Source organism: Isoptericola sp. BMS4 (assembly GCF_011634835.1).
Taxonomy (GTDB): Bacteria; Actinomycetota; Actinomycetes; order Actinomycetales; family Cellulomonadaceae; genus Isoptericola.
Genome location: NZ_SIRP01000001.1, coordinates 3,154,641 through 3,210,928, shown reverse-complemented (window position 1 = coordinate 3,210,928; position 56,288 = coordinate 3,154,641). Strand labels below are relative to the sequence as shown.

General features: G+C 73.7%; 49 protein-coding genes and 1 pseudogene (1 of these 50 only partly in view). 25 read left to right on the top strand and 25 right to left on the bottom strand.

Annotated elements, in window-relative coordinates:
• Positions 1–47 precede the first annotated feature (47 nt).
• Positions 48–767 (bottom strand): IclR family transcriptional regulator, encoded by a 720-nt coding sequence (locus EYB28_RS14555; RefSeq protein ID WP_166849250.1) that lies wholly within the window; start codon positions 765–767, stop codon positions 48–50.
• A gap of 144 nt (positions 768–911) precedes the next feature.
• Here EYB28_RS14555 and leuC point away from each other — a divergent pair, with 144 nt between their 5' ends.
• A complete protein-coding gene (gene leuC / locus EYB28_RS14550; RefSeq protein ID WP_166849248.1) occupies positions 912–2,387 on the top strand; it encodes a 3-isopropylmalate dehydratase large subunit in 1,476 nt (491 codons plus the stop codon).
• A 35-nt stretch (positions 2,388–2,422) separates the two neighbouring features.
• Positions 2,423–3,061: a 3-isopropylmalate dehydratase small subunit gene (gene leuD / locus EYB28_RS14545; RefSeq protein ID WP_166849245.1), complete on the top strand. Its 639-nt coding sequence runs from the start codon at positions 2,423–2,425 to the stop codon at positions 3,059–3,061.
• 263 nt (positions 3,062–3,324) lie between these two features.
• On the opposite strand, the gene EYB28_RS14540 is transcribed toward leuD, so the two are convergent.
• Positions 3,325–4,194 (bottom strand): LLM class flavin-dependent oxidoreductase, encoded by an 870-nt coding sequence (locus EYB28_RS14540; protein ID WP_166849242.1) that lies wholly within the window; start codon positions 4,192–4,194, stop codon positions 3,325–3,327.
• Between the two features lie 175 nt (positions 4,195–4,369).
• On the opposite strand from EYB28_RS14540, the gene rnhA reads away from it, so the two are divergent.
• Entirely contained in the window at positions 4,370–4,846 is a 477-nt protein-coding gene (gene rnhA, locus EYB28_RS14535; RefSeq protein ID WP_166852464.1) for a ribonuclease HI, read from the top strand.
• Positions 4,847–4,937: 91 nt separating this feature from the next.
• Positions 4,938–6,341 (top strand): dihydrolipoyl dehydrogenase, encoded by a 1,404-nt coding sequence (lpdA, locus tag EYB28_RS14530; RefSeq protein WP_166849239.1) that lies wholly within the window; start codon positions 4,938–4,940, stop codon positions 6,339–6,341.
• Between the two features lie 91 nt (positions 6,342–6,432).
• Here the strand turns inward: lpdA and EYB28_RS14525 are convergent, their stop codons facing one another.
• Genes EYB28_RS14525 through EYB28_RS14510 form a run of 4 tightly spaced genes read right to left on the bottom strand, consistent with a single transcriptional unit; the run spans position 6,433 to position 11,274 of the window.
• Positions 6,433–6,978 carry a gluconokinase gene (locus EYB28_RS14525; RefSeq protein ID WP_240930573.1) on the bottom strand — a complete coding sequence of 182 codons (546 nt, stop codon included), beginning with the start codon at positions 6,976–6,978 and terminating at the stop codon, positions 6,433–6,435.
• 2 nt (positions 6,979–6,980) lie between these two features.
• The gene (locus EYB28_RS14520; RefSeq protein ID WP_166849236.1) at positions 6,981–7,913 is read right to left on the bottom strand and encodes a D-isomer specific 2-hydroxyacid dehydrogenase family protein; all 933 of its coding nucleotides are present in this window, start codon (positions 7,911–7,913) and stop codon (positions 6,981–6,983) included.
• Positions 7,910–10,225, bottom strand: coding sequence for an alpha-xylosidase (yicI, locus tag EYB28_RS14515; RefSeq protein WP_166849233.1), 2,316 nt, complete (start codon positions 10,223–10,225; stop codon positions 7,910–7,912). The genes EYB28_RS14520 and yicI overlap by 4 nt, the downstream gene beginning before the upstream one ends.
• 50 nt (positions 10,226–10,275) lie before the next feature.
• A complete protein-coding gene (locus tag EYB28_RS14510) occupies positions 10,276–11,274 on the bottom strand; it encodes a LacI family DNA-binding transcriptional regulator (protein ID WP_240930746.1) in 999 nt (332 codons plus the stop codon).
• 147 nt (positions 11,275–11,421) lie between these two features.
• On the opposite strand from EYB28_RS14510, the gene EYB28_RS14505 reads away from it, so the two are divergent.
• The 3 genes from EYB28_RS14505 (at position 11,422) to EYB28_RS14495 (ending at position 14,464) form a co-directional block, all read left to right on the top strand.
• Entirely contained in the window at positions 11,422–12,627 is a 1,206-nt protein-coding gene (locus EYB28_RS14505) for a sugar ABC transporter substrate-binding protein (RefSeq protein ID WP_166849227.1), read from the top strand.
• Between the two features lie 49 nt (positions 12,628–12,676).
• Positions 12,677–13,636, top strand: coding sequence for a carbohydrate ABC transporter permease (locus EYB28_RS14500; protein WP_166849224.1), 960 nt, complete (start codon positions 12,677–12,679; stop codon positions 13,634–13,636).
• 75 nt (positions 13,637–13,711) lie between these two features.
• Positions 13,712–14,464, top strand: a complete 753-nt coding sequence (locus tag EYB28_RS14495; RefSeq protein ID WP_166852459.1) for a carbohydrate ABC transporter permease — start codon at positions 13,712–13,714, stop codon at positions 14,462–14,464.
• A 186-nt stretch (positions 14,465–14,650) separates the two neighbouring features.
• Here the strand turns inward: EYB28_RS14495 and EYB28_RS14490 are convergent, their stop codons facing one another.
• From EYB28_RS14490 to EYB28_RS14475, 4 genes are all read right to left on the bottom strand, one after another.
• A complete protein-coding gene (locus tag EYB28_RS14490) occupies positions 14,651–15,457 on the bottom strand; it encodes a nucleotidyl transferase AbiEii/AbiGii toxin family protein (RefSeq protein ID WP_240930572.1) in 807 nt (268 codons plus the stop codon).
• Positions 15,458–15,552: 95 nt separating this feature from the next.
• Positions 15,553–16,143 carry a type IV toxin-antitoxin system AbiEi family antitoxin domain-containing protein gene (locus tag EYB28_RS14485; protein WP_166849217.1) on the bottom strand — a complete coding sequence of 197 codons (591 nt, stop codon included), beginning with the start codon at positions 16,141–16,143 and terminating at the stop codon, positions 15,553–15,555.
• A gap of 121 nt (positions 16,144–16,264) precedes the next feature.
• A complete protein-coding gene (locus EYB28_RS14480; protein ID WP_166849215.1) occupies positions 16,265–18,799 on the bottom strand; it encodes a polysaccharide lyase family 8 super-sandwich domain-containing protein in 2,535 nt (844 codons plus the stop codon).
• Between the two features lie 127 nt (positions 18,800–18,926).
• Positions 18,927–19,316: a hypothetical protein gene (locus tag EYB28_RS14475; RefSeq protein ID WP_166849213.1), complete on the bottom strand. Its 390-nt coding sequence runs from the start codon at positions 19,314–19,316 to the stop codon at positions 18,927–18,929.
• A 133-nt stretch (positions 19,317–19,449) separates the two neighbouring features.
• On the opposite strand from EYB28_RS14475, the gene EYB28_RS14470 reads away from it, so the two are divergent.
• The 4 genes from EYB28_RS14470 (at position 19,450) to EYB28_RS14455 (ending at position 21,160) form a co-directional block, all read left to right on the top strand.
• On the top strand, positions 19,450–19,893 hold the full coding sequence (locus EYB28_RS14470; protein ID WP_166849211.1) for a hypothetical protein: 444 nt from the start codon (positions 19,450–19,452) through the stop codon (positions 19,891–19,893).
• Between the two features lie 82 nt (positions 19,894–19,975).
• The gene (locus EYB28_RS14465; protein ID WP_166849209.1) at positions 19,976–20,494 is read left to right on the top strand and encodes a pyridoxamine 5'-phosphate oxidase family protein; all 519 of its coding nucleotides are present in this window, start codon (positions 19,976–19,978) and stop codon (positions 20,492–20,494) included.
• A 95-nt stretch (positions 20,495–20,589) separates the two neighbouring features.
• Positions 20,590–20,823: an antitoxin gene (locus tag EYB28_RS14460; RefSeq protein ID WP_166849207.1), complete on the top strand. Its 234-nt coding sequence runs from the start codon at positions 20,590–20,592 to the stop codon at positions 20,821–20,823.
• 49 nt (positions 20,824–20,872) lie between these two features.
• Positions 20,873–21,160 carry a type II toxin-antitoxin system PemK/MazF family toxin gene (locus EYB28_RS14455; RefSeq protein ID WP_304599252.1) on the top strand — a complete coding sequence of 96 codons (288 nt, stop codon included), beginning with the start codon at positions 20,873–20,875 and terminating at the stop codon, positions 21,158–21,160.
• Between the two features lie 109 nt (positions 21,161–21,269).
• Here EYB28_RS14455 and EYB28_RS14450 read toward each other — a convergent pair whose 3' ends face one another.
• Both EYB28_RS14450 and EYB28_RS14445 read right to left on the bottom strand, forming a co-directional pair.
• Positions 21,270–22,571, bottom strand: coding sequence for a glycoside hydrolase domain-containing protein (locus tag EYB28_RS14450; RefSeq protein ID WP_166849204.1), 1,302 nt, complete (start codon positions 22,569–22,571; stop codon positions 21,270–21,272).
• A 100-nt stretch (positions 22,572–22,671) separates the two neighbouring features.
• A complete protein-coding gene (locus tag EYB28_RS14445; RefSeq protein WP_166849201.1) occupies positions 22,672–23,316 on the bottom strand; it encodes a hypothetical protein in 645 nt (214 codons plus the stop codon).
• A gap of 182 nt (positions 23,317–23,498) precedes the next feature.
• Between EYB28_RS14445 and EYB28_RS14440 the strand changes: the two genes are divergently transcribed.
• On the top strand, positions 23,499–24,068 hold the full coding sequence (locus EYB28_RS14440; protein WP_166849199.1) for a YdhR family protein: 570 nt from the start codon (positions 23,499–23,501) through the stop codon (positions 24,066–24,068).
• A complete protein-coding gene (locus EYB28_RS14435; RefSeq protein WP_166849197.1) occupies positions 24,065–25,666 on the top strand; it encodes an FAD-dependent monooxygenase in 1,602 nt (533 codons plus the stop codon). Before EYB28_RS14440 ends, EYB28_RS14435 begins: the two co-directional genes overlap by 4 nt.
• Here EYB28_RS14435 and EYB28_RS14430 read toward each other — a convergent pair.
• On the bottom strand, positions 25,578–26,303 hold the full coding sequence (locus EYB28_RS14430; RefSeq protein ID WP_166849195.1) for a DUF4389 domain-containing protein: 726 nt from the start codon (positions 26,301–26,303) through the stop codon (positions 25,578–25,580). The genes EYB28_RS14435 and EYB28_RS14430 overlap by 89 nt on opposite strands.
• Positions 26,304–26,310: 7 nt before the next feature.
• On the bottom strand, positions 26,311–26,730 hold the full coding sequence (locus tag EYB28_RS14425; RefSeq protein ID WP_166849193.1) for a hypothetical protein: 420 nt from the start codon (positions 26,728–26,730) through the stop codon (positions 26,311–26,313).
• A gap of 154 nt (positions 26,731–26,884) precedes the next feature.
• Between EYB28_RS14425 and EYB28_RS14420 the strand changes: the two genes are divergently transcribed.
• The 3 genes from EYB28_RS14420 to EYB28_RS20505 all read left to right on the top strand — a co-directional run bounded on the left by EYB28_RS14420 (position 26,885) and on the right by EYB28_RS20505 (position 35,454).
• Positions 26,885–29,458 carry a S8 family serine peptidase gene (locus EYB28_RS14420; RefSeq protein ID WP_166849191.1) on the top strand — a complete coding sequence of 858 codons (2,574 nt, stop codon included), beginning with the start codon at positions 26,885–26,887 and terminating at the stop codon, positions 29,456–29,458.
• Positions 29,458–32,325, top strand: a complete 2,868-nt coding sequence (locus EYB28_RS14415; protein WP_166849189.1) for an FG-GAP-like repeat-containing protein — start codon at positions 29,458–29,460, stop codon at positions 32,323–32,325. The genes EYB28_RS14420 and EYB28_RS14415 overlap by 1 nt, the downstream gene beginning before the upstream one ends.
• A gap of 120 nt (positions 32,326–32,445) precedes the next feature.
• A complete protein-coding gene (locus EYB28_RS20505) occupies positions 32,446–35,454 on the top strand; it encodes an AAA family ATPase (RefSeq protein WP_166849187.1) in 3,009 nt (1,002 codons plus the stop codon).
• A gap of 18 nt (positions 35,455–35,472) precedes the next feature.
• Here EYB28_RS20505 and EYB28_RS14405 read toward each other — a convergent pair whose 3' ends face one another.
• Positions 35,473–36,252 (bottom strand): DUF899 family protein, encoded by a 780-nt coding sequence (locus EYB28_RS14405; protein WP_166849185.1) that lies wholly within the window; start codon positions 36,250–36,252, stop codon positions 35,473–35,475.
• A 60-nt stretch (positions 36,253–36,312) separates the two neighbouring features.
• A complete protein-coding gene (locus EYB28_RS14400; RefSeq protein WP_166849183.1) occupies positions 36,313–37,332 on the bottom strand; it encodes an epimerase in 1,020 nt (339 codons plus the stop codon).
• Between the two features lie 59 nt (positions 37,333–37,391).
• Between EYB28_RS14400 and EYB28_RS14395 the strand changes: the two genes are divergently transcribed.
• From EYB28_RS14395 to EYB28_RS14385, 3 genes and pseudogenes are all read left to right on the top strand, one after another.
• Complete coding sequence (locus EYB28_RS14395) at positions 37,392–38,033, top strand: TetR/AcrR family transcriptional regulator (protein WP_166849181.1); 642 nt, start codon at positions 37,392–37,394, stop codon at positions 38,031–38,033.
• 50 nt (positions 38,034–38,083) lie between these two features.
• Positions 38,084–38,782, top strand: a pseudogene (locus tag EYB28_RS20625) (NAD(P)-dependent alcohol dehydrogenase); the annotation flags it as partial.
• A 94-nt stretch (positions 38,783–38,876) separates the two neighbouring features.
• Positions 38,877–39,047, top strand: coding sequence for a zinc-binding dehydrogenase (locus tag EYB28_RS14385; protein WP_166849179.1), 171 nt, complete (start codon positions 38,877–38,879; stop codon positions 39,045–39,047).
• On the opposite strand, the gene EYB28_RS14380 is transcribed toward EYB28_RS14385, so the two are convergent.
• Positions 39,044–39,457 carry a VOC family protein gene (locus tag EYB28_RS14380; RefSeq protein ID WP_166849177.1) on the bottom strand — a complete coding sequence of 138 codons (414 nt, stop codon included), beginning with the start codon at positions 39,455–39,457 and terminating at the stop codon, positions 39,044–39,046. The genes EYB28_RS14385 and EYB28_RS14380 overlap by 4 nt on opposite strands.
• A 103-nt stretch (positions 39,458–39,560) precedes the next feature.
• Between EYB28_RS14380 and EYB28_RS14375 the strand changes: the two genes are divergently transcribed.
• A complete protein-coding gene (locus EYB28_RS14375; RefSeq protein ID WP_166849175.1) occupies positions 39,561–40,502 on the top strand; it encodes a YafY family protein in 942 nt (313 codons plus the stop codon).
• 13 nt (positions 40,503–40,515) lie between these two features.
• On the opposite strand, the gene EYB28_RS14370 is transcribed toward EYB28_RS14375, so the two are convergent.
• Positions 40,516–41,175: a hypothetical protein gene (locus EYB28_RS14370; RefSeq protein WP_166849173.1), complete on the bottom strand. Its 660-nt coding sequence runs from the start codon at positions 41,173–41,175 to the stop codon at positions 40,516–40,518.
• 291 nt (positions 41,176–41,466) lie between these two features.
• Here EYB28_RS14370 and EYB28_RS14365 point away from each other — a divergent pair, with 291 nt between their 5' ends.
• Together EYB28_RS14365 and EYB28_RS14360 are read left to right on the top strand one after the other, a co-directional pair.
• Positions 41,467–42,639 (top strand): MarP family serine protease, encoded by a 1,173-nt coding sequence (locus tag EYB28_RS14365; protein WP_166849171.1) that lies wholly within the window; start codon positions 41,467–41,469, stop codon positions 42,637–42,639.
• A gap of 55 nt (positions 42,640–42,694) precedes the next feature.
• Positions 42,695–44,392, top strand: a complete 1,698-nt coding sequence (locus EYB28_RS14360; protein ID WP_166849170.1) for a DHA2 family efflux MFS transporter permease subunit — start codon at positions 42,695–42,697, stop codon at positions 44,390–44,392.
• Here EYB28_RS14360 and EYB28_RS14355 read toward each other — a convergent pair.
• Positions 44,370–45,722 carry an MFS transporter gene (locus tag EYB28_RS14355; RefSeq protein WP_166849168.1) on the bottom strand — a complete coding sequence of 451 codons (1,353 nt, stop codon included), beginning with the start codon at positions 45,720–45,722 and terminating at the stop codon, positions 44,370–44,372. The two genes, EYB28_RS14360 and EYB28_RS14355, sit on opposite strands and share 23 nt — an antisense overlap.
• Before the next feature lie 308 nt (positions 45,723–46,030).
• Here EYB28_RS14355 and murA point away from each other — a divergent pair, with 308 nt between their 5' ends.
• The 3 genes from murA to EYB28_RS14340 are packed head-to-tail and all read left to right on the top strand — an operon-like array spanning position 46,031 to position 49,224.
• Positions 46,031–47,347, top strand: a complete 1,317-nt coding sequence (gene murA, locus EYB28_RS14350; protein ID WP_166849166.1) for a UDP-N-acetylglucosamine 1-carboxyvinyltransferase — start codon at positions 46,031–46,033, stop codon at positions 47,345–47,347.
• 60 nt (positions 47,348–47,407) lie between these two features.
• Positions 47,408–48,163 carry a 1-acyl-sn-glycerol-3-phosphate acyltransferase gene (locus EYB28_RS14345; RefSeq protein ID WP_240930571.1) on the top strand — a complete coding sequence of 252 codons (756 nt, stop codon included), beginning with the start codon at positions 47,408–47,410 and terminating at the stop codon, positions 48,161–48,163.
• Positions 48,164–48,222: 59 nt separating this feature from the next.
• On the top strand, positions 48,223–49,224 hold the full coding sequence (locus EYB28_RS14340) for an NAD(P)H-dependent glycerol-3-phosphate dehydrogenase (RefSeq protein WP_166852454.1): 1,002 nt from the start codon (positions 48,223–48,225) through the stop codon (positions 49,222–49,224).
• Between the two features lie 19 nt (positions 49,225–49,243).
• On the opposite strand, the gene EYB28_RS14335 is transcribed toward EYB28_RS14340, so the two are convergent.
• The 6 genes from EYB28_RS14335 to EYB28_RS14310 form a co-directional block, all read right to left on the bottom strand.
• On the bottom strand, positions 49,244–50,011 hold the full coding sequence (locus tag EYB28_RS14335; RefSeq protein ID WP_166849164.1) for a hypothetical protein: 768 nt from the start codon (positions 50,009–50,011) through the stop codon (positions 49,244–49,246).
• A 120-nt stretch (positions 50,012–50,131) separates the two neighbouring features.
• Positions 50,132–51,271, bottom strand: a complete 1,140-nt coding sequence (locus tag EYB28_RS14330; protein WP_166849162.1) for a PLP-dependent aspartate aminotransferase family protein — start codon at positions 51,269–51,271, stop codon at positions 50,132–50,134.
• A 28-nt stretch (positions 51,272–51,299) separates the two neighbouring features.
• Positions 51,300–52,862 (bottom strand): aminotransferase class V-fold PLP-dependent enzyme, encoded by a 1,563-nt coding sequence (locus EYB28_RS14325; RefSeq protein ID WP_240930570.1) that lies wholly within the window; start codon positions 52,860–52,862, stop codon positions 51,300–51,302.
• Positions 52,859–54,307, bottom strand: coding sequence for an MFS transporter (locus tag EYB28_RS14320; protein ID WP_166849160.1), 1,449 nt, complete (start codon positions 54,305–54,307; stop codon positions 52,859–52,861). The genes EYB28_RS14325 and EYB28_RS14320 overlap by 4 nt, the downstream gene beginning before the upstream one ends.
• 34 nt (positions 54,308–54,341) lie before the next feature.
• Positions 54,342–55,532: an acyl-CoA dehydrogenase family protein gene (locus EYB28_RS14315; protein ID WP_166849158.1), complete on the bottom strand. Its 1,191-nt coding sequence runs from the start codon at positions 55,530–55,532 to the stop codon at positions 54,342–54,344.
• 89 nt (positions 55,533–55,621) lie between these two features.
• Positions 55,622–56,288 carry the 3' portion of a hemolysin family protein gene (locus EYB28_RS14310; RefSeq protein WP_166849155.1) on the bottom strand. 347 nt of this gene lie beyond the right edge of the window, so only the last 667 of its 1,014 coding nucleotides appear in the window; its start codon lies off the right edge, out of view — the gene reads right to left on this strand; it ends in the stop codon at positions 55,622–55,624.

Below are 56,288 nucleotides of genomic sequence, written 5' to 3'. Positions count from 1 at the left end.
CCGCCACGGGCTGGGCGGCGCGCCGGGCGTCGGACCATCGCGAACGGCTACTCCCCGGCTCGGCGGAGCACCTCGGTGAGGCGGTTGGCGGCCGCGACGACGGCGGCCGAGTGGAGGCGGCCGGGCTGGCGCGAGAGGCGCTCCACGGGGCCGGAGACGGACACGGACGCGACCACGCGGCCCGAGGGGCCCCGCACAGGCGCGGAGACCGAGGCGACACCGAGCTCGCGCTCGGACACCGACTGGGCCCAGCCCCGGCGGCGCACGCCGGACAGGATCGTGGCCGTGAAGACGGCGTCGCGCAGGCCGCGGTGCAGCCGGTCCGGCTCCTCCCAGGCGAGCAGCACCTGCGCGGCCGAGCCCGCGTGCATGGTGAGGGTCGCGCCCACGGGGATCGAGTCGCGCAGCCCCACGGGCCGTTCGGCGGCGGCGACGCACACGCGGTGGTCGCCCTGGCGGCGGTAGAGCTGCGCGCTCTCGCCGGTGTGGTCGCGCAGCGCGGTGAGCACCGGGTTCGCCGCGGCGAGCAGCCGGTCCTCGCCCGCAGCCGTGGCGAGCTCGTTGAGGCGTGGTCCGAGCACGAACCGCCCCTGCATGTCACGCGCGACGAGCCGGTGGTGCTCGAGCGCCACGGCCAGCCGGTGGGCCGTCGGCCGTGCGAGTCCGGTCGAGGAGACCAGCTGCGCCAGGGTGGCCGGACCGGCCTCCAGGGCGCCCAGCACGGACGCGGCCTTGTCCAGTACGCCGACTCCGCTAGTATCGTCCATAGGTCGATACTGACGTCTCGCCCACTGAGATTGCAAGTCGGCAACGGCATCTCAGGGGTCGAACTCCCCGAAGAACCCCCACGACGCGCGCACGACGCGGTCACCATCACAGCCGCTGACGAGGCGGCGGACGAGGAGCACATCATGGCCGGCACGCTGGCGGAGAAGGTCTGGGAGGCGCACCTGGTGCGCCGCGGCAGCGGCGGGTCGCCCGATCTTCTCTACATCGATCTGCACCTCATCCACGAGGTGACGAGCCCTCAGGCCTTCGAGGGGCTGCGGCTGGCAGGCCGCCCCGTCCGTCGCCCCGACCTGACGATCGCCACCGAGGACCACAACACTCCCACGCTCGACATCGACCTGCCGATCGCGGACCTGACCAGCCGCACGCAGATCGACACGCTGCGCAACAACGCGCGCGAGTTCGGCGTGCGCATCCACTCGCTCGGCGACGCGGACCAGGGCATCGTGCACCAGGTGGGCCCGCAGCTCGGCCTGACGATGCCGGGCCTGACGGTCGTCTGCGGCGACTCGCACACCTCCACGCACGGTGCGTTCGGCGCGCTGGCGTTCGGCATCGGCACGTCCGAGGTCGAGCACGTCATGGCGACGCAGACCCTGCCCCTCTCCCCGTTCAAGACGATGGCGATCACCGTCAACGGCGAGCTGCCGCCCGGCGCCACCAGCAAGGACATCATCCTGGCGATCATCGCCAAGATCGGCACCGGCGGCGGGCAGGGCTATGTGCTCGAGTACCGCGGCGAGGCCATCCGCAAGCTCTCCATGGAGGCGCGGATGACCATCTGCAACATGTCGATCGAGGCCGGTGCGCGCGCCGGCATGATCGCGCCCGACGAGACGACCTTCGAGTACCTGAAGGGGCGTCCGCACGCGCCCGAGGGCGAGGACTGGGACGCCGCCGTCGAGTACTGGAAGACGCTGCGCAGCGACGACGACGCCGAGTTCGACGCCGAGGTCGTCCTCGAGGCGGCGGACCTCGAGCCGTTCGTCACGTGGGGCACCAACCCCGGCCAGGGTCTGCCGCTGTCGGCGTCCGTGCCGGTGCCGTCCGAGATCGCCGACGAGGGCGACCGCGTCGCGGCCGAGCGGGCCCTGGAGTACATGGGCCTCGAGGCCGGGACGCCGCTGCGGGAGATCCCCGTCGACACGGTGTTCATCGGGTCATGCACGAACGGCCGCATCGAGGACCTGCGCTCCGTGGCCAAGGTGCTGCAGGGCCGCAAGAAGGCCGACGGCGTCCGCGTGCTCGTCGTGCCGGCGTCCGCGCGCGTGCGCCTGCAGGCCGAGGCCGAGGGCCTGGACGTCATCTTCAAGGACTTCGGCGCCGAGTGGCGCAACGCCGGGTGTTCGATGTGCCTCGGCATGAACCCGGACCAGCTGGCGCCGGGGGAGCGGGCGGCGTCGACGTCGAACCGCAACTTCGAGGGCCGGCAGGGCAAGGGTGGGCGCACCCACCTGGTCTCGCCGCTCGTCGCCGCGGCCACGGCCGTGCGCGGCACCCTCTCGTCGGTCGCGGACCTCGACATCGCCGGCGACGTCGACCTCACGACGTTCGACGGCACGCCGCTGGCCCCGCTCGCCGAGCCGTCGCTCGTCTGACCCCCGCACGTCCGGAAAGCTCCCAGGAGACCATCATGGAGAAGTTCACCACCCACACGGGCGTCGGGGTGCCGCTGCGCCGCAGCAACGTCGACACCGACCAGATCATCCCCGCCGTGTACCTCAAGCGGGTCACCCGCACCGGGTTCGAGGACGCGCTGTTCGCGGCCTGGCGCGGCGACCCGTCGTTCGTGCTCAACCAGGACGCGTACAAGACCGGCTCCGTGCTCGTCGCCGGGCCGGACTTCGGCACCGGCTCCTCGCGCCAGCACGCCGTCTGGGCGCTCAAGGACTACGGCTTCAAGGTCGTGCTCGCCTCCCGGTTCGCGGACATCTTCCGCGGGAACTCCGGCAAGGAGGGCCTCGTCGCCGGCCTCGTGTCCCAGGAGGACATCGAGCTGCTGTGGAAGATCCTCGAGGCCAAGCCCGGCACCGAGGTGACCGTGGACCTCGAGGCGCGGACCGTGCACGCCGACGACGTCACCGTGCCGTTCCAGATCGACGACTACACGCGCTGGCGCCTCATGGAGGGGCTGGACGACATCAGCCTCACCCTGCAGAACGAGGGCGACATCACCGCGTTCGAGGCCACGCGCGCGTCGTGGCGGCCCAAGACGCTGCCCGCGAAGCACCTGCCGAGCGTGCCCGTGGAGCCCGCGCGGCCGGTCGGCTGACTCTCGGGCTCTTGGCGCTCTCGGCGTCACGAGCGGGGCGGGAACACCCCGCCCCGCTCTTCCCGTTGCTCGGCCGGTCGCGTGGGACCCAAGGACGGGACTGATGCCCGCGCGGAAGCACCCCGTCGCGCTCTACGCATCGTCCGGACCGTGCCGAAAAGGGTGCTGAGGCTTCTCCGCGCGGTCGTCAGACGGGAAGCGCAGGGCGCGCAGCGCCCGTGAGCGCGACCGCGCGGAGAAGCCTCAGCACCCTCGCTCGTCGATCAGGCTGGTGGCGGGCCCTGGCGCACGCGCTCCAGCAGGAAGTCGGCGGTGACGTTCGTCGGGTCCCACCAGGACTCGAGCCACCAGGTGGCGCCGGCGTCCGCCATCGTGCGCGCCTGCTCCGCCGCGACGGCGGGGTCGGCGTCGAGGCGGCCCTGGACGACGACGTCGAACGGCTTCCCGGCCCCGTCGGTGCCGCGCTGCTCGGCGATCCATGCGACGAGGTCGCGGACGGCGTCCGGACCGGCCTCGGCGTCCTCGGGCGACTCGCCGCGCACCTGTGGCACGATGCCGTCCCACCGCAGCGCCCGGTCGAGGCTGCGGCGAGGTGGCCGCTCGGCGTCCCACACCGCGACCGGCCACACGGGGATCCGGCCGTTCACCGGCGGCTGCGGGAGCTGGAACGTGCCGGTGCGCACGTGCTCGCCGTCGTGCTCGAACGGCGCGCCGGACCAGGACCGCTCCAGCCAGGCGAGCACCTCGTCCATGGCCCGCGCACGGTCGCGCAGCGTCCGGGGCTGCCCCCCGACCGAGGTGAAGGCGCGGTCGATGTCCACGCCCACGCCGACGGGCAGCACGAGCCGGCCACCCGACAGGTGGTCGATCGTCAGCGCCTGCTGCGCGAGCTCCCAGGGGCGGCGGCGCGGCACGGCGAACACCATCGCGCCGAGCGAGATCCGCTCCGTGACGGCCGCGGCCGCGGCCAGCAGCGAGAACGGGTCCCAGGTGGGGTGCGCGTCGAAGCCTTCCGCGTCGAGGCTCACCCCGTCCCACGTGAAGAAGCCGTCCCAGCCGTGCTCCTCGCACTCGCGCGCCAGCCGCACGTGCTCCGCCGGCGTGCCGTAGCTGCCGATGAACCCGAACCTCATCGCCCTCGTCCTCCCGTCGACCGGTCTCCTGACACCGCGTTCGACGGTACGTGGCGCCACCCACACAGGTCCTCGGCCACGGGTCCTCGGCCCGGGAGGGCCGCGGTTCTCGTAAGGTGGCCGCGTGCCCGCCACCGAGAGCCCCCGCGAGTCCGTCGTCCCGCCGTCCGCCGCACTGCCCGAGGGCGACGCCGCCGGCGTCCGCGCCCCCGAGGCCGCGCCCGTCGTCGAGATCTGGACCGACGGCGCGTGCAAGGGCAACCCCGGCATCGGCGGGTGGGGTGCGCTGCTGCGCTCCGGTGAGTACACCAAGGAGCTGTACGGCGGTGAGAAGATCACCACGAACAACCGCATGGAGCTGACCGCCGTCGTCGAGGCGCTGCGCGCCCTCAAGGGCCCTAGCGACGTCACGTTGCACGTGGACTCCCAGTACGTCATGAACGGCATGAAGTCCTGGGTCGCGGGGTGGAAGCGCAACGGCTGGCAGACGGCGGCGAAGAAGCCCGTGAAGAACGTCGACCTGTGGCAGGCGCTGGACGCCGAGGTCGCCCGGCACGAGGTGCACTGGGTGTGGGTCAAGGGTCATGCCGGCGACCCCGGCAACGAGCGCGCGGACGCCCTCGCGAACCAGGGCGTCGACAGCGTCCGCTGACCAGCGGAGGGCGTGACGGCGGCCGTCCGGCCGCCGTCGTGCGACCGAACTCACAACACAGTGGTTCGACAGCACGAATAGGCTGGGGGCCATGGCTTCCCACTACGACGTCGTCCTCCTCGGAGCTGGCCCCGGCGGCTACGTCGCCGCGATCCGCGCGGCCCAGCTCGGCAAGTCCGTCGCCATCATCGAGGAGAAGTACTGGGGTGGTGTCTGCCTCAACGTCGGCTGCATCCCCTCGAAGGCCCTCCTGCGCAACGCGGAGCTGTCGCACCTCTTCACCCACCAGGCCGACCTCTTCGGCATGTCCGGTGACGTGACGTTCGACTTCGGCAAGGCGTTCGACCGGTCCCGCGAGGTCGCGGACGGCCGGGTCAAGGGCGTCCATTTCCTCATGAAGAAGAACAAGATCACCGAGTTCGACGGCCGCGGCACGTTCCGCGACGCGAACACCATCGAGGTGGCTCTCAACAAGGGCGGCACCGAGACGGTGACGTTCGACAACGTCATCATCGCGACCGGTTCGCAGGTCAAGCTGCTGCCGGGCGTCGAGCTGTCCGACAACGTCGTGACCTACGAGAAGCAGATCATGACGCGCGAGCTGCCCAAGTCGATCGGCATCATCGGTGCCGGCGCCATCGGCATGGAGTTCGCCTACGTCATGAAGAACTACGGCGTGGACGTCACCATCATCGAGTTCCTCGACCGCGCCCTGCCGAACGAGGACGCGGACGTCTCCAAGGAGATCGCCAAGCAGTACAAGAAGCTCGGCATCAAGGTCCTCACCTCCACAGCCGTGCAGACCGTCAAGGACAACGGCTCGTCCGTCACCGTGTCGTACAAGGGCGTCAAGGACGACAAGCCCGGCGAGCTCGTCGTCGACAAGGTGCTGTCCGCCGTCGGCTTCGCGCCGAACGTCGAGGGCTTCGGCCTGGAGAACACCGGCGTGCAGCTCACCGAGCGCGGCGCCATCGCCATCGACGACCACATGCGCACCAACGTGCCGCACATCTTCGCCATCGGCGACGTCACCGCCAAGCTCATGCTCGCGCACGTCGCCGAGGCCCAGGGCGTCGTCGCGTCCGAGACCATCGCCGGCGCCGAGACCATGACCCTCGGCGACTACCGCATGATGCCGCGCGCCACGTTCTGCTCCCCGCAGGTCGCGTCGTTCGGCCTCACCGAGGCGCAGGCCAAGGACGAGGGCTACGACGTCAAGGTCGCCAGCTTCCCGACCATGGCCAACGGCAAGGCCCACGGCCTCGGCGACACCGCCGGCTTCGTCAAGATCGTCGCCGACGCCAAGTACAACGAGCTCCTCGGCGCCCACATGATCGGCCCCGACGTCTCCGAGATGCTGCCCGAGCTCACCCTGGCGCAGAAGTGGGACCTCACCGCCGACGAGGTCGCCCGCAACGTGCACACCCACCCGACGCTCTCCGAGTCCGTGCAGGAGTCCATCCACGGCATCGTGGGGCACATGATCAACTTGTGATCCACCGGACGCCGCCGGACAGCACCGACGTGCGGTAGGAGGCCCGGACCTGCGAGTTCTCGCCGGTCCGGGCCTCGCCGTATCGGGGTGGCTACGCCGGGTCGGTAGGGAGAGCGAGCCAACTGGTGACGAGGTCCACGGCGCGGTCCGGGGGCGGGCCGACGTCGACCAGCAGGCCGGTCTCGTCGCGGCCCAGGGACTCCAGCGTGGCGAGCTGGGAGTCCAGGAGTGCCGGTGGCATGAAGTGGCCGGGGCGTGCGGCGATCCGCCGGGCAAGCAGGTCGCGTTCGCCGTCCAGGTGAACGAACGCGACGTCGCCGCCCGCCCGGTCCCGCAGCGCGTCGCGGTAGGACCGGCGTAGCGCCGAGCAGGCGACGACGACGCGCGCCCCGGCGTCGGCCCCTGTGCCCAGGGTGTCGCCGACGCGGGCGAGCCAGGGCCTGCGGTCGTCGTCGGTCAGGGGAGTCCCCGCCGACATCTTCGCGACGTTGGCGGGCGGGTGCAGGTCGTCGGCGTCGACGAACCGCAGGCCCAGGCGCGCCGCCAGGAGGCTGCCGACGGTCGACTTGCCGCAGCCCGCGACGCCCATGACGACGATGCCCCGGAGCTCGGGAGACGTGGGGCGGGTGCCGGTCACGGTCAGTACCCTGCGTCGCGGTCGACGACGCCCGACAGGCTCTCGCCGGCGACGAACCGGCGGAGGTTCTCCTCGACCCGGGCACGCAGCAGCGGCTCGATCATCTCGCGGGTGTCGGCGGTGTGGGGCGTCACGAGCGCCGTCGGCAGGGCCCACAGCGGGTGCCCGTCGGGCAGGGGCTCCGGGTCCGTGACGTCGAGCGCGGCCCCGCCCAGGTGCCCGGAGCGGAGAGCGTCGACGAGCGCGTCGGTGTCGACGAGCCCGCCGCGCGCGATGTTGACGAGCACGGCGCCGGGTCTCATGGCGCCCAGCTCGGCGGCGCCCAGCAGCGCGCGGGTCTGCGTCGTGAGCGCGGCGGCGACCACGACGACCTCGGCCTGGGCGAGCTCGTCGCGCAGGTGCTCCGTGGTGACGGTCCGGTCGGCGCCGGGCACCGGCGCGGCCCGACGGCGGACCACGACGTTGCGGGTGCCGAACGGCGCGAGGAGATCGAGGAACGTCCGGGCGATACCGCCGGCGCCGAGGACGAGCACGTCGGCCCCGAACAGGGACGTGCCCGCGGGCTCGCCCCAGGACCGGGCGCGGGCACGCCCCGGCAGGTGCCGGAGCGTCGCCAGCGTGAGGGCGAGGGCGTGCTCGGCCACGGGGCGCGAGAACGCGCCCTTGGCGGACGTCCAGGTGATCCCGTCCGCCGTGAACATCCCCCCGTCGTCGTAGGCGTCGACCCCGGCCGACGGGAGCTGGACCCAGCGGGTGCCGGGCGCGGACTCCAGTGCCGCCCGCAGGTCGGTGAGGTCGCCGCCGAACCAGAGCAGGCCCTCCGTCTCCGGCCCCGGCGCGACCAGCCGCGCGCCGGCCGCCGCGACGGCGTCGGGCAGCCAGTCCGGTCCCGGACGCGCGACGCTCACCGCGACGCCGGGTACGGAGCCGCTCATGCAGGCACCCGGGCCGTGCCCGCGGAGGCCTCGGCACTCTCGCCGCCCACGACCTCGACCGACCAGCCGGTGTCCAGCGAGGAGGTGACGACGACGTCGCCGTCGTCCTGCCGCACCGTGAACACGACGTCGGCGCCGTCCGTGCCGCGCACCTCGACGGTCCGCGACCAGCCGTCGCCGCCCGGGTTCACGAGCAGCGTGAGCCCGTCGAGATGGTCGGCGTCGGGGCGCTCCTCGTGCGCGCTCAGGGGGATCACGCCCCCGGGTCGCACGTAGACGGGCAGGGAGTCGAAGTCGTGGTTCTCCCGCACCCAGCGCCCACCGGTGACGCGCTCGCCGGTGAGCAGGCCGGCCCACTCTCCGTCGGGGAGGTAGAGGTCCACGTCGCCCTCGGCGTTGAACACGGGCGCGACCAGGAGGTCGGGCCCGAGCATGTACTGCCGGTCCAGGTGCGGCACCGAGGGGTCCTGCGGGAACTCCAGGAGCATGGGGCGCATCATCGGGGTACCAGCGCGGTGCGCCTCGCGCCCGGTGGCGACCAGGTACGGGGCCAGCCGGTTCTTGAACCGCGCGAACGTGCGCGTCACGGCGACGGCGCTGGTGGGGTCGGACTCGTCCTCGCCGAACATCCACGGCACCCGGTACGACCCGCTGCCGTGCATGCGGCTGTGGCTGGAGAACAGGCCGAACGCCGTCCAGCGCTTGAAGACGCCGGCGTCGGGCGTCATCTCGAAGCCGCCGATGTCGTGGCTCCAGTAGCCGAACCCGCTGTACGCGAGCGACAACCCGCCGCGCAGAGACTCCGCCATCGACACGTACGACGCGGTCGAGTCGCCGCCCCAGTGCACGGGGAACTGCTGACCGCCCGCCGTCGCGGACCGGGCGAACAGGACGGCCTCGCCGGGGCCACGCTCCTCGGCCAGCACCTCGTGCACGGCCTCGTTGTACAGGTGGGTGTAGTAGTTGTGCATGCGCTCCGGGTCGGAGCCGTCGAAGTACTCGACGTCGACCGGGATGCGCTCGCCGAAGTCCGTCTTGAACGCGTCCACGCCCTGACGCACCAGCGTCCGGAGCTTGTCCTTGTACCAGGCGGTCGCGTCCGGGTTGGTGAAGTCGACCAGCCCCATGCCGGCCTGCCAGCGGTCCCACTGCCACACGGAGCCGTCGCGGCGCTTGACCAGGTATCCCGCGGCCATGCCCTCGTCGAACAGCGGCGAGGCCTGGGCGATGTACGGGTTGATCCAGACGCACACCCGCAGGTCCCGGTCGTGCAGTCGGGCGAGCATGCCCTCCGGGTCCGGGAAGGTGCGGGCGTCCCACTCGAAGTCGCACCAGTTGAACTCGCGCATCCAGAAGCAGTCGAAGTGGAACAGGCTCAGCGGGATGCCGCGCTCCGCCATGCCGTCGATGAACGAGTTCACCGTGGCCTCGTCGTAGTCCGTGGTGAAGCTCGTGGACAGCCACAGGCCGTAGGACCACGCCGGGACCTGCGCCGGCCGGCCGGTCAGGGCGGTGTAGCGCTCGAGGATCGTCTTCGGGTCGGGTCCGTACACCACGAAGTAGTCCAGCGCCTCGCCGAGCACCGAGAACTGCACGCGTTCGACGGCCTCGGAGCCCACCTCGAAGGAGACGTGCCCCGGGTCGTTGACGAAGACGCCGTAGCCGCCGGTGGTGAGGTAGAACGGCACGTTCTTGTACGCCTGCTCGCTGGACGTGCCGCCGTCGTAGTTCCAGATGTCGACGGTCTGGCCGTTCTTCACCACCGGGCCGAACCGCTCGCCCAGGCCGTAGACGAGCTCACCTACGCCGAGGTCGAGCTGGTCGAACACGTAGCTGGTGCGGCCCTCCCGCTGCAGCTCGATCGGCCCGTGGTCGACGGCGGCCCCGGGAGCGACGTCGGCCCAGGCGGCCGACTTGCCGCTCGACCCGGTGAGACGCCGGCCGGCGGCGTGGAACGACAGCTCCCAGGACTTGCCGACGGACAGCCGGACCGACAGGTCGCCCGTGGTGAGGGTGCCCTCGCCGTCGACCACCGTCGACTCGCCGACGCCGTCGGCCGTGTCGAGCTCGAAGCGGCGCGGCTCGGCGCGGCCCTTGTGGTGGACGTGCCGCACCCGCACGACGTTCTCCGCGGGCGAGGTCACCGTCGTCGTGAGGACCGGGGTGTTCAGGGTGTCCCCACGGTGCCGCACCACCTTCGTCGGCGCGACGGAGCGCAGGCTCGCTCCGTCGGCGGCGACCCGGTCCACCTCGCGGGCGTAGTGGATCGCGACGCCCGGGCGGGCGTGCCAGAAACCGTCGGTGAACTTCATGGGGGAGGGGCCTTCCGGTGGTGGTGCGGACGAAGCGGTTCGGGCGGGTGTCAGCGCGGGGCGGCGGTGGACCCGACGAGCTCGAGGGTGCCGGGCAGGAGGTCGTGCGCGGGCGGCGACCCGGGGTCGGCGAGCCGGTCGACCAGCGACTGGACGCTGCGCGTGCCGAGCTCCGTGCCGGGCGCCACGACGGCGCTGACCGCCGGGTCAGCGGTCGCGACGTCCGTCGCCGACGTCGCGAGGGCGAGGACGGAGACGTCGTCCGGGACGGCGCGGCCGGCGGCGGTGAGCCCGTTGACGAACCCGGACAGCGCGCCCTCGTTGAGAGCGAGGACGGCTGTGACGTCGGGGCGGTCCGTGACGAGCGCCGTCGCCGTGCGCCGGCCGGCGCGGGGGTCCTGCCCGCCGCGGACGACGACGGGGTCGAGGCCGCGCCGTGCCGCCTCGGCCACGTAGGCCTGCTCGGTGCGGACGACGGGGCCGTAGCCCGACCAGGCGTCGTCGAGATCGCCCACGAACAGGGCGACCCGGCGGTGCCCCAGGCCCGTGAGGTGGTCGAGCCCGGCGGTCACCATGCCGGCGAAGTCCATGTCGACGAACGACAGCCCGGTGGTGTCGTCGGTACGCCCGATGAGGCCGAAGGGGACCTGCCGCTCGGTGAGGAGGGCGATGCGTGGGTCGTCGGCGGTGACCTCCATGAGCAGCACCCCGTCGACGAGGCCTCCGGAGAGGTAGTCGTCGAGCTGGGCGGTGTCGTCGACGGGCCAGAGCACGACGTTGAAGCCGCGCGCCGTGGCCGCGCTCGCCGCGGCGGTGACGATGCTCAGCGCGGTGCCGCCCAGCCGGTGCCGCAGGGCCGGGAACACGAGCGCCACGATGTGGCTGCGACGGCTGGCCAGCGCCCGGGCGAGCACGTTGCGGCGGTACCCGAGGTCGGCCATCGCCTCCTCGACGCGCGTGCGCGTCGCCGGGGCGACCCGCTTGGTCCCGTTGACGACGAACGACACCGTCGTGAGGGACACGCCGGCGTGGTCGGCCACGTCCTGCATGGTCACCAAGGGGACTCCTCGGGCTCGGGAACGGGTGGTGCGGGTCGATGATCACACACCGCGGGGAGTGCGGTAAAGCGCTTTGACAACCTGGCGGACGCCTGCCTAGCCTCACCGTCACGTGATTCGAGCGAAGGAGCTACGACAGTGCGACGAACCCACACCGCCGTCGGCGCGGCGTCGGCCGCCGCCGTCGTCCTCGGCCTGTCCGCCTGCAGCGGTGGTGCCCGTACGGACGAGGGCACGCTGGTCGTGACCGACACGCTGTCGGACACCAGCGCGCCGGTCTACCAGGAGGTCTACGACGTCTGCGCCGCCGAGGTCGGCATGACGGTGCAGGCCAACCACGTCGCGGGCTCCGGCCTCATCGCGACCGTCCTGCAGCAGGCGTCGTCCGACACGCTGCCCGACGTCCTCATGCTCGACAACCCCGACGTCCAGCAGATCGCGTCCTCCGGGGCGCTCAGCCCCCTGACCGACTACGGCATCACCGGCGACGGGTTCCCCCAGGGCGTCGTCGACGCCGGGACCTACGACGGCGACCTGTACGGTATCGCTCCCGTCGTCAACACGATCGGGCTGTTCTACGACGTCGACGCCCTCGCCGAGGCCGGGATCGAGCCGCCCACCACGTGGGACGACCTCCGCGACGCCGCCGCGGCGCTGACCACCGGTGACCGGTACGGCATCGCCTTCAGCGCGGCCAACACGTTCGAGGGCACGTGGCAGTTCCTGCCGTACCTGTGGAGCAACGGGGCGGACGAGGACGACCTCACGTCGCCGGAGGCCGTCGAGGCGCTCTCCTTCGTCGACGGCCTCGTGCAGGACGGCTCCGCGTCGTCGAGCGTCGTCAACTGGTCCCAGAACGACGTGAACGACCAGTTCATCGCCGGCAAGGCCGCGATGATGGTCAACGGCCCGTGGAACATGCCCGCGCTCGAGGCCGCCGACGGCCTCGACTACGCCGCCCTCCCGCTGCCCGTGCCGCAGGCGGGCGACACGCTCGAGGCGCCGCTCGGCGGCGAGGCATTCACCGTCCCGCGCACCGGGAACCCGGACAAGATGGCCAAGGCGGGGGAGTTCGTCGCCTGCGTGACGCGCGGAGAGAACCAGCTGACCATGGCGACCGGTCGCGGTGCCGTGCCCTCGGACCCGCAGGTCGCCGCCGAGGCCGCCGAGGCCAACCCCGTCGTCGCGGCCTTCGTCGACACGGTGCAGACCGCCCGGTCCCGGACCGCGCTGCTCGGCCCCGACTGGCCGCGCGCCGCCACCCAGATCTACACCGCGCAGCAGCTCGCGCTGACCGGGAGCGAGGCACCCGCTGCCGCGCTCGAGCGGGCGGCGCGGGACTGATGCGCACACCGATGTCGTGCCTCTCGTCGTCACCGAGGAAGGACGGACGATGACCACCACCACCCTTGCCGCCGGGTCCGCGCGCGCCGCTGCCGCACCCGGCTACGGCGCAGGCCGGCGACGCCGCCGCGCCCGGACACGTGAGCGCACCGCCCAGTGGATGTTCCTCGTCCCGGCGATCGCGTACGTCCTCGTGTTCTTCGGGTACCCGATCGTCAAGAACCTGGCGATGGGCTCGCAGGACTACACGGTGCGGACCTTCGTCTCGGGGGAGGCGCCGTGGGTCGGGCTCGCCAACTACGCCGAGGTCGTCTCGAGCAGCCTGTTCCGCACCACCGTGCTGAACACCGCGCTGTTCACCGTGGGCTCGATCCTCGGCCAGTTCGTCATCGGCCTGCTCTTCGCCCTGTTCTTCAAGCGCCGCTTCCCGTTGGGCAACGTCCTGCGCTCGCTGCTGCTCCTTCCGTGGCTGCTGCCCATGATCGCGGGGACGGCGGTCTGGAAGTGGATCCTCGACCAGGACGGCGGCATCCTCAACGAGGCGCTGGGCACGATCGGGATCGCGCCGGTGCACTGGCTCACCAGCCCGGACGTGGCGCTCGTCGCGGTGATCATCGTCAACGTCTGGATCGGCATCCCGTTCAACATGACGCTGCTGTACTCGGGCCTGCAGAACATCCCCGACGAGCTCTACGAGGCCGGCGCGCTCGACGGCGCCACCGGGGCGAGGGCGTTCTGGCACATCACCTGGCCGAACCTGCGCCCCGTCGTCAGCGTCGTGCTCGTCCTCGGGGTGATCTACACGCTCAAGGTGCTCGACATCATCCTGGGACTGACCGGCGGAGGACCGGCCAACGCCACCCAGACCCTGGCCACGGACTCCTATCGGCGCTCGTTCCAGGAGTTCTCCTTCGGCACCGGCGCGGCCGTCAGCAACATCCTCATCGTGGTGTCGCTGGTGTTCGCCGTCGTGTACCTGCGCGTCAACCGGCGCGCCGTGGATGAGTGAGGTTCTCTCGTGTTGCAGAAGACCGACGTCCGACAGCTGCGGTCCACGATCGTCGGGATCGTGCTCCTCGCGCTCATGCTGTTCCCCGTCTACTGGATGGTCAACGTGTCCCTCCAGGGCGGCGGCACAGCGGCGAACAGCTCGTTCTTCCCGACCGACATCACGTTCGACGGCTACCGCCGGGCATGGGAGGACCAGACCGGCAACCTCGTCACGAGCATGATCGTCGCGCTGGGGGCCGTCGCGGTCTCCCTCGCCGTGGCCACCCCGGCCGCCTACGCGCTGGCGCGGTTCCGGCTGCGTGGCATGGGGATCTTCCTCTTCGTGCTGCTGCTGGCGCAGATGATCCCGGGCATCGTCATCGCGAACTCGCTCTACACGCTGTTCAACGACCTGGGCCTGCTCAACACCTACGCCGGTCTGATCCTGGCCAACGCGACCCACGGCATCCCGTTCGCGATCCTCATCATGAGCGCGTTCATGCGGTCCATCCCGCCCGCGCTCACCGAGGCGGCGCGGGTCGACGGCGCCGGCCACTTCCGGGCCTTCTGGTCGATCATCGTGCCGGTGAGCCGGAACTCGCTCATCACGGCCGGCCTGTTCAGCTTCCTGTTCGCGTGGAGCGACTTCATGTTCGGCCTCACGCTGACCACCGGCGCCGACATCAAGCCCATCACGCTCGGCATCTACGACTACCTGCAGGGCAACGTGCAGAGCTGGGGCCCGGTCATGGCCAGCGCGGTCATCTCCTCGATCCCCGCGGTCGTCCTGCTCGTACTCGCCCAGCGGTACATCGCCGCCGGCGCGCTCGGCGGCGCGGTGAAGTGACGTCGCCGTCGTGCGGGACCGGCTGTCGCCAGCGCCGCACAGGGTGGCGGTGAGGCTCGAGCCGTAGGCCTGGTGGGTGCGGGTGCCGGCCGCGGACCGTCATGGTGACGGCGTCGCGCCGCATCGTCAGGTCGGACAGCGCCAGGCAGGTGCGGGGCTCTCGGTGCGGGTCACGTCGCCCGCGGGTCACTCCTCTTCCCAGGTCCGTGCGGTGGGGTTCCACCTGTGGTGGGCGGCGGACCGGTCGATGACGGGGTCCGCGAAAGCGATGACGGCAGTGACGACGTCATCGAAGGCTTCGGGGAGCCGCGCCCCCGCGGGACCCAGCTGTCGGCGGTATGCGCGGTACGCCCCCTGCCGCGCCCTGACGAGGCCCCCCATCTCCGAGGACAGCGGGTTGAGGACGGTTCGGCGGAACGATGCCGTCGCGTCGAGAGCGGCACGAACCTCGTCATAGCGGATCTGCTGGGTGCTTGTCAGTGAGTAGACGTCGGCCCAGTCGCGGACGCGCGTGTTCGCTTCGCCGAGCGCGATTGCCGTCGCGAGCTTCTCCGCGAGGATCGTCTCGACCGGGTAGCCCGTGATGCGTACCGGCTCCAGCCCGTCCCGCAGGGAGGGGATCTCGACCGGGCGAGGGGATGGCGTGACCGGGTCGCCGAAGTTGATGTCGAGCTGCAGCTTGATCTGTGCCGTGGCGATGCGTGCGGGCATCAGGACCCGGACGCCGGAGTAGAGTGCGTCGTCGCGGATCATCGATGATCGCGCTGCGTCGACGAGGTAGTCGACGCCGTCGTCGAGCTCGATCGAGGCGATCTCCGCGACGCGTCGTGTCACCGTCTCCTGGTCGGCGCTCATGTTCCTCGCGAGCGCGTCGGCGTCAACGGTCGGACGGCGTCCGCCGAAGGCCGCGAGCAGCATGCCGCCCTTGAGGACGAAGTCGCCGGTGTGGGGAGACTGTCCCAAGCGGGCGAGCCAACGCTCGACGACGTACATGGTCAGGAGCTCCTGCGTGCCGCGCCTGTCGCGTCGGGCACGGTTCTGCAGGTCGAGGTAGGCGCGTCCGGCCGCAGTGGCCCGCGTGGGCCGGGTCATCGGGCGCTCGCGACGTCGACCGCAGCACGCACAGGCCCGGAGACGCCCAGCGCGGCGGCGTACTTCAGCAGTTGTGCGGGCCGAGCGTCCGGGGTGGCGATGTAGCGCCGGAGAGCGGAGTGGGCGATGGGCTCGCCGAAGCGGTGGCGCAGGCGCATGAGGTCGACGACCGTGCGTGCGGGGTCGTAGACAGGGATCGGCTCACCCGGGGCGGCCTCGATCGTCGTCCTGCCCAGGTCGAACTTCACGGCCTCGAAACGCAGAACCTCCGTCGGCGGGAAGTCGATTCGCGGGGTGTAGGTGCCGCGCCTGACCGCGATCTGCACCTCAGCGACGAGCGTGTCAGTGAGGTCGAAGAGCGACGCCGCTGAGAGGCCGCACACGATGCCGCCCGGAACACGCGTCGCGACGGCCAGGAGGTCCGGATACGTCGGAGGGGGTGCGTCACCGCGGCGGAACACCCCACGCGAGAGCTCGACGACCTCGCTGTCGTCTCGCCATCGGTACAGGTCGCGGCTGTGTATCCCGAGTTCGCGCGCGACCTTGGTGGTGAAGGTCGGCGGGAGGCCGGACGGCAGTGCAGCCATGGATAAGAACCTAGCAGAGAAGCTGCCAGTGTGTGTGTTTTCTATCCACTTCCTTCAGGCCGGTGACGGACATTGTCGACCGGTGATCGGGATGCCCGAGTCCGGCGGAGCCGGGATGCGGTCACCGCCGGCGCAGCGTCGCGGTGAGGCTCGCGCCGTAGGCCTCGCGCGTGTCGGCGCGCACCTCGGTGCCGCCGGGCACCCGGCGCACCTGGACGCCGTCGTCGGCGGACACGACGTCGAGGTGCCGGCCGCGGATCGTCACCGCGATGGCATCGCGCAGCATGGTCGGGTCGGACAGTGCGACGGACGTGCCGTCGTCGTCCTCGCGCACGATGACGGACGCCGGGCCGTCGATGTCCAGGTTCCGCGCGTGCGCACGGCCCGCGAACACGGTGGCGGCCGTGAGCCCGAGGCTGGAGTGGTGCACGGCCTGCACGCGCTCGTCGTTGGCGAGCACGGTGAGCGGGCCTCCGTCCCCGTAGGCGGCGAGCCGTTCCGGCGTCGCGCCGGGCACGATGGCGTAGGCGAGGGCCGCGGGCTCGCTCGCGTGCTCGACGGCGGCCGTGAACACGCGCTTGGTGACCGCCGTGTCGGGGTTCGACTTCCGGATCGCGCGGCGGCTGCGCGTCACGTCCTCGAGCGTCACGGTCACGGGTTCGGCGTCGAGGACGGCGTACCCGACCGCGACGCCCTGGCCCGGGTTGTCCCACCGCAGCCACGCGAGCGGCGCCGCGCCGTCGTCGGGCGACCAGGCGCTCCCGTCGTGCCGGGCGCCGGCCACGACGACGCCGTCGCCGGGCGCGGCGATGCGGGAGTCGAGCGTCGTGACGACGTCGCGACCGTGCTCGTCACCGATGCCGGCGGCCAGCACGACGACCTCGTCGTCGAGCAGGAACCACGACTTCACCGCGCGGGCGTTGGCATAGACGACGAAGTCGTCGGGCAGGATGCCGGCCTGCGCGTCGACGTAGGGGACGTCGTCGGACAGGACCATGCCCGCGACGCCGTACGTGCCGAGGGCGGCGCCGCCCGAGAACGTGTTGGTGCCGCGCGGGAAGTAGACGTACGTGTTCTGCGACGTCGACGACGAGGTGAACCCGAGCGGGTGGTCGGGGTTCTCGTACCAGTACCGCCCGTACAGGTCGGGGACGGTCTGCCGCTCCTCGACGGGCACGGTGGTGCCGGGCAGGCGGTACGGCGAGACGGTGGTGAAGAAGTCGACGCCGAACGCCTGCGTGTGGTCCTGGCCGGCGAGGTAGAGGTAGAACGCGCCGTCGCCCTGGAACCAGGGCATGAGGTTCTCGCCGTTCATGTACTCGTACCGGCTGATGCGGTCCGAGCTGCGTGCCAGCGCGAACGTGTACCCGGGGCGGCGGTGCACGGTGCGGTCCATCGCGTTGAGGGCGACCGAGCGCTCGGGAGGGTTGAGGTCCGCCGTCGGCCCGTCCGCGTCCGCGAGCAGGTCGGCGTAGCGGACGATGCTCACGGGGGAGACGAAGCGTCGAGGATCCGGCGTCGATGCCGACGCGAGGTGGCGGACGTAACCGCCCAGTTCGACCGCGTTGTCGCCGCTCGTGTAGGCGCTCAGGTCGACCACGGCCTCGAGCACCGTGCGGACGTCGGCGTACCCGCTGCCGGTGCGGGAGACGGCGCGGCCCTTGACGATCTCCATCATCCAGCCGTCCACGATGACGGGCGCGAACCCGTCACGGACCCAGCCGTGGACGACGTCGGCCAGCTCGGTCCCGGGGGCGGCGGTCGTGTCGTCGAGCAGCTTGATGGTCTGCACGACGCGCGTGAGGAGCGTGCGGCCGTACGAGCCCGTGTAGGCCACCGAGTGGTGCTGGATGAACGACCCGTCGGCGTAGTAGCCGTCGGTGTTGCCGTGCTGGAGGTCGTACGGGTCGATCGTCGCGAACACCGTGGACTGGTCGGCGATCGCCTTCGACACGCGGGCGTCGTCGCCGGTGAGGGCGCCCTGCAGGATGCGGTTGGTCGTGATGTCGGCGAGGTTCGCGCCGGTGTGGAAGCGGGAGTCGAGGTCGACGTCGCCGTCCTTGCCGTGGCGCAGGTACGCGTCCATCGACGCGACGTACGTGGGGACGAGGTCCGGCCGTTCCGCTGCGGCCAGGTCGGCCAGCAGGGCGAGCGCCTTGCTGACGCTCGCGGAGATGCCGATCTCCCAGTAGTACCAGTTGCCGTAGTAGCCGGTGTCCTGGTCGCCGTAGTAGTGGGCGTGGAGCCACTCGAGCCCGTCCAGCACGCGGCGCTGGACGTCGGTGTTGCCCACCAGGTCGGACGCGTAGCCCGTGGTGCACGTCGCCAAGGCGATCTCGTACAACCGGACGAACGACGTGTTGAGGTTCGGGTCGCTCGTGCCGAGCGGGACGCCCGCGAACAGCTCTCCCGTGCCCGCGGAGTCCATGCGGTCGAGGTGGGAGCGCGCCGTGTCGTGGATGGCCTTGAGCTTGGCCGCCGCCTCCGGTCGCGCGTTCGACTCCGCCGTGCCGGCGAAGATGCCCCGCGCGTTCGCCAGCAGGCGGGCGTGGTCCGACGGCGTCTCTGCGTGGGCGCGTATCGACGGCGCGATCGCGAGGAACGCGGCCCCCGCGGGCACCATCGCGAGGACCTGGCGGCGGGACAGCGTCGGCATGGCGAACTCCCTTGTTCGGCGGATGGCAACATCCAACCAACACCACGTCGTCGGTGGCAATGGTTTCCGCGACCCGCTGGCTTCGCTGTGGGATGGGGCGTCGACGGTGAGCACCCCTGGCTCCGGTCTACTTCGCGGGACGCGGCTTCGGCAGGGCGGTCGGCTGGATGCCGGGGATCAGTCGGTCCATCATCCGCAGCAGTGCCGGGGCTTGGTAGACCTCTGAGCGCCGGAACCTGCCGCCGGACGGCTCCAGCACCTGGACATCGACGAGGTTGTTGACGACCTTGCGCGCTGTCACGCCGGAGACGGCCAGCGCCTGCTGGAGGTAGCGGGCAGTGACGACCGGCTGTTCCGCGAGCACGCGGAGTGCGTCGTGCACCTTCGAGTCGGAGCGGAAACGGGAAACCCTCTCGGCCCAGTCGCGCTGCACCTCGGCAGACTCGGCCATCACGTGCTCGGCCTCGTCGCACGCGTCGCCCATGACGTCGGCGAAAGAGGCGACGAACTGGCTCACCGCCTCCGACCTGTCCGCAGGCGCTCCGTGCCGGAAGCCCGTCAGTCGGCGCACGTACTCGTCGGTCAGGGAGGCCCTGCCTGGGACCTCCGGCATGATGGGCCCGAGGTGGGACGACCGGGAGGATCGAGCGATGGGGAGCACGACCGACGACGCTTCGCGGCTTCAGGTCTGGACCGGTCTGGGTGTGGCCGGCCTCGCCGTCCTCATCGTGACGACACTGATCGCCGCCCCTCGCTTCTCGTCGAGGGGAGCGGACTGCCCGGCGATCGGCTACTCCAGCGTCCTGCAGGTGACACTCACCGGGGACACGTCGCGGGTCGAGCACCTGCAGGTGCGGGTCGGTGACACGTGGCAGCCGCCCATGGACGGTGCGGAGGGTGCGACCGCGCCGTCTCGGGACGGCGACACCTGGTCGTTCACGCTCTTCTCCCCTCCGGACCCGGTCGCGCTGCGTGCGCTGGACGACATCGAGTCTGTCGTCGCGCGCACGGAGAAGCACGTCGGGTGGGAGCGTGTGGGCGGTAGCGAGGAGTGTGGCGGCCCGATGGAGGGCCGTGTCGGGTGGACGGTCTGAGGCCGATGTCGAGAACGGGCGGCCGGCTCCGTCCCAGGGACGAGGCGGCGACCGGCGCCGCCGTCGACGGAAGGACACCGTGATGGAACAGCGCGACATCGACACCGAGCTGGCGGACGCGACGGAGCTGCTCGACGCGACGTCGTCGGGCCACCTCGCGTACACCGCGAAGGACGGCACGCCGCGCGTCGTGCCGGTGGGCTACTTCTGGACCGGCGAGGTGTTCGTCATCGCGACGGCGCCGACCGCGCCGAAGGCGACTGCGCTGGTGGCGCGCCCCGACGTCGCTCTCGCGATCGACGCGGGCGGCACGCCCCAGGAGACCCGGTCGCTGTCCGTGCGCGGGCGCGCGGACGTGCGGGTCGTCGACGGCGTGGCCGAGGAGTACCTCGCCGCCGCCCGCAAGAGCATGGACGCCGCCGCCTACGCGCAGTTCGAGCAGAGCTGCAGGGCGATGTACCCGCAGATGGCGCGCATCGCCGTCACGCCCACGTGGGCGCGGTACTTCGACTTCGGCGCGGGCCGGTTCCCGAAGTTCCTGGCCGAGCTCGCCGAGCGCAGCGGGCAGTCGGCCGCCGGCCATGACGGCGGACAGGGCTGAGCGGGCCGCCGCGACGCCACAAGTCGGCCGCGACGCGCAGAGACACTGGGCCGGAGGATGGCGGAACTATGCTCCCCAGCGGTAGCATCACGGGTATGAAGGTCAGTGTGAGCCTCAAGGATCGGGACCTTCGGTATCTCGATGCCTATGCACAGCGGAAGGGCCTGCCGTCCCGCTCTGCCACGGTCCACGCGGCGATCAAGGCACTGCAGGCTTGCGAGCTGGAAGCGGAGTACGAGGAAGCGATCGACGAGTGGGCGAGCTCCGACGACGCGCAGGCCTGGGACGCCACCGTGGGCGACGGTCTGGACGCCGATGCGCCGCGGTGAGGTCTGGTTCGCTGACCTGGACCCGGTACGAGGCGCAGCGTCGAACAAGGTGAGGCCGGTCGCCATCGTCTCGAACGACTCGCACAACGCCGCCGCGCGGCGGCTCGGCCGCGGTGTCCTGACGGTCGTCCCGCTCACGAGCAACACTCGTCGAGTCCTGTCGTTCCAGGTGCTGGTGGACGCCGAGTCGTCCGGCCTGTCGCGTGATTCCAAGGCCCAGGCCGAGCAGGTCCGAGCGCTCGACGTCTCGCGGCTCGTGGGACGGGCCGGTCGCCTGACGCCGGAACAGCTCGCGGCGCTCGACGACGCGTTGGCGTTGCATCTCGCGCTGGCCTGAGTCGTCGACGAGGCCGTGCCTCTCCGCTCCCGCCCGCACGACGCTCAGAGGCAGCGGGGGACCGGCTTGCTCCAGGTCGTGTTGGACCGGTTGGCCACGTAGTAGTCGCTCACCAGGTCGTGTTGGACCGGTTGGCCACGTAGTAGTCGCTCACCCATCGCCCGTCGCGGAGCCTGTTCCACACCCGGGTGGTGCCGACCTTGCTGCCGGTCTTCTGGCACTCCACGGTGGCGAGGGCGCCTCGCGGCAGCGGGCTGCCCTTCTTGGCGTACGACGTGCCGGGGCCGGTGCGGGCGTTGAGCGAGCTCGCCGTGACCTGCCCCGAATAGTGGCAGCGCGGGATACCCGACGTGAAGCCGGTGCGCGACGGCGTCGACACGTAGTAGTCGCTGACCCACAGCCCGCCGCCGAGCCGGTTCCACACCTTGGTCGTGCCGATCTTCTGCCCCTTGGCCTGGCACAGCACGGCGATGGCCTTGCCCGGCTCGTGGGTACGGCGCACGGGGTAGGAGGTGGACGGCCCGCTGCGTGCGTGGAGCCCCACGGGGCTCGTCACCGTGTAGGTCCGGGAGACGGTCGCGACGGGCGCCCTGACCTTGTCGGAGTCGATGTTGATCGTCACCCCGCCCCAGGTCTCGTCGTGATCGCCCCGGTACTGCTTGGCGCGCTGCCACACGGCCCAGTGGGAGTTCGGGGCGGTCGGCCACCCGGTGAGCGCCTTCGAGCCGTCCCAGCGTGCCATCCAGACGGCGTCCGGGCGGGCGTACGAGGACCAGTTGTACGAGTCGGAGAGGTCGCGCAGCCCCGAGTTCTGGTGCACGTAGACGCCGGCGAGATAGCCCTTGGCGTGCAGGGTCTTCGTCCAGGCGGACACGTACCGCCGCACCGCCGTGCGGCACGACGAGCTGGTGCGGCGGTAGTGCTCGACGTCCGCGTACAGGGCGCTCCCCGGCCGCAGGCCCAGCGCCTTGGCCCGTGAGGCGGCGTCCTTGGCGTCGGAGGTGCCACGGGCCGTGGCGTTGGAGGCGGTGAAGTGGTGCGGCTTGGAGCCGTACATGCAGGACGGCTGGTACCCGACGTAGGTGGGCAGCAGCCGCCACCCGGCCCTGGTGGCCTTGCTGACCCACGCCTTGGTGAGGTTCGGCTGGGCGCAGCCGCGGTTGTTGCCGCCGAAGTAGATGTTCACCGCCTTGTAGGGCGACGTGCCCTTCCACGCCGCCAGCGCCGAGAGCGACGGCGCGGTACAGGTGTCGAAGGCGAGGCGGGACGCGCGCGTCCCGGACGAGCCCGACGGGTACACCACCGGGGTGTCCGGCTCGGCGGCGGCAGGGACGACGAACCCGCCGAACAGGATCGCCAGGGCACCCCCGATCGTGGTGAGGCCCCGCAGGAGCCGATGCCGTTTGACCATGGTGCACCTCCGGCGAAGACGGCCTCTCCACGGGAGTCTCCCACCGCGTCGAGTCGTCCCGGCGGGGTTGACGGACCCGGCGTGTCGCTCCTGGGCGCGCTCAGATCAGCACCGGGAACGTGGCGAGGATGACGACGCCGACGACGGCGGCGACGATGCCGGCGCCGAGGAGGAACCAGGCGGACCAGCGGGTGCGGTTGCGCTCGGAGACGGCGACGAAGAACAGGACGAGCGCGAACAGGACGGTGAGGAGCGAGTAGTCGTCGCCGCGCTGGTTGGACCGCAGCGCCTCGGCGTACTTCTGGTCGGCCTGGCGGGAGGTGGCCTTCGACTCCTCCCGTCCCTCGGGCACGTACGAGGGTTCGGCGAAGGGGGAGTTGAGCTTCTCCCCGTTCGCCTGCCAGTCCGCGAACGCGGTGGCGAACTCCGGCGTGAAGCGGTCTCGCACGTACCGTGCCTCGCGGTCGTCCCCGGTGGCGCGGGCCCGGAGCCACTGCGTGTAGATCGTCAGGTCGATCGCCTGGGCGTCGCGTGCCTCGCTGGCGAGGTCGGCGGCCTTGATGCGGGCGCTGGAGGCCTGGCTGAAGTCGATCGACATCTGCCCGCTCCACTTGGACGACTCGAAGCCGCACCAGGCGGTGAGGATGGCGACGGTGGAGAGCACGACGACGGCGAGGATCTCGCGGACCCGTTCCGAGGCGTGGGGCTTCTCGTCGTCGGCGGGTGTCGACGTGTCGTGACTCATGCCCGCTCCCGTCTGCTCCCTCCTTGCAGCGTATGGCCGGCCTGCGGCTCTGCCCGTCGCGGGGCCGGAAATCACCCGGCGGGTCGTCCGGCCCGCCGGAGCCGGCTCTTGGTCGCGGCTCGGCGGGTCGAGGGGCACTGGTGGGGGCGCGCCGCCGGCGGAGCATGGAGAGGGGAGGCACCATGACCGACCTCGTACCCCGGCCGGGCCCGGCACCCGCGGTCCCCGCATGGCGGGCCGTCGCCCGCTGCGTGGCCGTCAGCGCGATCCTGCTCGCGCGCGGCAGGGTGCACCTGTCGCGGTCGCACGTGGGCAGGGTGGTGCGCTTCGCGGACGGCACGACGGCGCGGGTGTACCGCGAGACGACCGCGGACGGCGACGTCGCCGAGCCCTGCGTCCTCGTGGTCGCGTTCCGGCTGCGCGGGGTGCGAGGCCCGGCCGGGCACGCGCTCTTCCGTGCGGAGAGCATGCTCAACACCCCGCTGTTCGTCGGCTTCCCGGGATTCGTGTCCAAGCTGTGGCTGGCCGACGACCAGCGCGGCACGTACCGGGGCCTGTACGAGTGGGACGGCGCCGCTCGGGCCGAGGCGTACGCCCGGTCGTTGTGGCGCGTGCTGGCGCTCGTCAGCGTGCGCGGTTCGATCGACTACCGGGTGGTGCCGGGGCTGACGCGTGACGCGGCGCTCGCGGTGCCCGGTGCGCTCGCCGGAGGCCGGCCGCCCGGCGCCGGCGCGTGGTGGGTGGTGGCATGAGCCCCGACGTGCTCGTCGTGGGCGCGGGACCCACCGGGCTCACGACGGCGCTGCAGGCGCACGACCTCGGCGCCGCCGTCCGCGTGGTGGAACGGCGGCCGACGGCGTTCCGCCCGTCACGGGCGATGATCCTGCACCCGCGTACCCTCGAGGCGCTGCGCCGGCTCGGCGCGGCGGACGCGATCCTGGAGCGGGCCGACCACTCCCCGCGGGCACGGGTCCACGTCGGAGGGCGGGTGCTGGACGTCCGCCTGGCGGACGTCGCGTGGCCCAGCACGCCGTACCCGCACCTCACGCTGGTGCGGCAGGCGGACGTGGAGGCCGTCCTGGCCGAGGCGCTGCACGAGCGGGGCGTGCCCGTCGAGCGCGGCGTCGAGCTGCTGACGGCTCGCACCGGCCCGCACCGTGCCCACGCCACGCTGCGTACCGGCGGGTCGACCGAGGAGGTGGCGTGCGCGTTCGTCGCCGGCTGCGACGGGCCGGACAGCACGGTGCGCCGGGCCGCCCGGATCGGCTGGCGCGGCGGCACCTACCGCACGGAGGTGGTGCTCGCCGACGCCGAGCTCGACGGTGACCTCGCACCCGGGATGCTGCACGTCGTCGTCGGCAGGGCCGGTCTGCTGTTCGTGTTCGCCCTGGGGGAGGGCGCCACCTGGCGGGTGCTCGCGACCCGGCCGGCGACCGGCGGCGGGCCGTCCGGGCAGCCCGGCGACGCCGTCCCCGCGGCGCAGGTGGCCGCGCTCCTCGACCGCTCGGGGCTGCGTACGCGGCTCGCGGCGCTGCGCTGGTCGGCACGGGTGCCGCTGCAGCACCGGCTCGCGACCGCGTTCCGCCGGGGCCGCCTGTTCCTGGCGGGGGACGCCGCGCACGCGCACTCGCCCGCCGCCGCCCAGGGCATGAACACCGGCATCCTCGACGCCGCGAACCTCGGGTGGAAGCTCGCCGTCGCGGCGCGCGGCGGCGGGGGAGAGACGCTGCTGGCCTCCTACGAGGCCGAGCGCCGCCCCGTCGCGCGGCGCGTGCTCGCCCTGACCCACGTCGTCTTCGCGGCCGAGGCGTCCACGGGGCCGCTGCCCGCGCTGCTGCGCGCCCGCGTGCTGCCGGTGGCCGCACCGGCGGTCCCGGCGCTCGCGGGCGAGCCGCACCTCATGGCCACCGTCGTGCGCCTGCTGTCCCAGGACTGGGCCACGTACCGGCGCAGCCCGTTGTCCGCCGGCGCCGCCGGGCGGCGGCCGCGCCCCGGCGACCGGCTCCCCGACCGGGACGTCACCTGCCGCGGCCGCACCCGGCGCCTGCACGACCTGACCAGCGTGCCGGGCTTCCACGTGCTGCTCGATCGCGACGCGCCCCCCGGCGCCGGGGCGGGTCTCGGGCCCCTCGTGCGCACGCACCGCCTCACCAGCAGCCCTGGTCGCGGCGTCGTCGTGGTGCGGCCCGACGGCCACGTGGGCCTGTCGGCCCGGGAGGTCGACCCCGACGACGTCGCCGCGTGGCTGGCCCGGGCGGGTGCTACGCGTGCCGGGGTGCCGGCCGCGGCACGGACCCCGGGTCCGCGCCGCCGAGGTCCAGCCGGAACGGCGGGTAGTCGTCCGTCATGAGGGCGGCGTAGGCGACCACCCGCAGCGCCCAGCGCTGCAGGCCGACGACGAGGTCGAACACCCCACCCGGGTAGGTGCCGCGGAAGAGCAGCACGACCGCGGCGACGAGCACGAGCACCCCGACGAGCCCGAGGACCGGCGGCCACGACCCGGCCGTCTCGCCGGCGGCCGTCGACTCCGCGGGCGGCGTCCCGGAACCGGTGCCGAGGACCAGCGCGAGGACCAGGTAGTGCGGGATGGCCAGGAGCCACCACTTGACCAGCACGAGGCCGCGCGACAGATGCTCCGGCGGGCGCACGTCGAGGTGCGTCGGGTAGTCCGCCACGTCGTCGAGGGTGAACGGTGGGTAGCGGTCGGTGCCCAGCGCCCCGTAGGAGTAGTAGGAGACGCGCCAGCCCCAGCGCAGCACGCCGACGTTGAAGTCGAAGATGCCCCGCGGGTAGCGGCCCGTGAACAGGATCGCGAAGAACGCGACGACGGTGAGCACGACGAACGCGACCCACAGCGCGATCAGGATGATCACGTGCGGGACGACCAGCACCCACTTGACCAGCCAGAGCCACCGGGAGAGGCCCGTGGGCGGGTCGGCGTCCAGGCGCAGCGGGTAGGGGGCGGGAGGCTGGGCCAGGGTTGTCATGGCGTCCTCATCTCCTTCCGGTCACGAGGCGTACGAGCGCCACGACGATGCCGATCACGCTGCCGACCACGGCGACGACGAGGAGCACGCGGACCAGGAGCGCCCAGTCGAACGTCTGGCCCGGGAACGTGAAGGGGAACGTGCGCCACACAGCGACGACCGCCACGAGTCCCACCGCGGTGGTGACGACGTCGCCGAGGGCCCGCAGCCGCGGCGGGTCGGCCAGCAGGTACACGAGGTTGGCCACGAGGCCCACGACGATCGCCGCGTCGACGGCGGGCAGCACGTCCCGCGTGTCCGGGGTGAGGAACGGAGCGGCCTGCCACCCGGGCCACCCGTGGATCACGACGAGGGCGGCGACGTCGAGCAGCACGGCGGCGACGTAGCCGCCGCGGCGGGTGGCGCGACCCGTGGCCTGATCGGTCATGCCGACTCCTTCGCCGCCGACTCTCGACGCCTCCAGCGTAGGTCGGCACCCCGGCGGCGAACGGGTGAATCCGCGTGCGGAGCGGGCGGTAATGCCTCGGTAACGGCCCCTGCCTAGCGTCCCGGGTGCCCCCGACAACCCTGAGGAGCACCCGATGCACCATCCCCGTTCGCACCGCCGCCGGCGGCGCGCGGCGCAGGCCCTCGCGGCCGTCGCCGCCGCCGCGCTGCTGACCGGCCCGGCGCTCGCCGGCACGGCCACGGCCGCCCCGCCGAGCGCCGCCGGCAAGACCGCAGAGAAGATCGACCCCGCGCTGGAGCAGGCGGTGGAGGACGGCGGCGAGGCGACGTTCTTCGTCGTCCTGAAGGGCAGGGCCGACCTGGCGAAGGCCCGCGGCGCGCGCAGCAAGAACGCGAGGGCGACGGCGACGTACGGTGCGCTGCGCTCCGCGGCGAACCGGAGCCAGCGGTCCGTCACCGCGTACCTCGACGAGCACAAGATCGGCCACGAGGACTTCTGGATCGCGAACGCGGTGCTCGTCACGGGCGACGAGGAGCTCGTCGACACGCTCGCGCAGCGCAAGGACGTGGCCGAGCTCGTGCCGGAGCGCCACTACGCGATCTCCACCGCCGACGAGAGTGCCGCTGCCACCACCGCGGACGAGGCCGGCACGACGTCGACGCCGGAGTGGGGGATCACCGACGTGAGGGCCGACCAGGTGTGGTCGGACTACGACGACCGCGGCGAGGGCATCGTCGTCGCCAACATCGACTCGGGCGTGCAGTTCGACCACCCGGCGCTCGTGGGGTCGTACCGCGGCAACCACGGCGACGGGACGTTCACCCACGACTACAGCTGGTTCAACCCGACGGGCGAGTGCGCCGACGCGACCGTGCCGTGCGACAACAACGGCCACGGCACCCACACGATGGGGACGATGGTCGGCGCCGACGGCATCGGCATGGCACCGGGCGCGACGTGGGTCGCGGCGAAGGGGTGCGAGTCCCGCTCCTGCTCCGACTCGTCGCTGCTCGCGGCCGGCCAGTGGGTTCTCGCGCCGACGGACTCCGACGGGCGGAACCCGCGACCCGAGCTGGCGCCCGACATCGTGAACAACTCCTGGGGCGGCGGCAACACCACCTTCTACCAGGACACCGTCGAGGCGTGGACCGCGGCCGGGATGTTCGTGACGTTCTCGGCCGGCAACTCCGGTGACGGCGTCAGGTGCTCGACGGCGGAGGCGCCCGGGGCGCAGGCCCCCACCTACGCGGTGGGCGCGTACGACGTGCACGGGCAGATCGCGGACTTCTCCGGGTTCGGCCCGTCGCTCGTCGACGGGTCGGCGGTGCCCTCGATCGCGGCCCCGGGCGTCGACGTCCGGTCGACGTGGCCGGGGTCGTCGTACAACACGATCTCGGGGACGTCGATGGCGGCGCCCCACGTCGCAGGCGCGGCGGCGCTGCTGTGGGCGGCCGCTCCCGCGCTCGTCGGCGACGTCGAGGGCACCCGCGCGGCGCTCGGCGCCGGCGCGGTCGACGTCGACGACACGCACTGCGGCGGCACCGCCGACGCGAACAACGTCTGGGGCGAGGGCAAGCTGGACGCCCTCGCCGCGATCGACGGCGCGCCACACACGGCCGCCGCCGTGACGGGGACCGTCACCGACGCCACCACCGGCGCCCCTCTCGCGGACGTCGACGTCGACGTGACCGACGGCCAGGACACCCGCTCGGTGTCGACCGGGTCGGACGGCAGCTACCGGATCCACCTGCTGCCCGGCACCTACGACATCACGCTCAGCGGCTACGGGTACGCGCCCCGGACGTTCGCCGGGGTCGAGCTCGCCGACGGCGCGAACCTGGTCCGGGACGTGGCCCTGGCCGCCGTCCCCGCCCACGCGGTCTCCGGGACGGCGCTCGACGTCACGGGCGAGCCGCTCGCCGGCGTCACCGTCGCGGTCGCCGGCACCCCGGTGCCCGCCGTCACCACGGACGCCGACGGTGCCTACACCCTGCCCCAGGTCGCCGAGGGCGACTGGACGCTGACGGCGACGCCGGCCGCCCCGGTGCTGTGCAACGGCAAGTACGCCGGGGTCCTCACCGTGGACGGCGACGAGACGGCGACACTCGACCTGCCCGCCCGCACGGACCGCTCCGGCCACCGCTGCACACCGGTGGCGTACGACTGGGTCGACGGCAAGGGCAAGGGCAAGGGCTCCGGCACCGTCGCGCTCAGCGGCGACGAGGACGCGGCGACCGTCGCGCTCCCGTTCGGCGTGGAGCACTACGGCGTGACCTACGACGAGGTCTCGGTGACCACGAACGGGCTGCTGAACTTCCTCGCGCCCCGGGTCGGCGACTACACGAACCAGGCGCTGCCGTCCGAGACGCAGCCCAACGGCATCGTCGCCGCGTACTGGGACGACCTGGCGCTCGACAAGAGGTCGCGGGTGACCACGGCTACCGTCGGCACGGCCGGCGACCGGCGGTTCGCCGTCGTGTGGAGCGACGTGCTCCTCGCGGACGGGTCCGGCGACCGGGCCACGTTCGAGGCGGTGTTCGACGAGGCCGACGGCGCCGTCACGCTGCAGTACCTCGACGTGCCCGGCGGCGCGGGCGCCACGGTCGGCATCGAGAACCAGGCCGGCACCGACGCTCTCCAGTACTCCTTCGACCAGCCGGTGCTGACCGCCGGCTCGGCGATCCGCTTCGCACAGGGAGACCAGTGATGAACCACCGGACCACGCGGCGCCCCGCGCGCCTCGCCGCCACGATGGCCGCCGCCGGCCTCGTGCTGGCGGCCGCGCCCCAGGCGCTCGCCGCCGATGCCGGCGACGGCGCCATGACCCTGACCAGCACGCAGGCCGACGACCTCGCCGACCGGGTGAACGTCGACGTCTACGGCGACGACGCCCCCGAGGAGGCCGTCGAGCGGGACGACGCCGGGGACGAGAGCTCCGCCGAGGAGCCGGTCGACCCCGACACCCCTGTCACCTTCACCGAGGAGTCCGTCCTCGAGGGCGTGCAGGGCATGGGCGTCACGGCCGCCGCCGGGGACGACGGCGACTACTTCACGCTGCACAGCCTCGGCAACGTGCAGCGGCACGCCGCCGACGGCGCCACCTCGTGGACGCGCACCGTCGACTCGCTGTACGACGAGTGGGGTGTGCGCAGCTGGCGGCCGTGGGAGACGGAGCTGTACCGCCCCCACCTCGTGCTCGGGTACAACGCGGTGAGCCCGTTCGCGCCGCAGTCGGACCAGGGCTACGACACCGGTGACCTGTCCGGCGACGGCGTGGAGGACCTCGTCTTCTCCACGAACGTCGGCACGGCGCCCCCCGGCTGGTCGGCGAAGGTCGGCACGTACGTCACCGTCCTGGACGGGGCCACCGGCGCCACCCTGTGGTCCAAGCTCTACGACCACGCCGCCCAGCTCGCCGTCGTCGACGGCACGCTGCTGCTCGCCGACTCGCCGTCCCTCAACGGCCGCGGCGAAGGCGGGACCGCCACCCTCACGGGGATGCGGTTCGTGGCCGGCGACGGGGCGCTGACGCCGGCGGAGACGTGGACCTACGACACGGAGACGACCGACCCGGCGACCTGGGCCGCGATCGAGGATCTCGGCGACGGCAGCGTCGCGGCGGTGTGGGACCTGCGCAAGACCGACACGAACGCCGCCCGCGGCCGCACGCTGGTGCTCGACGTCGCCGACGGCACGGTGCGTTGGACCACGGACAGCGACCTGTACGGCCGCCAGCTCCACCTCGACGCGTCCCGCGACCGCCTGGTCGCCCTCGAGCAGGCCGACCAGACGGACGGCGTGCGGTACCAGATCGCGTCGTACGACCTGGACTCCGGCGAGCGCACCACGCTCGACACCCGCGTCAACGCGCTGCCCACCGCGATGACGGTCGGTGAGCTGAAGAAGGGCGGGGGGCCGGAGTACGCCGTCAGCGAGTCCACGCTGGACCCGAACCTGTTCGTGAACGCGTCCACCGTCCGCGTGCTCGACGGCGACCGGCCGGGCGTGGCGCTGTGGTCGCGCACCACCAAGCGGGACACCGCCAACGGCCACGACGGCCCCAGCAGCTGGGAGCTCACCGTCGTCGACGGGTCGCTCGTCGTCTCGTCCCAGGACGACGCGGACATGACGCGGGCGGCGAACGTGGGCGGGCTCCAGTACGGTTCGCTGACCGTCCTCACCGGCAGCGGCAAGGTGCGCTGGCAGCACGACGGGGCGTCGGCGTCGCCGATGGCCCACGAGGTCGTCGACACGGGGCACGGGGTGGTGGTGCGGACGATCGACCTGCAGCAGAACGTCCGTACCGACAACCTCGGCAACGGCAAGCAGGCCGGCCTGACCCCGCTGCGTGGTGACGTGTCGTCCGCGCAGTCCGTGGACGTGGACGGCGACGGGCTGGACGACGTCGTCGCCGGCGGCACGTCGCGTGGTGTCTGGGCCTGGTCCGGCACCTCCCTGACGAGCGGTGAGCCGCGGCAGCTCTGGCAGGCCACGGTGGCCGGCCAGGTGCACGGCATCGAGACCGGCGACGTCGACGGCGACGGCGACACGGAGGTCGTCGTGGCCGCCGACACCGCGACCACGGTCCTCGACGCCGCGACCGGTGAGGTCGTCGCGACGATCGACGGCGCAGGACGGTTCGTCCGATCGGTCACCGTGGCCGACGTGGACGGCGACGGCGCCGACGAGATCCTGGTGCCCACCGATGCGCTGCGGGTCTACCGCGGCGACGGCACCGCGCTGTGGACCTACGCGGCCCCGCAGGGCGCCGGAGACGTCGTCTTCTCGGACACCGTCGTGGCCGACGGCCGGGTGCACACCCAGTACGGCAGCGTGGACGGGCTGAACCGGGACGACGCCACCCAGCAGGCGGTCGCGCTCGACGGGCAGGGCGCGGAGCTGTGGGCGGCGACGCCCGACGCACCGGAGATCGCGGACGGCAGCCGGATGCACGGCGCGCTGCTCGACCACGCGGTCTTCGCCTCGCCGGAGATCCCGTACGCCGACGGGCACGCCGTCGTGCACACCTGGCTCATCCAGAGCACGGTGCCCGGGTTTCCCGACACGGCGGTCACGCCGCACGTGGTGACCGAGATCCGCGACGGTCGCACGGGAGAGCTGCTGCACCGGACCGTTGGCGGCAGCCCCTGGTCGCACGGGAACTACTTCACGAACGCGGGCGTCCTCTACCAGCTGAGCTTCGGCACGTTCCACGGCTTCGCCGCGGACGGCGTCGAGACCTACAGCTCGGTGACCGCCCCGCTGCGTTCGGTCGACGTCGGGACGGGCCCCGGCGGGCGGGCGCTGCTGCTCGGCGGTGTCGAGGGCGGCGTCGGCGCCTGGGACCCTGCGGTGCTGACCACCAGCTGGTCGTTCCAGAGCGGCGTGGGCAGCGCCCAGCAGTACGGCGGCCGGAACTACCTCGCCGCGGACCTGGACGGCGACGGCGTCGACGAGATGGTCTCGCTGAACTTCGACGACTTCGGCGTCAACCGCACCGCCGAGCTGGTCGGCGGCGGGGTCTTCGGCCTGGACAACGGCATCCACCGGATGGTCACGTACTCCCTGTCCTGACCACCGCCCGCCGCGTCGCCGAGCATGCGCTGCCTCCGGGGTCGACCACCTCGGTCCCGGAGGCAGCGCATGCTCGGCGCGTCAGGAGCGCATGTTCGATTCGTCTAGGCTGGCGCCCTCATGGACGACCGGCACGACTCACGGGCGCCGCTGCTGCGCCTGTACCTCCTGGACGGGTTCCGCGCCGTCCGGGACGGCGGTCCCACGCCCCCGGAGCGCTGGTCGCGGCCGAGCGCGCGGGCGGTGGTCAAGCTGCTGGCGGTCACGCCCGGGCACCGGCTGCACCGTGAGCAGGTGATGGACACCTGCTGGCCGGAGGCCGACCCGCAGGCCGCGCAGGGCAGCCTGCGGGTCGCGCTGCACGCGGCGCGGCGGGCGCTGGAACCCGAGCTGGCGCCGCGGGCCGCGTCGTCGTACCTGGTGGCGGACGGGTCGATGCTCGCGCTCGACCCGGGGACCGTCTGGATCGACGTCGACCACGCCGAGGAGGCCGCACGCGCGGCCCTCGCCGGTGACGGCGCCGCCGAGCTGGACGCGGCGTGCGCGCTGTTCACCGGCCCCCTCCTCCCGGAGGACCGGTACGAGCCGTGGACCGAGACGCGGCGCACCGGCGTCGAGACGCTGCGCGACCGGCTGCGGCGACGGCTGGCAGCGGTGCGGCTGGCCGAGGGAGCGACCCGGGACGCAGTGGCGCTGGCCGAGCAGATCCTGTCCGACAGCCCCGCCGACGAGACCGCCCACCGGATCCTGATCGAGGCTGCCCTGCGCCAGGGGCTGCGACGGCGGGCGATCACCCTGTACCACCGGTGCCGCCGCGCCGTGGAAAGCGAGCTGGGCGTGCGGCCCGGCCCGGAGATCGAGCGGCTGCACGCCGCGGCGCTGGCCGAGGCGCCGGCGCGGGTTCCCGCGGCGCCCGACCTGCCCGCCCCGGCGCGGGCCGCGGCGGCGGCACCGCTGCACGGCCGCGACGACGTGCTCGCGCGGCTGCTCGACCCGGGAGCGCCCCCGGTCGTGCTGCTCACCGGCGAGGCGGGGGTCGGCAAGACCCGGCTGGCGGCCGAGGTCGCGGCCCGGATGTCGTCGTCCGGCACCGCCGTCCTGTGGGGCGCGGGCTCGGACACCGGCGCTCCGTACGGGATGCTCGCGGAGGCGCTGGACCGGTGGTTCGCGGGGGCCTCCGCGGACGAGCGCGCTGACGTCGGGGCGGAGTACCCGGAGCTCGCCGCCCTGCTGCCCTCGCTCGGCCAGGTGCGCGAGGAGGGGGAGCACACCCCCGAGGAGGAGCGCGACCGCCTGTTCCGCGCCGGAGCCCTCGTGCTCGGGGCGCTCGCGGCCCGGCAGCCGGTGCTGCTCGTCCTGGACGACCTGCACGCCGCGGACGCCGACACCTTCCGGCTGGTCGGGCACCTCGCTCGGCACGCTGTCGACCGTGGCGCGGACCTGCGCCTCCTCGCCACCTACCGTGCGGAGGAGGTGCCCGACGACGACCCGCGCCGTGGCGTCCTCGCCTCGTTGACGCGCCAGGGGCTGTGCCGCGACGAACCGCTCGACGGCCTGGACCGGGAGGCGTGCCTGGCGATGGTGCGGGCGGCCGTGCCCGCCCCCGCGGGTCGCTCGGACTCCCTGCGGCACGCGTGGGAGCTCTCCCGCGGCAACCCGCTGTTCGCGCTCGAGCTCGCCCACGACCTCGTCGACGGGGCGCCACGTGACGTGGCCCCGGGCGGGGTCCGGCAGGCCGTGGCCGTCCGGCTCACCCGGCTCGACCCCGACGCCCGACGGGTCGTCGAGGCGTTGTCCGTCGTGGGCGGGGAGGCGGCGACGGCGGAGCTGCTCGACGTCGCGCGGGAGGCGTTCGATCCGCCGGTCGCCGGCGCCGCCGCGACGAACGCCGTCGAGCGCGCCATTGCCGCATCCCTGGTGGAGGAGCGGTCGGTGGTCGTCGCGGGCCGCGACGAGCCCGGCCTGGCGTTCCGGCACCCGGTGGTGCGCACGACCTGCTACGAGCAGCTGAGCGCCGTCCGCCGCCGCCAGCTGCACGCCGTCGTCGCCGAGACGGTGCTCCGGCGGCGCCCCGACGCCGTCGACGCGCTCGCCTCCCACCTCACCCGCGCCGACGACCCCCGGGCCGCCGACTTCCTGCGCCGGGCCGCCGAGCGTGCCGCCGCCGTGTACGCCAACGACGCCGCCGACCGGTACTACCGCGACCTGGTGGACCGGCTCGACGTCGACGCCGCCCGCGCCCGCGTCGCGCACGGGCAGGTGCTGCACCGGATGGGCCGGTACGCCGAGGCGGTCGCCACGCTGCAGGTCGCGCTCGGGGAGCTCGACCGGCGCGGCGAGCGCGTCGAGGGCGTGCTGGTGGCGGCGCGCCTGGCCGAGAGCCTGCTGCGTGCGGGGGAACCCGAGTCCGCCGCCGAGGCCCTGCGCGCCCACCCGGCGTCGGCGGGGACGACGCCCGAGGCGACGGCGAGCCACGACCTCGCCTGGGCGGGCGTGCTCCGGACGCGCGGGCGCTACGACGAGGGGTGCGCCGCCGCCCGGCGGGCGCTCGTCGCGGCCCGCGAGGTCCCGGGCACCGCCGGGCACGGGCTCGTGGCCCGCGCTCACGCCACCCTGGCGAGCAACCTCGGCCTGGCCGGACGGCTCGAGGACGCTCGGGCCGCGGGTGACCGGGCGCTCGCGCCGGCGGAGGCCTACGGCGACCCGAACCTGCTCGGGGCCGTGCTGTCCATGCTGCGCGAGAACGCGCGACGGGGCGACCGGCCGGCGGACGCCGTGGCGTACGGGGAGCGAGCCCTCGACCTCGTGCTGCGCTCCGGTGACCAGACGTCCGCCGCGTTCGAGCGGGCGAACCTGGCCGAGCTCTTCCTGCTGCGCGACGACGTCGAGCGCGCGCGCACGCTCGCGGAAGCGGCGGTCTCCGCCGCCGAGTGGGAGAACACCTGGTGCCTTCCGTACGCGCTCGCGGCGCTCGCCCAGGTGCGTGCCCGCACCGGTGAGCGGGACGACGCCGCCGTGCTGCTCGCGCGCGCCGAGACGTCCGCCGCGGCGGCGGACGACGACCAGGCGCGGCAGGTCGTCCACGTCGCGCGCGCCGAGCTGCGGCTCGGTGTCCCCGAGTCCGGATGACGGGCCGCCGGCCGGGACTCAGTGGTGGTGGCCGTGGCTCTCGCGCGGCACGACGAGGGTCGCGCCGGGCCGGGTCCACTGGGGAGTGGGCCGGCCGGTGGGCCCCCAGGTCGGCGCGCCCTCGGCGTCGATGCTCCAGTACCAGCAGGAGTCGCGGCCCTCGGGCCAGCCGTCGGGGACGTCCTCCCACGCCTCGCCACGCCCGTAGGGCGTCATGTCGAGCAGCCCGAAGATGCCGGCGGCCGGCTCGTTGCCGCGTCCCGTCGTCCGGTAGGTGAGGTACACCCGGTCGCCGTCGCGCAGGTAGCAGGCGAGGTGGCCCATCTCCTCGGCGACGGCGCCGCCCAGGCCGCGCACCGAGTACCAGGGCTCCGTGTACCCCATGAACTCCAGGAACGGGGCGACCTCGTCCCACGGGCCCTCGGTGAGCATCGCGAACGACACGCCGCGCGCGGCGAGGTACGGCGCGGACCGCTGGACGTGCCAGGCGTTCGTCGTGCAGCCGGGGCACTGGTTCTCCACCGGCTGGCCGTCGTGCCACATGTGCTGGTAGACCACGAGCTCGTCGCGCCCGGCGAACAGGTCGACGAAGGGGACGGGTCCGTCGGCGCCGACGACCAGAGCCCCGGCGTCGACCTCCGTCATCGGCAGCCGGCGGCGGGCCGCGGCGAGGGCGTCGCCCGCGCGGGTGTGGGCCTTCTCGCGGACCAGCAGGTCGTCGCGCGCGGCCTGCCAGGCCGCGCGGTCGACGACGGACGGCCGGTCCGGGAGGGCGGTCGTGGTGGACGTGTCGGTCACGGTGGCCTCCGGTGCCTCGGGTGCGTGCCTGCCCCTACCGACGGCGCGGAGGGCCGGGACTCATCGCCGTGGCGACAGCTGCCGTCGACGTCCTGCGGCGACGTCGTCGAGCGCCGGGGCCAGGTCCGGCCAGCGGAAGGCGAACCCGGCGCCGGCGAGCCTGCCGGGCAGCACCCACCGGCTCTTGAGGAGCAGCTCGGACTCGTTGCGGAGCACCCACAGGGCGGGCTCGAGCAGCCAGCGCGGGGCGGGGACGCCGACGGGCATGCGGACTGCGCGCCGCAGCTCGCGCATGAGCGTGCGGTTGTCGACGGGCCGCGGCGCGGCGAGGTTGACCGGTCCGGCGAGGTCCGCGTCTTCGTCGAGGAAGCGCACCGCGCGGAGCACGTCGTCCACGTGGATCCACGAGAACATCTGCCGTCCGCCGCTGCGGTGCACCGGCACCGGGCCGCCCGTGGGGTGTGCGCCGATGCCGCGGTAGCGGCCGTGCTGCGGCCACCACCCGTCGAGCTGCGGCCCGCCCACGCCGAGGCGCGCCACCCGGGCGAGCAGGTCCGACGCGGGCCCGCCGAGCACGATCGCCATGCGCAGCGCCACCCGGCGCGTCCCCGGCAGGTCGCCCGCGAGGAACGCGTCCTCCCAGGCCCGGGCGACGTCGACGGAGAATCCGCTCCCGAGCTCGCCGTCGTCCTCCGTCTGGGGCCGGTCGAGCGCGTACCGGTAGATCGTCGCCGTGCTCGCGTTGAGCCACAGCCGGGGCGGGTGCGCGGCGGCGGTCACGGCGTCGTGCAGCGCCCGCGTGGTCGCGACACGCGAGCGCAGGATCTCGTCCCGGTTCGCGTCGGTGTACCGGCACCCGACGTTCTTGCCGGCGAGGTTCACCAGCAGCTCCGCGCCGTCGATCAGGCGGGTCAGCGTGTCGGCGCCGTCGGACCAGCGGGCGTCGGGGCCCCGCCGGCCGGCCAGGGCGACGTCGTACCCGCGTCGCCGCAGGTCGTCGACGACGGCCCGGCCGAGAAAGCCGGTCCAGCCGGCGACGACGGCGCGTCGTGGCCCGGTCGGGGCGGGGGAGGGGGCCATCGCGTGCTCCATAGTTGATCGACTGATTAAGTCGTTCGATCAAAGCATAGGATCGCGCCATGGCGGAAGCGGAACGGGGGAGCGGGCGCGGCAGGAGCGCGGACGAGACGCGGCGGCGGCTGCTGGACGCCGCCGACCAGGTGCTGCGCGAGCGTGGGTACGCCGGGACGTCGGCGCGGACCGTCGCGGCGGCCGCCGGGGTCAACTCGGCGCTGGTCTTCTACCACTTCGGCGGCGTGGACCCGCTGCTCCTGGCCGCGCTCGACCGGGCCAGCGCGGTGCGGCTCGAGACGCACCGCGCGACCGCCGCCCGCGCCCGGACGCTGGAGGAGCTGACGGCCGCGGCCGCGACGATCTACCGCACCGACGTCGAGCAGGGCTACCTCGCGACGTTCAGCGAGCTCGTCGCGGCGGCCGTCACGAAGCCCTCGCTGCGGGCGGAGATCAGCTCCCGGGCCGAGGTCTGGGTCGCGTTCGTCGCCGAGCAGTGGGAGCGCGTCGTCGGAGGCACCCCGCTCGCCCGGCTGGTGCCGGCGCGCGAGGTGGCGAACGCCGCCATCACGTTCTACCTCGGGGCGAACCTGTTCTCCGTCATCGACCCGGACGGTGCGCGCACCGAGGGCGTGCTCGACCTGGCCGGGCGCCTCGCGCCCCGGGCGGGCCTGCTCACGATGCGTCTTCCCGGGCGGCGCGCCCGCTGACGGCGACATCCTGCGATAGGTTCGTCCGCGTCGCGACGAACGGAGGTCCCGTGCGCGCCGTCATCCAGGAGACCTACGGGCCGCCCGACGTCGTGCGGGTCGGCGAGCTGCCCGAGCCGGTGCCGGCTGACGACCAGGTGCTGATCGAGGTGCGCGCCGTCTCGCTGAACGGCTCGGACCGCGAGAACCTCGCGGGCCGGCCGTCCTACGCCCGGGTCGCCGGGCTGCGACGGCCCCGGAACCCGGTGCCCGGGTCCGACGTCGCCGGCGTCGTCGTGGCGACCGGGAGTGGCGTGACCGGCGTCGCGGTGGGCGACGAGGTCTTCGGCGAGCTGCCCGGGTACCGGGGCGGCCTGGCCGAGCTCGTGGCGACGCCCACGACGAACCTCGTGCGCAAACCTCCCGCCCTGTCCTTCACGGAGGCTGCCGCGATCCCGCAGTCCGGCTGTATCGCCCTGCGGGCCACGCGCGGCGTCCACCCGGGCGACAGCGTGCTGGTCAACGGCGCCGGTGGCGCCGGTGGTGCCTTCCTCGTCGGCCTCGCGCGGCACCGGGGCGCCGAGGTCACGGCCGTGGACCGCGCGGACAAGGCCGAGTACCTGCGCGGGCTCGGCGCGGACCGCACGGTCGCCTTCGAGCACGAGGACTGGGCCGACCACCGCGACCGCTACGACCTCGTCGTGGACCTCGTCGCGCGGCGGCCCCCGTGGCGGGTGCACCGGGCGCTGCGCCCCGGCGGCCGCTACCAGATGGTCGGGGGCCGCACCGACCTGCTGCTCGCGATGCTGACGGTCGGTCGGTCCGGTCGTCGGCCGGGCGACGGGCCGGCACGTGGGGATGCTGATGGTGCCCCAGTCGGCCGCCGACCTGGCCGAGGTCACCGCCCTGGTGACCGCTGGGGCCGTCGCTCCCGCCGTCGACACCGTCGTGCCGCTGCGGGACGCCCCCGCCGCGTTCGCACGGCTGGCCGCCGGGGCCAACAGCGGCAAGATCGTCGTCGAGGTGCGCTCCTAGGCCCCCGTGAGCCCCGCCAGGACGTCGCGGTAGTGCGCGTTCTCCATGACGCCGAGGACGTTGCCGAACGGGTCGACGACGGACGCGGTGACGAACCCCGGCCCGCGCTCGACCGGCGCCTGGTACGCGGTGGCGCCGAGCTCCAGCAGGCGGGCGAAGGACGCCCGGACGTCGTCGACCGCCCAGTACGCGATCGCCCCGGAGGCGCCGTCGGGCTGCGGGGGAGCGAAGCGCTGGTCCATGATCCCGAGCTCGTGCTGGTAGTCGCCCAGCCGGAACTCGGCGTAGGCGAGGGCGCCGTCGACCTCGCGGGCGAAGTACGCGTCGGTACCCAGCACCTCGGCGTACCAGTCGCGAGCCTTCGCGACGTCGTCGGCGAGGTAGGTGATGGTGGTCAGTCCGCGCAGCATGGTGGCTCCTCGGGGAGGTGGTCTCGGCGGGGGATCCCGTCGAGGACCACTCTCCCGGCCAAAGTGCTCACCTCCTGACCACTTTTCGTGGCACCCTCGGGACATGCGCGCCGACCGGCTCATCCAGGTCCTGCTCCACCTGCAGTCGCGCCCGCGTGTGACCGCGGCCGAGCTCGCGGAGGCGCTCGAGGTCTCGGTCGCGACGGCGCGGCGCGACCTCGAGGCGCTGTCCGCCGCGGGCGTGCCCGTGTACCCGCAGCCCGGCCGCGGCGGCGGCTGGTCGCTGCTCGGCGGGGCGCGCACCGACCTCAGCGGCCTCACCGCGCCGGAGGCCCGGGCTCTGTTCCTCCTCGCCGGCCCGGGGTCGGCGTCGTCCGACGATGCGCGGGCCGCGCTGCGCAAGCTCGTCCGGGCCCTGCCCGCCACGTTCCGTGCCGAGGCGGAGGCCGCCGCGGCCGCCGTCGTCGTGGATCGCAAGGCCTGGAGCGCCGCCGACCGGACGCGACCGCCGGAGGTCGACGCCCTGCAGAGGGCCGTCGTCGAGCGCCGCCGTGTCCGACTCGACTACACGGGCGCGACCGGCCGGTCCTCCCGGCGCACGGTCGACCCCTTCGGCCTCGTCGACAAGGGCGGCGTCTGGTACCTGATCGCCGGGACGCCGCGCGGCCCGCGGACGTTCCGCGTGGACCGCATCAGCGTGCTGCAGGTGACCGACGAGACGGCCGCGGTGCCCGACGACCTCGACCTGCGGGCCGAGTGGGACCGCGTCGTGGGCGAGGTGGAGGTGCGCCGCTCGGCGACGTGGGCGACGGTGCTCGTCGACGCGGAGCACGTCGGGGTGCTGCGCACGCAGTTCGGCCGCCACACGATGGTCGAGGGGGAGGAAGACGGGCGGGCCCGGGTGCGGGTCGCCGCCCCGACGCCGCTGGACGTCGCACGGCACCTCGCGGGGTGGGGCGCGCAGGCGGAGGTCCTCGGGCCGGTGGAGGTGCGCGGCGAGCTCGCCCGGATCGGGGCCGAGCTCGCCGCGCGGTACGGCGACTGACCGCCGGCGCCCCTCAGGACTCGGCGAGTGCCGCCAGCCACTCGGCCCAGTACGACTTCCACTGCTCGGCCTCCGCGGCGGAGGCGATCCGCTCGTGCGTCGCGGTGACCTTGAGCCGCCCGTCGTCCACGGCGTCGAGCGAGACGAGCAGCGTGCCGCGCGGGCCGTCGTCGTCGGCGACGGCGAACCGGGGACTCCGGGTGCCCGGCCGCGAGCGCGGCGTCAGGTGCAGCCCGGGCACGAGGTCGGCCCGCGCGTCGTCGTCGAGGAGCAGCGCGCGCAGCTCGTCGCCGTCGAGGCCGAGCGTCCGGGACCGGCTGACGCTGAACGTGCCGTCGGGGCGCTGCCCGGGCACGCGCAGGCCGGTGATGCGCTCGTAGCCGACGGTGACGCTCTGCGCCCACCACCCGGAGACGCCGGGGTGCTCGCCGACCCAGGCCGCGATGGCCGTGTGGCCCGCATCGCGCCCGGGGCCGGCGTCGATCACCGCGACCCATTCGTCCCAGCCGCGACCGGTGCTCTCGCGGATCTTGTCGTCCGCGACGTCGGGCTGCGAGACCCAGGCCTGGTCCGGGGCCGTGGCGAGGAGGGAGCGACGCGCGGCGCCGTACCTCTCCCCGGTGCGGGCCATGCGGGCACGGACGCGCTTCTTGAACTTCTCCTGCGTGGTCATGAGGACTCCTGTGCTCACGGCGCTCCGCCCGCGGCCCGCGCCCGTCGGCAGGGCACCCGAGAACACGGTGTCCTGACCCACGCCGAGCACTCGAGGTCCCCTCTGCCTCCACCACCGCGGTGGTCCCGGCGGCGCGAGCGCCGGACCGGAGGTCGGGCGGAGCGCGGCCGCCCGCTGTCGAGCATAGCCCAGAGGCTCCGACAGTGGCCGTGCGAGCGCCGTTCCCGGCGAACACCCAGCCAGGTCGCGTAGCGTGCACCTGCCCTGCCGTCCGGACCCGGGAGCTCGCCGGTGACACCGCTCGACATCGTGCTCGTCGCGTTCCTGGCCGCCGCGCTCGCGGCCGGGCTGGCCCGCGGGCTGCTGGCCACCGTGGGTGGGCTCGTGGGGCTCGTCGTCGGCGGTGTGGCGGCCTTCGTGGCGGTGCCCGTCGTCGTCGACGCCCTGCCCAGCGCGCAGTGGCGGGGCCCGACCACGCTGCTCCTCGCGCTCGGGCTCCCGCTCCTCGGCGCCTCGCTGGGGGCGGGGCTGGGGCACCGGGTCGGCCAGCAGGTCGACCGGACGCCGCTGCGCCCGCTCGACCGCCTCCTCGGCGGGGTCGCGAACCTGCTGGTGGCCGCGCTGGCGCTGTCGTTCGTCGCGACGACGATCACGGCCCTCGGCGCGCCCGGTCTGGCCCCGGCGGTCTCGTCCTCGGCGGTCGTGCGCACCATCGCCGAGCACACCCCGGCGCCGGTGCGGCGGGCGATGGCGCAGGCGCGTGCCGCGGTCATCGACGACGGCCTGCCGCGGATCGACGCGCTGCTGGACGCACGGCGCGGGGGGACGGCCCCCGAGGTCGATCTCGCGGACCCCGTGCTGGAGGCGTCGGCGCGGTCGGTCGCCCAGGTGTGGGGCACGGCGTACGCGTGCGGGACGGGAACGACGGGGTCGGGATTCGTCGCGGCCCCGGACCGGGTGGTCACCAACGCGCACGTCGTCGCCGGCGTCGAACGCCCCCTCGTCGCGCTGCCCGGGCGGGCCGCGCAGGAGGGTCGCGTCGTCTACTACGACCCGGAGGCCGACCTCGCCGTCGTCGCCGTCGACGGGCTGGACGCCGATCCGCTGACGGTCGCGCCGTCGCTCGTGCCGGGGGACGCCGCCGTCGTCCAGGGCTACCCCTTCGGTGGCCCGTTCACGTCGGTCGGCGGCGAGGTGCTCGATGTCGGGGAGGTGCGCACGGCGGCCTCCGACGGCACCGGCCCGACCGAACGGGACATCTATGCGCTCGCCGCCGACGTCCACCCCGGGAACTCGGGCGGGCCGCTGCTGTCCACCGGCGGCGAGGTGGTCGGGGTGATCTTCGCCAAGTCGGCGACGGACCCGGACGTCGCCTACGGCGTGACCACCCGCGAGCTGATGCCCGTGGTGGCGCAGGCGCCCGACCTGACGGACGCCGTCACCCCCGGCCGTTGCTCCGCCTGAGACGCGTGCCGGCGCCCGCCGCGCGGGTGTCGGTAGCCTCTGCCACTCTGAGCGCATGCCCACCCCTGCCGGTAGCGCTCCGGTCACGCCCCTCGTCGACCTGCAGGGACGCTCCGCGTGGAGCGTGCTGCCGCCGCTGATCCTCGGCTTCTTCATGATCATGGTCGACACCACGATCGTGAACATCGCCATCCCGACGCTGACGCGCACGTTCTCGGCGTCGCTCATCGAGGTCGGCTGGGTGAACAGCGCCTACCTGCTGTCGTACGCGGTGCTGATGCTGCTCGCGGGGCGCCTCGGGGACCGGTACGGACCCAAGGCCGTGTTCGTCGCGGGCCTGGTCGTGTTCACGGCGTTCTCGTTCCTGTGCGGGTTCTCCGGAAACATCGGACCGAGCCCGGAGATCGGCTGGCTCATCGCGTTCCGCGGGCTGCAGGGCGTCGGGGCGGCGCTCATGACGCCCCAGACGATGTCGATGATCACGCGCGTGTTCCCCGCGTCGCAGCGCGGCGCCGCGCTCGGCCTGTGGGGCGCGACGGCGGGCGTGGCCACCATCGCCGGCCCGCTGCTCGGCGGGCTCTTCGTGGAGACGGTCGGCTGGGAATGGATCTTCTACGTCAACATCCCCGTCGGCGTGGCGGCGCTGTGGTTCGCGACCTCCCGGCTGCCGCACCTGCCCTCGCACGGCACGACGCTCGACGTGCCCGGCGTGGTGCTGTCCGTGGCCGGGCTCGGGGCGGTCGTGTTCGGGCTCCAGGAGGGGGAGAACTTCGACTGGGGACGGATCTGGGGCCCGCTGACCGTCTGGTCGACGATCGGGACGGGGCTCGTCATCCTCGGGGTCTTCGTCTGGTGGCAGCACCGCCAGGGTGCCCGCGCGCTGCTCCCGCTGCGGCTGTTCCGCTCACGCAACTTCTCGCTGGCCAACGTCGACGGCATGGTCGTGACGTTCGCCATGATCGGCATCTTCTTCCCGCTGACGATCTACCTGCAGTCCGTGCTCGGGCTGACCCCGATCCGGGCGGCGCTCGTCATGGTGCCGGGGTCGCTGGTCTCGGGCGTGGTGGCCCCGTTCGCGGGCCGGCTGTCGGACCGGGTCCCCGGCAAGTGGGTGGTGGCGGCGGGGCTCGCCGCCATCGCCGGGGCGGTGGCGTGGATCGCCGCCGTCCTCGCGCCGGGGCTCTCGCCGTGGGTGCTGCTGTGGCCGATGGCCCTGTTCGGCGTCGGCACCGGCCTGACGTTCTCCCCGCTGTCCAACCTGGCGACGTCGGGGCTCGACGCCCGGACGGCAGGCGCCGGCGCCGGGGCGTTCAACACGAATCGGCAGGTGGGCGGCGTGATCGGCTCGGCGGTGGTGGTCGCGACGCTCTCCGCGCGGCTGGGCGTGACCGTCCCCGCAGCCGCCGAGGATGTCGCGTCGGGGCTGCCGGACCAGGTCCGCGGCCCGTTCGTCGACGGCGTCGCCGCCGCGAGCGGGGACCTGGGCTCGACGGCGGTCGGCTCCGTGCCGCTGCCCGACGGGGTCCCGCCCGAGGTCGCCGACCAGGTCGCGGCGGCGGCGCGGCAGGCCTTCGCCGCGGGCTTCGCCGACGCGGCGGCCCAGACCCTGCTCCTGGTCGGCGCGGTGCTGCTGGTCGGCGTCGTGTGCGCGGCGGCCATGTCGCGGTCCCCGCACCACGAGCACGCCTCCTCGCCGTCCGGGACGCCGGCCGGCGAGGAGGCGCGGGGGATCAGCGGCCGACGTCGTCCGTGAACTCCACGCCCTTGGTCTCCTTCTCGGCCAGGAGCGCGACGAACGTGATCGCGGCCATGACGGCCAGGTACACGCCCACGAGCACGGGGGAGTCGGCGGCGTCCCACAGCCACACCGCGATGAACGGGGCGACCGCGGCGCCGAGGATCGACGACAGGTTGTACGCGACGGCAGAGCCCGTGTACCGCACGTTGGCGGGGAAGAGCTCCGGCAGCATCGCGGCCATGGGCCCGAACGTCAGCCCCATGAGGGTGAAGCCCAGGATCAGCAGCGTCATGACGCCCACGGTGCCGGCGGCGAACAGCGGGACGAACAGCAGGCCGAAGACGGCGATCGCGGCCGTGACGACGAGCAGGTGGGCGCGGCGGCCGAACCGCTCCGCCAGCGGGCCCGACACGAGCGTGAAGATCCCGAAGAAGACCACGCCCACGATGAGCATCCACAGGTAGTCGATCTTCTCGTAGCCCAGGCCGGCCGGGGAGGCGTCCGTGGGCGCGATGCCGTAGTTCAGCGTGAACGTGGTCATCAGGTAGAACAGCACGTACGTCGCGAGCATGATGAACGTGCCCGAGACGATCTTGCGCCACGACGTGCGGAACACGCGGGCGACCGGCACCTTGGCCACGGCCTGTGCCTCGACGACCTTGGTGAACGCGGGCGTCTCGATGAGCTTCAGGCGCACCCACAGGCCGATGATCACGAGCACGGCGCTGGCGAGGAACGGCACGCGCCAGCCCCAGGCGGCGAACTGCTCGGCGGTCAGCGTGCTCGACAGCCCGATGAAGACCAGGTTCGCCAGGATGAAGCCGATCGGGGCGCCGAGCTGGGGGAACGTGCCCCAGACGGCACGCCTGCCGGCGGGCGCGTTCTCCGTCGCGAGCAGCGCGGCGCCGCTCCACTCCCCGCCCAGACCGAGGCCCTGGCAGAACCGGCACAGCACGAGCACGAGCGGGGCGAGCACGGCCCAGCCGGGCGTCGTGGCCGCCGGGATGACGCCGATGACGACCGTGGCGATCCCCATGGTGAGCAGTGACGCGACGAGCGTCGTCTTGCGGCCGACGCGGTCGCCGAAGTGCCCGAAAAGCACCGAGCCCAGGGGGCGGGCGATGAACGCCACACCGAAGGCGGCGAACGAGGCGAGCAGCGCCGTCGTGCCGTCCTGGTTCGGGAAGAACAGCGCGGGGAAGACGAGCGATGCGGCGGTGGCGTAGGCGTAGAAGTCGTAGAACTCGATCGAGGTGCCGATGAGCGACGCGACGATGACGCGGCCGCGCGAGTTCGACGGCGGGGCGCCGGTGGTGTCGACGCGAGGGGATGGTGCGGTGGTCATGCGGTCGAGGCTAGGACGGCGTCCCGCATGCTGATCCCGCATCTCGGGATGTGGGCGCGTGTCCTGCGGCTCCCGGGGTGCGGGCGGCGTGAAGGTGTGGTGAACGTGAATATCGCGACGGTGGCGCGTGTTGGCACCGGCGGGCCGGGCGGGGCAGGATCGACGACGCCGCGACGGTCCCGAGGTGGGACGCACCGCGACAGGCGCCCGCGGCGGACCGCACCGGTCCGACCGGGAGGCCGGGACGGGGACGCGTGTGCGTGCCGCCGAGACGACACTGCCATCCGCAGGAGGGACGACGCGAGGACATGAACGATCTGCTGTACGTCAACGGCGGGACGCCGCTCGAGGGCACCATCACGGTGCGCGGGGCGAAGAACTTCGTCTCCAAGGCGATGGTGGCCTCCCTGCTGGGGGAGTCGCCGAGCGTGCTGCGGAACGTGCCGCAGATCCGCGACGTGGCCGTCGTCACCGGGCTGCTCGAGCTGCACGGGGTGACGGTCAAGTCCGACCCGGACGCCGGGATCCTCGACCTCGACCCGTCGAACGTGGAGTCCGCGCACGTCGCCGACATCGACGCGCACGCCGGCTCCAGCCGCATCCCGATCCTGTTCTGCGGGCCGCTGCTGCACCGCCTGGGCGAGGCCTTCATCCCGGACCTCGGCGGCTGCCGCATCGGTGACCGGCCGATCAACTACCACCTCGACATCCTTCGCCAGTTCGGCGCCGTCGTGGACAAGCTCCCCAACGGCATCCAGCTGCGCGCGCCGCGCCGCCTGCAGGGCACCAAGATCGCCCTGCCGTACCCGTCCGTCGGCGCCACCGAGCAGACGCTGCTCACCGCCGTGCGCGCCGAGGGCATCACCGAGCTGTCCGGCGCCGCGATCGAGCCCGAGATCATGGACCTCATCGCGGTGCTGCAGAAGATGGGCGCCATCATCTCCGTCGACACCGACCGGGTGATCCGCATCGAGGGCGTGGACCGGCTCGAGGGCTACGCGCACACCGCCCTCGGCGACCGCATCGAGACGGCGTCGTGGGCGTCCGCCGCGCTGGCCACCGGCGGCGACGTGATGATCAAGGGCGCCACCCAGCCCGAGATGATGACCTTCCTCAACACGTTCCGGAAGGTCGGCGGCCGCTTCGACGTGCAGGACGACGGCATCCGGTTCTGGCACCCCGGCGGAGACCTGCGGTCCATCGTGCTCGAGACCGACGTGCACCCCGGCTTCATGACCGACTGGCAGCAGCCGCTGGTCGTTGCGCTCACCCAGGCCAAGGGCCTGTCGATCGTCCACGAGACCGTCTACGAGAACCGCTTCGGCTTCACCGACGCGCTGCGCAAGATGGGCTCCACCATCCAGGTCTACAAGGAGTGCCTCGGCGGGCGCGACTGCCGCTTCGGGCAGCGGAACTTCAAGCACTCCGCCGTGGTCTCCGGCCCGACGCCGCTCGCGGCGGCCGACATCGAGGTGCCGGACCTGCGCGGCGGGTTCTCGCACCTCATCGCGGCGCTCGCGGCCAAGGGCACGTCGACCGTGCGCGGCATCAGCCTCATCGACCGCGGGTACGAGGCGTTCCAGGACAAGCTGGTCGCCCTGGGGGCCGACGTCAGTCGTGACTAGGAGGTCGCACGGGCCCTCCGGGGCACGAGGGGTGGCCGGCGGCAGGTAGGCTCAGGCTCCGTGCCCATCGCCCGACCAGACTCCCGCGGCTACCGCGCCGTCGCGCGGATCGTGCGGCCCCTGATGTTCTCGATGATCCGCTACGACTGGCGCGGGAGCGAGAACTTCCCCCGCTCCGGGGGGTTCATCGCCGCCGCGAACCACGTGACGGAGTTCGACGCGGTCACCCTCGCCCACTACCTGTTCGACCACGGGTACGAGCCGAGGATCATGGCCAAGCGCGGTCTGTTCACCGCCCCGCTCGTCGGCTCCGTTCTGCGCGCGACCCGGATGATCCCCGTCGACCGTGGCACGGCCGCGGCCGGCCGGTCGCTCGAGGACGCGGCGGCGCAGCTCGGAGACGGCGCCTGCGTGACGATCCTCCCCGAGGGGACGCTCACGCGGGACCCCGACCTGTGGCCCATGGAGGCCAAGACGGGGATGGCGCGGATGGCGCTGGCCAGCCGGCTGCCGGTGGTGCCGATCGCCCAGTGGGGTGCGCACCGCGTGCTGCCCCGCTACGGGAAGCTGCTGCGGCCGTTCCCGCGCAAGCGGGTGACGATGGTGGCCGGCCCGCCCGTCGACCTGTCCGACCTGTACGACCGCCCCGTCGACACCCAGGTGCTGCGCGAGGCGACGAACCGCGTCATGGACGCGATCACGGCCCTGCTGGCCGACGTCCGCGGCGAGCAGGCCCCCGCGGCCCGCTTCGACCTGCGCAAGCACCCCGAGTACGAGGCCAAGCGAACGACCTACCCTCCCGTGGAGCGCCCGTGAGCACGACCCCCACCGCCCCGACCGCCTCGCCCGAGACCCCGACGAGCGGGGGTGCGCCGGTGCGCGCCGCCGTGCTGGGCTCCGGCTCGTGGGGGACCACCTTCGCGATGGTCCTCGCCGACGCCGGGTGCGAGGTGCGGCTGTGGGGCCGCAACGCCGACGTCGCCGACGAGGTCACCCACCGGCGCGGCAACACCCGGTACCTGCCCGGCGTCGAGCTGCCGCCCATGACCGGCACCACGGACGCCGCCGAGGCGCTCGCCGGCGCGCAGGTCGTCGTCGTCGCGGTGCCCTCCCAGGTCGCCCGCGCCACGCTGCGCGACCTGCGTGACCTGGTCGAGCCGGACGCCGTGATCGTGTCGCTGATGAAGGGCGTGGAGCTCGGCACCGACGAGCGGATGAGCCAGGTCATCGTCGAGGCGCTCGACGTGCCGCTGTCCCGGGTGGCGGTCGTCTCCGGGCCGAACCTCGCCAAGGAGATCGCCGAGAGGCAGCCGACGGCGACCGTCGTGGCCTGCACCGACCCCGGCGTCGCCCGGTTCGTCGCCGAGGCGTGCGCGAGCTCCTACTTCCGCCCCTACACGAACGACGACGTGGTCGGCGTGGAGCTGTGCGGGGCCGTGAAGAACGTCATCGCGCTCGCCGTCGGCATGGCGCAGGGCCGCGGTTTCGGCTCCAACACCACCGCGACCGTCATCACGCGCGGGCTGGTGGAGATCACGCGCCTCGGCCTGGCGCTGGGCGCCTCGGCCGAGACGTTCTCCGGGCTGGCGGGCATGGGCGACCTGGTGGCGACCTGCACGTCCCCGCTGTCGCGCAACAACACCCTGGGGCGGCACGTCGGCGAGGGCATGACGCTCGACGAGGCGGTCGAGGCCACGGGCACCACCGCGGAGGGCGCGAAGTCCTGCAAGTCCGTGCTCGACCTGGCGGGCAAGCACGGCGTCGACATGCCGATCACCGCGGGCGTCGTGTCCGTCCTCTACGACGGCCTGCCGGTGGAGGAGATGGCGCGCGAGCTCCTGTCGCGGCCGCAGAAGGCCGAGGGCGTCGGCGCCTGAGCCGCTGTCCCGGGCCGCGTCAGGGGCCCGTCGTGCGGACGTCGACGACGACGCGCGCCGGGTCGTCCAGCGCGAACACGCGGAACGCGGGACGGCGGGCGCCGTCGGTCGGGTCGTCGACACCGATGAAAATCGTCGTGTACCCCTCGAACCAGAACCGGTACACGACCTCCTCGACGGCCTCGGTGCCGTCCGGTTCCACCCGCCCACCGTCGTACTCGGCCACGCCGGAGACGTCGGAGGGCAGCGCCATCCCGGAGAGGCGGACCTGCAGCACTTCGTCGCCGTCGACGTCGACGGGCTCGCCGCTGCCGTCGTCCGTCGCCCGGTCCACGTACTCGACGCGCCACCCCGGGCTGCCGGTCCCGCCGAGGTCGAGGACGACCCGGTCGTAGCCGTCGTGGGCGCCCACCCGGACGTCCGTGATAACCAGCGCCGCGTCCCCGCTCGCCCGTCCGGTGTCGGGGCGGTCGTCCGCCCGGAACGGCGTGTCGCCGGACGGGTCGTCGTCGCCGGTGCCGTCGTCCCCGTGACCGTCGTCCATGTGGTCGCCGTCGCCCATGTCCTCGTCGTCCATGTGGTCGCCGTCGCCCATGTCCTCGTCGTCCATGTGACGGTCGTCGTCCGTGTCCCCGTCCGTCGGGGTGGGGCTCGACTCCTCCTGGGTGGTCGGTGCGCCGCCGCCGTACCCGGGCAGCTCCGGCCCGCCGTCGCACGCCGCCAGGCCGGCCACGGCCAGCCCGGCGGCCACCACGGCGGCGCCCCGCGCCCTGCGTGCGGCGGTCATGGCCGATCCCTCCGTCGTGCACCGCTCCCACGGCGGTGCCCTTCTCGACGGTAGGCACGCGACGGCGGCGGCCGCATCGCGACACGGTTACGGGCCGGCCACGATCCGGCCTACCGGCGGTCAGGCGCGGGAGAGCGCCTGGTCGAGGTCCGCCCACAGGTCCTCGACGTCCTCGACGCCGACGGACATCCGCAGCAGGTCCTCGGGCACGGTGACGGACTCGGTCGTGAACCGGCGGCGCCGCTCCAGGGTCGACTCCACGCCGCCGAGCGACGTCGCGGGCACCCAGAGCCGCAGCGCGGCCACGACGGCGTCGGCGGCCGCGACCCCGCCGTGCGCCCGCAGGCCCAGCACGGCGCCGTAGGAGTGCATGAGCCGCGTGGCGCGCTCGTGGCCCGGGTCGGACGGCAGCGAGGGGTGGCGCACCTCGGCCACCGCCGGGTGCTCGGCCAGGCGGCGCGCCAGCTCGGCGGCGTTCGCGTTCGCGCGCTCGGTCCGCAGGTGCAGCGTGCGCAGGCCGCGCAGCGCGAGGAACACCTCCAGCGGCCCGGCGACGGCGCCGTGCAGCGTGCGGTAGGCCCGCACCGAGGCCGCGAGCTCCGGGTCGTTCGTCACCACGGCGCCGAGGACGACGTCCGAGTGGCCGGCCAGGTACTTGGTCACCGAGTGCACGACCAGGTCGGCGCCCAGGGCGAGCGGCTGCTGGCCCAGCGGCGTCGCGAACGTGTTGTCCACGACCGAGCGCACGCCCCGCTCGCGGGCGGCGGCGAGGATCGCTGGCAGGTCCGCGACCTCGAGCATCGGGTTGGTGGGCGACTCGGCCAGGAGCAGGTCCGCGCCGTCCAGCGCGGCGACGACCTGCTCGGTGTCCGCGACGTCCACGCGCCGCACCTCGACGCCGTGCCGGGCGGCCATGTCGTCCAGGTAGCCGAGCGAGACCTGGTAGGCGTGGCGAGGCACCACCACGGCACCGCCGTCGGGCACGTCGCCGAGGGTGGCCGCGATCGCCGCGATGCCCGAGCCGAAGACGATGCCGTGCCCGCCGCCCTCCAGGGCGGCCAGGGCCTCCTCGAACGGCACCCACGTCTCCGTGCCGCCCCGCGCGTACAGCAGCTCGCCCGGGGCCGGGACGCCCTCGGAGACGTAGGTGGAGCTCAGCACCACCGGAGGGTTGACCGGGCCGCCCTGGACGCGGGCGGGGCGCCCGGCGGTGACGGCGAGGGTGTCGGGGGAGAGCGCTGCGTGCGGGTCGTGCGTCATGGCCGCAGGGTACGACGGCCGGCCGGCGTCAGGAGCGCGGCTCCACGAGCCGGGCCAGCAGCTCGACCAGCAGCCGCTCGACCAGCGGGGCCGGCAGCTCCTCGGTGAGGGCGAGCAGCGGCGCCATCGGACCGACGCCCGGAGCGCCGCCGTCCTCAGGGTCGTCCCCGGTGCCGGCGACGTCCAGCCCGACGGCGCCCAGCAGCGACGCGGCCGCCGCCGAGTCGAGCGGGGCGTCCGCGTCGAGCAGCGGCAGCGCACCGAGCACCGCCGAGACGTCGGGCCGCGGCACGCCCCGCACGTCGTCGGCCGCGGCGACGAGCGCCGGCACCAGGTCGTCGAGCACGTCGGCCGTGACGGGGGTCACGGTGAGGTGCGTGGTGTGCGGCAGCCGGACGGACCCGTCCTGGTCGAGGCCGGGCTGCGCCTGGAGGACCCACCCGCGCTCCGCGGCCGCGTCCGCCCACCGGTGCGGGTCGACGCGGCGCTCGGGCGCCGCGTCGTCGTCCGCCGCCACGGCGAGGAGCGGGCCCGCCGGGTCGCCGACCACGCGCAGGCCCTCGATCCCGCCGACGGCCGCGCGCAGCGCGAGCGTCGCCTCGCGGGCACGGCCGGCCAGCACGCCCAGCCCGTCGCGCCCGAGCGCCCGCAGGATCGCCCACGCAGCGGCCAGCGGCCCGCCCGAGCGCGAGCCCAGCAGGGTCGGGTTCACGACCGGGTAGCCCGGCCAGCGGGTGGTGGCGAAGTACTGGGCGCGCTGCCGGTCGCGGTCGCGGTGCAGCAGCACCGACGCGCCCTTCGGGGCGAAGGCGTACTTGTGCAGGTCCGCGCTGAGGCTCGTCACGCCGGGCACCCGCAGGTCCCAGTCCGGCAGGTCGGGCCAGAACGGCAGCGCGAACCCGCCGATGCAGGCGTCCACGTGCACGGGCACGCCGGCGTCGGCGGCACGGCGCGCCACCTCGGCCACGGGGTCGAGCGCCGCGTGCGGGTACGACGGCGCCGACACGACGACGAGCGCGACGTCGTCCGCGCCGTCGTCGACGCGCGCCGCGAGCACGTCGGCGGCGACGGCACCCGACGGCGTCACCGGCACCAGGTCGAGCCGCAGCCCGTACAGGTGCGCGGCCTTGCGGAATGCCGCGTGCACGGTCACGGGCGCGACCAGCCGGGGGCGGGCCTGCCCGGGGGCGAGGCCCCGCGCGGCGAGCCACGTGTCGCGGGCCGACTGGACCGCGAGCAGGCAGCTCTCGGTCCCGCCGCTGGTGACGGTGCCGACGGTGTCCTCGTCGCCGCCCAGCAGGTCGCGCGCGAACGCGACGACGTCGCGCTCCAGCGCGGCGACCGACCCGAACGTCGTCGGGTCGAGCCCGTTGACGGGCTGCATGGCGCGCACGGCGTCCGCGGCGAGGTCGTCCAGCGCGGGGACGCCCGGGTCGTACACGTAGCTCAGCACCCGGCCGCCGTGGGTCGGCGCGTCGCCCCGACGTCGCGCGGCGAGCGCCGCCAGCACGGCCTCGGGCGCCTCGGCGAGCTGCAGCCCCGCGACGCGGGGCGCGGCGGGGTCGGTGGTGGCGGGGGTCGGGTCGGTCACGGGATCTCCTGGGGACGGTCGGGCGGGGTGGGGCGCGGGGGAGCGGCCGGGCCGCTCCCGGGATGCCGTGCCGGGCGGTCGGCGGTCGCGTCGTCGATGTCGGAGCGGCGCAGCGGGTACCGCCGCAGCGCGAGGAGGCTCGCGGCGACCAGGGCGGCGGGCAGCAGGCTGAAGGCGACCACGATGCCGGCGACCGCCGTCGTCGGCTGGGTGACCGCCTCGGCCCCGCTGGACTCGACGTACCCGGTGGCGGCGAGCACCGCGGTGAGCACCGTCGTGCCGAGCGCCAGCCCCGTCGTCTCGCCGGCCGTCCACGCCCCGCCGAACGCGCCGGCGCGGTCGACGCCGTGGCGGCGCGCGTCGTGCGCGACGACGTCGGGCAGCATCGCCATCGGCAGCGACTGCATGCCGGCGTACGCGGCGCCCGCCAGGCCCACGGGCAGGTAGACCCACGAGCCCGGCGCCCACACCAGCGGGACCAGCAGCGCGGCGGCGGCCACGAACAGGACCGACGCGGCCGCGAAGGCCCGCTCCTTGCCGACGCGCCGCGCCAGCCGCCCCCACAGGGGCGCGACGACGAGCGCCGGGCCCACGAGCGCCGCGAACAGGAACGTCACCGCGGGCGTGCTGTGCAGCACCCACGTCGCCACGTACTGCGCCGCCGCCAGCATCACGCCGGTCGCCAGCGCCTGCAGCACGAACGCCGTCAGCAGCGTGCGGAACGGGACGCTCGTGCGCAGCAGCGCCGCGGCCCGGCGGTAGTGCGCCAGGAGGCGGCGCGCCGGCGGCGTGCGGTCCTCGGGTGCCACGGCGGGGCGCGGCGGTGGTCCGCCCGGCGAGCGGTCCGCCGTCGTGGCCACGAGCAGCGCCGCGCCGAGCACCAGCGACGCGACGACCGCCATGAGCAGGTAGCCGAGCCGCTCGTCGTCGCCGCCCAGCTCGCGCAGCGCCGGCCCGCCCCCGCCGAACAGCAGGATGGCGGCCGTCAGCACCACCACCCGCGCCGTCAGCAGCCGCGTGCGGGCGTCGTAGGTGCCGGCGATCTCCGCCGGCAGCGCGATGTACGGCACCTGGAACAGGCTGAACGCCGTGGCCGCCAGCAGGAACGCGACCAGCACCCACGCGGCGGCCCCGGCCGGGGACAGGGCCGGCGGCACGGCGAATGTCAGCGTGAAGAACACCGGCAGCGCCAGCCCGCCGACCGTCATCAGGCGGCGACGGCGCCCCGTCGTGGCGCGCTCGCGGTCGCTCGCCGCGCCGATCACCGGGTCGACGACGACGTCCCACACCTTCGCGCCCGTCACCAGCAGCCCGGCCACCGCCGCCGCGACGCCGAGCGTGTCCGTGAGGTAGAAGACCAGCACCAGCCCCGGCAGCGTGGCGAAGCCGCCCGTGCCGACCGAGCCGACCGCGTAGCGGGCGACGGTGCCCGTGGTCAGAGCCATGCCCGGGATGGTAGCGAGTGCGCGGACGCCCGGCTCAGTCCTCCAGGGGGCCGAGGACCGACTGCGCCACCGTCGCGTGCGCCGACTCGTCGTCGCTCGGGTGGAAGATCCCCGCGAGCACGTCGCGGTACAGGCGACCGAGCTCGGAGCGGTTGAAGTACGTGGACCCGCCGGAGCAGCGGATCGCCTGGTCCACTACCTCGCGCGCCGTCTCCGTGACGCGGACCTTGAGGCCCGCCGTCGAGCGGAAGAACCCGGCGCCTGATCCGGACCGCACGTCCACCTGCGCGTCCACCTCGCCCGCCACGAGGTCGAGCTGCGGCCACAGTCCGTCCAGGGCCAGGGCGGCCGAGGCGACGCGCCACCGGATGTCCGGGTCCTGGGAGTACGCCTTCCCGGTCTTCATCGACGTGCGCCGGTTCACCGCCGCCACGGCCAGGTCGAGCGCGCGGTCCGCGATCCCCAGGTAGACCGAGGCGAGCAGGATCTCGAACGAGGTGAAGATGCCCAGCACGTACGGGTCGAGGCTCGGGCCGGGAGCGATCCGCCGGAGCACGCGGTCGGCCGGCGCGTGGGCGCCGTCGAGCACCGTCGTGCACGACTGCGACGCGCGCATGCCGAGCGTGTCCCAGTCGTCCTTGATCTCGAAGCCGCCGCCGTCGCGCGTGACGAACGCGTGCACGATGCGCGGGTCGTCGGGGTCCGTCGTCGAGTCGAGGCCCATGACGCCCAGCCGCGTCCAGCCGGGGGAGTTCGACGTGAAGATCTTCGTGCCGTGGAACGTGTAGCCGCCCTCGCCGTCGGGACGGGCGTCGGTACGCGAGCCGAGCAGCACCAGGTCGTTGCCGGCCTCGGAGTACCCGAAGCCGAACACCTCGCCGTGCGCCGTCTCGGTCAGGAGCCAGTCCAGGGAGCCGTCGCCGCGCTCGTGCAGGAAGCGCGCCACGCCCACCCACACGTGGTGCATGTTCACCGCCAGCGCGGTGGCCGGGGCCGCCCCCGCCAGCCGCGCCTGCTCGTGGGCGGCCTCGCGCAGGGTCAGCCCCGCGCCGCCCAGGTGCTCGGGGACCATCGCCTGCAGGTAGCCCGCGGCCTTGAGGTCCGCGAGGTCGTCGGCGAAGAACGAGTTCTCGCGGTCGTGCGTCGCGGCGCGCGACCGGACGGCGTCCAAGAGGTCGTCGGTGAGGATCTGGCGGGGCGCCTCGAACGGCGACGGGGTCGTCATGGACCCACGGTAGCCGCGAGGTCGAGGTCCGCGCCCGAGGTCGAGGCGCGGAGCCTCGACCTCGGGCGCTCGCCTCGACCTCGGGCGCGTCAGCCTGCCGGTGCGGGCTGCGGGAGCAGCCGGCGCAGCACGTCCGCGAGCGTGACGACGCCCACCGTGCCGTCGTCGCGCCGCACCAGCGCGAGCTGCTCGCCCGCCTCGCGCAGCTGCGACAGCGCCGCGTGCACCGTCGTCGTCGCGTCGAGGACGAACGCCGGCCGCGCCACGCCGTCCACCGGCGCGTCGTCGTCGAGCAGCAGCGTGTCGCGCACGTGCACCACGCCGCGCACGTCGGCACCGCGCCCCAGCAGGATGCGCAGATGGCCCGACGCCACCGACGCCGCCCGCACGTCGGCCGCCGTCGCGCCCGCCGGCACCGACGTCGGCACCGAGCCCGGCTCGACCAGCGCGTCGACGGTCAGCGTCTCCAGCTCCAGCGCGCCCGAGATCTGGGCGGAGTAGCGGGCGTCCAGGGCGCCGACGTTCGTCGAGTGCTCCACGAGGTGGCGCAGGGCGGCCGGGTCCTGCCCGCCCTCCACGTGGTCCACGGGCTCGACGCCCACCAGCCGCAGGCAGCGGTTCGCCAGCGCGTTGAGCCAGCGCAGCACGGGACGCGTCAGCCACATGAAGCCCCGCATCGGCAGCGCGAGCAGCGTCGCCGACGCCTCCGGGTGGGCGATCGCCCACGACTTCGGCGCCATCTCGCCGACCACGAGG

Coding starts and splice junctions, on each gene's coding strand:
- EYB28_RS14555 (WP_166849250.1), bottom strand. CDS start 767: ATGGACGATACTAGCGGAGTCGGCGTACTGGACAAGGCCGCGTCCGTG.
- leuC (WP_166849248.1), top strand. CDS start 912: ATGGCCGGCACGCTGGCGGAGAAGGTCTGGGAGGCGCACCTGGTGCGC.
- leuD (WP_166849245.1), top strand. CDS start 2,423: ATGGAGAAGTTCACCACCCACACGGGCGTCGGGGTGCCGCTGCGCCGC.
- EYB28_RS14540 (WP_166849242.1), bottom strand. CDS start 4,194: ATGAGGTTCGGGTTCATCGGCAGCTACGGCACGCCGGCGGAGCACGTG.
- lpdA (WP_166849239.1), top strand. CDS start 4,938: ATGGCTTCCCACTACGACGTCGTCCTCCTCGGAGCTGGCCCCGGCGGC.
- EYB28_RS14520 (WP_166849236.1), bottom strand. CDS start 7,913: ATGAGCGGCTCCGTACCCGGCGTCGCGGTGAGCGTCGCGCGTCCGGGA.
- yicI (WP_166849233.1), bottom strand. CDS start 10,225: ATGAAGTTCACCGACGGTTTCTGGCACGCCCGCCCGGGCGTCGCGATC.
- EYB28_RS14510 (WP_240930746.1), bottom strand. CDS start 11,274: ATGCAGGACGTGGCCGACCACGCCGGCGTGTCCCTCACGACGGTGTCG.
- EYB28_RS14500 (WP_166849224.1), top strand. CDS start 12,677: ATGACCACCACCACCCTTGCCGCCGGGTCCGCGCGCGCCGCTGCCGCA.
- EYB28_RS14495 (WP_166852459.1), top strand. CDS start 13,712: ATGCTGTTCCCCGTCTACTGGATGGTCAACGTGTCCCTCCAGGGCGGC.
- EYB28_RS14490 (WP_240930572.1), bottom strand. CDS start 15,457: ATGTACGTCGTCGAGCGTTGGCTCGCCCGCTTGGGACAGTCTCCCCAC.
- EYB28_RS14485 (WP_166849217.1), bottom strand. CDS start 16,143: ATGGCTGCACTGCCGTCCGGCCTCCCGCCGACCTTCACCACCAAGGTC.
- EYB28_RS14480 (WP_166849215.1), bottom strand. CDS start 18,799: ATGCCGACGCTGTCCCGCCGCCAGGTCCTCGCGATGGTGCCCGCGGGG.
- EYB28_RS14470 (WP_166849211.1), top strand. CDS start 19,450: ATGGGGAGCACGACCGACGACGCTTCGCGGCTTCAGGTCTGGACCGGT.
- EYB28_RS14465 (WP_166849209.1), top strand. CDS start 19,976: ATGGAACAGCGCGACATCGACACCGAGCTGGCGGACGCGACGGAGCTG.
- EYB28_RS14460 (WP_166849207.1), top strand. CDS start 20,590: ATGAAGGTCAGTGTGAGCCTCAAGGATCGGGACCTTCGGTATCTCGAT.
- EYB28_RS14450 (WP_166849204.1), bottom strand. CDS start 22,571: ATGGTCAAACGGCATCGGCTCCTGCGGGGCCTCACCACGATCGGGGGT.
- EYB28_RS14445 (WP_166849201.1), bottom strand. CDS start 23,316: ATGAGTCACGACACGTCGACACCCGCCGACGACGAGAAGCCCCACGCC.
- EYB28_RS14440 (WP_166849199.1), top strand. CDS start 23,499: ATGACCGACCTCGTACCCCGGCCGGGCCCGGCACCCGCGGTCCCCGCA.
- EYB28_RS14435 (WP_166849197.1), top strand. CDS start 24,065: ATGAGCCCCGACGTGCTCGTCGTGGGCGCGGGACCCACCGGGCTCACG.
- EYB28_RS14430 (WP_166849195.1), bottom strand. CDS start 26,303: ATGACAACCCTGGCCCAGCCTCCCGCCCCCTACCCGCTGCGCCTGGAC.
- EYB28_RS14425 (WP_166849193.1), bottom strand. CDS start 26,730: ATGACCGATCAGGCCACGGGTCGCGCCACCCGCCGCGGCGGCTACGTC.
- EYB28_RS14420 (WP_166849191.1), top strand. CDS start 26,885: ATGCACCATCCCCGTTCGCACCGCCGCCGGCGGCGCGCGGCGCAGGCC.
- EYB28_RS14415 (WP_166849189.1), top strand. CDS start 29,458: ATGAACCACCGGACCACGCGGCGCCCCGCGCGCCTCGCCGCCACGATG.
- EYB28_RS20505 (WP_166849187.1), top strand. CDS start 32,446: ATGGACGACCGGCACGACTCACGGGCGCCGCTGCTGCGCCTGTACCTC.
- EYB28_RS14400 (WP_166849183.1), bottom strand. CDS start 37,332: ATGGCCCCCTCCCCCGCCCCGACCGGGCCACGACGCGCCGTCGTCGCC.
- EYB28_RS14395 (WP_166849181.1), top strand. CDS start 37,392: ATGGCGGAAGCGGAACGGGGGAGCGGGCGCGGCAGGAGCGCGGACGAG.
- EYB28_RS14385 (WP_166849179.1), top strand. CDS start 38,877: ATGGTGCCCCAGTCGGCCGCCGACCTGGCCGAGGTCACCGCCCTGGTG.
- EYB28_RS14380 (WP_166849177.1), bottom strand. CDS start 39,457: ATGCTGCGCGGACTGACCACCATCACCTACCTCGCCGACGACGTCGCG.
- EYB28_RS14375 (WP_166849175.1), top strand. CDS start 39,561: ATGCGCGCCGACCGGCTCATCCAGGTCCTGCTCCACCTGCAGTCGCGC.
- EYB28_RS14370 (WP_166849173.1), bottom strand. CDS start 41,175: ATGACCACGCAGGAGAAGTTCAAGAAGCGCGTCCGTGCCCGCATGGCC.
- EYB28_RS14360 (WP_166849170.1), top strand. CDS start 42,695: ATGCCCACCCCTGCCGGTAGCGCTCCGGTCACGCCCCTCGTCGACCTG.
- EYB28_RS14355 (WP_166849168.1), bottom strand. CDS start 45,722: ATGACCACCGCACCATCCCCTCGCGTCGACACCACCGGCGCCCCGCCG.
- murA (WP_166849166.1), top strand. CDS start 46,031: ATGAACGATCTGCTGTACGTCAACGGCGGGACGCCGCTCGAGGGCACC.
- EYB28_RS14335 (WP_166849164.1), bottom strand. CDS start 50,011: ATGACCGCCGCACGCAGGGCGCGGGGCGCCGCCGTGGTGGCCGCCGGG.
- EYB28_RS14330 (WP_166849162.1), bottom strand. CDS start 51,271: ATGACGCACGACCCGCACGCAGCGCTCTCCCCCGACACCCTCGCCGTC.
- EYB28_RS14320 (WP_166849160.1), bottom strand. CDS start 54,307: ATGGCTCTGACCACGGGCACCGTCGCCCGCTACGCGGTCGGCTCGGTC.
- EYB28_RS14315 (WP_166849158.1), bottom strand. CDS start 55,532: ATGACGACCCCGTCGCCGTTCGAGGCGCCCCGCCAGATCCTCACCGAC.